Below are 55,263 nucleotides of genomic sequence, written 5' to 3'. Positions count from 1 at the left end.
TCGCCAACGACGCCTTCGGCGATCCCTACCAGGACGAGCTCGCGGACAACGCGGTGTGGAAGTCCCTGCCGTTCGTCGAGGCCGGGAACGTGACGCGCTTCCCCGACGCCCTGTGGACCTTCGGTGGCCCCAGCTCCATGGAGCAGTTCGTGGACGCGGCGGTCGAGGCCGCCACCGCCCAGGCCGCGGAGTAGCCCCCGTGCCGCCGGCGATCCTGACCAGGCCAGCTCCACTCCCGGACCGGGCCGACGCTCCGCGTCCCGGAGTGCGCCTGGTCCTCGCCGGCGGCCTCCTCGCGGCAGCCACCGTGATCCTCGCCCTCGTGCACCTCACGCAGGGCACCTCGAGCGTCGGTGCCGCAGACATCCTCGGTCTGCTCACGGGGCACGACGACGACACCACCGGTGCCGTCGTCGCCGCGAGCCGCATCCCCCGCCTGGCTGCGGGCCTGCTCGTCGGGGCGGCCCTCGGCGCGGCGGGAGCCGTCCTGCAGTCCGTCTCCCGCAATGCCCTCGCCTCCCCCGACACCCTGGCGGTGAACGCGGGCGCGCACCTGGCGATCGTCTCGGTCGCCGCCCTCGGCCTGCAGGTGCCGCTGCTCGGGTCCGTGGGCGTCGCGTTCCTCGGGGGCCTCGGTGCGGCCGCCCTGGTCCTGGCGCTCTCCGGCACCGGGCAGTCCTCCAGCGTCCGCCTGGTCCTGGCCGGTTCCGCCATCGCCCTCGCATTCCATGCCCTGACCAGTACCCTCCTGCTGCTCTTCTCGCAGGAGACGCGCGGTCTCTTCGCCTGGGGCGCCGGATCACTCGGCCAGAGCGGCCTCGAGAAGTTCACGCTGCTCGCCCCGCTGGCCGGGGCAGCCCTCCTCGTCCTGCTCCTGAAGTCCCGATCCCTGGACCTGCTGACCCTCGGCGACGACCAGGCGCGCGTGCTGGGCATCAACGTGCGCGGGACGCAGGTCCTCGCGGTCGTCCTCGCCGTCCTCCTCTCGGCAGCGGCCGTGACCGTCGCCGGGCCCATCGGCTTCGTGGGACTCGCGGCCCCCGCCGTCGTACGGCTCGCCGCCCCGCACGTCCCCGGCCTCCACCGGCACATCGTGCTGGTCCCCGCGGCCGCGGTCCTCGGTGTCTTCCTCGTCCTCGGGGCCGACGTGCTGCTGCGCGCGGCCGTGGGTCCCGAGAGCGCCGTCGAGGTACCCACGGGCGTCGTCACGACGATCTTCGGGGCCCTCTTCCTCGTCGCCCTCGCCCATCGGATGCGTTCCGACGGCCCCACGCGTGAGGCCCGCTCCGTCTCGCTGCGCACCATAGGGACGGCACGCAGCACGGCCGTCCTCGTGGTCCTCGCGGTCCTGTTCGTCGCCGTCGCCGTCGCCGGCCTGCTGCTGGGCGACGCCAAACTGCTCCTCGGCGACATCATGAACTGGGGAACCGGCCAGGCCGGCCCGGTGGTGTCCAGCGTGATGGACAGCAGGGCGCCCCGCGTCGGTGCCGCCCTGCTCGCCGGCGCGTCCCTGGCACTCGCCGGCACCGCCATCCAGGCCGTGACCCGGAACCCGCTCGCGGAACCCGCCATCATCGGCGTCTCCGGCGGCGCAGGCGTGGGAGCCGTCCTCGTCATCACGTTCGTGCCGCTGGCCGGATTCTGGACCGTCGGAGCGGCCGCGGGCGCCGGTGCCGCCGTCGTCTCGCTGATCGTGTTCGGGCTGTCCTTCCGCGGCGGCATGCAGGCGGACCGGCTGGTCCTCATCGGCATCGGCGTCTCCGCGGCGGCAACCGCCGTCATCACGCTGCTGATCGTCCTCACCGATCCGTGGAACGAGTCGAAGGCGCTGACCTGGCTGTCGGGGTCCACCTACGGCCGGTCGCTGCAGCACCTCGTCCCCCTGCTCGTGGCCCTGCTGATCGGTCTGCCCGTCATCGCCGCCCACCACCGCACGCAGGACCTGCTGGCGCTCGACGAGGACACGCCGCGCCTGCTCGGCCTGAGGGTGCCGCGGGCCCGGGTGATCCTGCTGGCAGCGGCGGTGCTGCTCACGGCGTCGTCCGTGGCGGGGATCGGCGTGATCGGCTTCGTGGGCCTCGTCGCGCCGCATGCCGCGCGCGCCCTCGTGGGCGCCTCCCACCGGCTGATCGTCCCGACGGCGATGCTCCTCGGGGCGGTCCTCGTGTGCCTCGGGGACCTCATCGGACGCACAGCGATCGCCCCCGCACAGCTGCCGGCGGGTCTCCTCACCGCGCTGCTGGGGGCACCGTATTTCGTCCACCTGCTGTTCCGGAGCCGTTCCGGCCGGTAGGAACCGCATCCGATGCGGACGCTCCCTGTCCGGAAGTCCGTGCTGTCCGATCCCCGACGGAGCAGAATCGGCGCATGACACTGCGCTGGTACTCCACCGTCCTCGAATCGACCGACCACCGCGCCCTCGCACGCTGGTGGGCGGAAGCCCTCGGCTGGGAGCTACTGATCGAGACCGACGACGAAGCCGTGCTCGTACCGCCGTGGGCCCGCGAGCTCGGTGCGAAGCTATCGTTCGAGCAGGTGCCGCCGGGCCTCGTGTTCGTACCGGTGACGCACGAGAAGCAGGGGAAGAACCGGCTGCACCTCGACTTCGCGCCGCACACCGGCCAGGACCGCGCCGCCGAGATCGAGCGGCTGCTCGCCCTCGGGGCGCGGCGCACCGACGTCGGGCAGGGTCCGGAGGTGAGCTGGGAGGTCCTCGCCGACCCCGACGGCAACGAGTTCTGCATCCTGTCGTCGCGGGAGTACTGAGGCTAGAGCTCGATGCGCTCCGTCTCGATGACCTCCTTGCGCACCTCGCCGCCGACGGTCTCGTCGTGCGTGCGCACCTCGCGGCGGATCCGGACGCGTTCGATCGGGACGACGTCCATCTCGACGCGCGGCTTCTCCTCGTAGAGGACCACCTCGGTGGTGTCACCGTTGAAGGCGGTCTCGACGGCCGAATAGAGGCGCTCGCGCTCGGCGTCGGTGAAGGAGCCCTCGCCGTCGTCGTAGAACGGCTTCCCGTCCCGGACGGGCACGCGCTCGACGACGAGTTCCTCGCGCCGGATCTGCACGGTCATGGTGACGTCCTCGGTGACCACGCGCTTGACGATGCGCACGCGCTCCGTCTCGCGGATCTCCGTACCGACGCGGAGCTGCTCCTCCGAGCGCGTCATGGCGTAGTCACCCTCGGTCCGGGAGGACCGCAGCGGCGCCGGGGCGGCGTCGGCGGCCCGGTCCGTCGTGACGCCGGTGGCCCGGTCCGTCGCGACGTCGTCGTCCTTCGCGGGCATCAGCCCGTAGTACCGGAGCAGATTCTGCTCCTCCTCGGGGCTGAGGTGGCCGTCCTGCGACATCTTCGGGGAGTCGTAGACCGTCGCGTGCGGATAGGGCAGACGGATGTCCCGGCCGGCGCGCGTGGCTCCCTGCAGCGGGGCGAAGGACTCGGGGTTGCCCATGGTGTGGGTGGCGATGGTGACCCAGCTGGGCTCTCCCGTGACGTCGTCGACATAGAGCTGACCCATGGGGCCGAGCACCGCTCCGTCCTCGCTCAGCACGTTGGCGCCCGCGTTCATGGATTCCTTCATCTGTTCAAGCGTGATCATGACGGCCCTTTCGAGGAGGTTTGCTCTCCTCACCGTAGGTCGCAGGTGGAGCGATAGCAAGCATGCTTACTACCGACGTGCCCGATGGAGCATCGCGCCGGCCGCTCCGGAATCGGCCGATACGGTTCTATCCTTTCCCCATGCCACTCCTGCCGAGGTCCTTCCGCGCGGCGCGCGTCTCCGACGAATCGCACCGCGTCACCACCTTCGAGCTCTTCTTCGACCTCGTCTTCGTGTTCGCCTTCACGCAGGTCACCGGCTTCATGGCGCACGAGCACTCCTTCCACGGCATCATCCAGGGCATGATCATCCTCGGCATGCTGTGGTGGTCCTGGGTCTGCTACTCGTGGCTCGCGAACCAGACGCACGTGGACGAGGGCATCATGCGCCTCGGCCTGTCCGCCGTCATGGTGGCCATGTTCATCGCGGCCCTCGCCATCCCTGAGGCCTTCACCGACCTCGAGGGCGGCCTCAGCGGGCCGCTCGTCCTGGCCCTGTCCTACGTCGTCGTGCGCGTCCTGCACCTGGTGCTGTACGCGTACGCGGCGATGGAGGACAAGCCGCTCCAGCGCCAGGTCGCCAGGACGTCGGTGGCGATGGCGTCGGGGTCCACGCTCATCGTCACGGGCGCACTGATCGGCGGGCCGTCCCAGACGTGGTTCTGGCTCGCGGGGCTGGCCCTCGACGTCGCCCTGACCTATCTCACCACCGCGCGCGGCGACTGGCGGGTGCACTCCGCGGCGCACTGGACGGAACGCTACGGCCTCGTGGTGATCCTCGCCCTCGGCGAGTCCATCGTGGCCATCGGCGTGGGGGCCTCCGCGGAACCCGTCAGCGTGCCCATCCTGCTCGGGGCCCTCGCCGGCGTCGGCCTGTCCATCTGCCTGTGGTGGCTCCACTTCGACGTCACCGCCATCGCGGCCGAACACCGCTTCGCGGCACTGCGCGGCGGTGCACGCGCCTCTGCCGCCGTCGACGCCTACACCTACCTGCACCTGCCGCTCGTCGCGGGCATCGTGCTGTCCGCGCTCGGCGTCGAGGACGTCCTCGCGCACGTCGAGGAGACGGAGGGCTTCGGCGCCCTCGGCGCGTTCGCCCTCTTCGGCGGCACGGCCCTCTATCTGCTGGGCAGCGCCTCCTTCTGGCGGCGCGTGGGCGGCGGCTGGAAGAAGTGGCGGCTCGGCGGTGCCGCGGCGCTGCTCCTGCTCCTGCCGGTCGCCGCGCAGCTCGCCCCCCTCGCGGCGCTGGCACTCGCTGCCGGAGTGGCAGCCGTGCTCGTCGCGGTGGAGAGTTCCCTGTACGCCGAGACGCGCCATCGGGTCCGCGCGAGGTAGGAGCCCGGCGGGCCCGGACCCGCTGTCCGCGGCCTAGGCGTCGTGCCGGAGCGAGTAGGCGGAGCTGGGCAGCGCGCCGACGCTCCAGTCCGCGTGCGAGGACGGCGTGGCCGAGGGTGCGTCGGCGCCGACCAGTCGGAGGAGGTGCCGCACCAGCAGGACGACAAGGGCGATGGCGAGGAGGATCAGGAGGAGAGTCATGCCTCGATCCTGATCCTGTCGCAGCCGGAAAAAGAGTGGCAGGAAGGACCTATAGCGCTCAAAAGCTGCCATACTGCTGGCATGCTCACCACTGTCGCCGTGATCGTCCTGCCGGACCTGTCCCTCTTCGAGTTCGGGGTGGTCTGCGAGGTGTTCGGCATCGACCGGTCCGACCTCGGCGTCGGCCTCCCCGCCTTCGACTTCCGCGTCTGCACACCGGCTCCCGGGATGGTGCGGACGACGTCCGGCGTCGCCCTCCGCGTCGATTCCGACCTCACGGGGGTGGACGACGCCGACCTCGTCATCATGGCGCCGTTCCCGTCCCGGAACCCGGTGCCCGACGCCGTCCTCGACGCCCTCCGCGCCGCCCACCGCCGCGGCGCCCGCATCTTCTCCGTGTGCTCGGGCGCCTTCGCCCTCGCCGAGGCGGGCCTGCTGGACGGCCGCTGCGCGACGACGCACTGGCGCTACACCAGCAGCCTCGCCGAGGCCTATCCGCGCACACGCGTCGACGAGAACGTCCTCTACGTGGAGGACGGCACCATCCTCACGAGCGCCGGCACCGCGGCGGGCATCGACGCGAGCCTGCACCTCGTCCGGCAGGAGTTCGGGCCGAAGGCGGCGACGGCGATCGCCCGCGGCATGGTGGTCCCGCCGCACCGCGAGGGGGGCCAGGCCCAGTTCATCGAACGGCCCATCCCCACCGAGTGCGGGGCCTCGATGGAGGAACTCCTCCTCTGGCTCGCGGACCACCTGGACCAGGACATCTCCGTGGGGGCGCTGGCGCAGCGCCTGCACATGAGCGAGCGCACGTTCGCGCGCCGCTTCCGGGCGGAGACCGGGACCACGCCCGTCGCGTGGCTCACGGGCCAGCGGCTCCTGCGCGCGCAGTCCCTGCTCGAGGGCACCCGCCTGACCGTCGACGCCGTCGCCCGCGCGTCGGGGTTCGGCCAGGCCGTCCTGCTGCGGCACCACTTCCAGAAGGCCCTCGGAGTGAGTCCGGCGGCCTACCGCAGGACGTTCCGGGGCTCCGACAGGGACTGCGACCTCGACCTGCACGAACTCGAGGAGCAGTTCGGCGCGCACACCCTCAGCCGGTGAGCACCCGGATGACCAGGAACACCACGGGCAGGTAGAGCACCCCGGCCACCGTCTGCAGCGTGATGGTGGAGGCCATCAGGCGCGCGTCACCGCCCAGGGCCCGCGCCATGACGTAGGCGGAGGACGCCGTGGGCAGGGAGAGGAAGAGGATCACCGTCGCCGCGGGCTGACCGGTGAGCCCCAGCAGCAGGCACCCGGCGATCCCGAGCCCCGGCAGCACCGTGAACTTCACCACGGTGGCGAGGGCCACGGCCCCGAGGTTCCGTCCCATGCTCCGGAGTTCGAGCGCCGCTCCCACGCACAGGAGTCCCAGCGGCAGGGACGCACTGCCCAGGGTCCGCAGGAAGCCGCCGACCCCCGGCGGGAGGCCGACGCCGGTGGCGTTCAGCAGGATCCCGATGCCGCAGCCGAGGATCAGCGGGTTGGTGGCGATGCTCCTGACCGTGCCGCCCACCGTCAGCCGCTCCGCCCCGTAGCGCGCGAAGGCGAGTGTGCAGAGGACGTTGACGAGCGGGACGAGGACGGTATTCGCGATGGCGGCGAGCGCGACGCCGTCGGACCCGAACAGGGCGAGGGCGATCGAGAGACCGAGGTAGTTGTTGAAACGGATGCTGCCCTGCAGCACGGAGGTGAAGGCCGGGCCGTCGAGGTCCAGCCGGCGCTGGGCGACGACGAGCCCCAGGGCCGTCAGGACCACCGGCCCGGCGAGGACCGGCGCCATCAGGGCGATCGGCAGGCCCGCGAGGTCCGCGGTCGCCGTGCCGCTGATGAACAGTGCCGGCAGCAGGATGAAGTAGCACAGGCGCTCCGCCGGAGGCCAGAACGCCGGCGCCAGGAAGGCGCGCGAGCGGAGCGCGTAGCCGAGGGCGATCAGGCCGATCACCGGGCCGAGCGCCACGACGGTCTGCGCGATCACCGGGTCGCGCCCGCCGGCAGGGGCCGGGCCGTCACCAGCCCCGGGCCAGGAGCCAGTCGGCCGCCAGACGGCCCCACTGCTCCGTGGCACCGCGACCCTCTGCCAGCCCGAGGCCGTGTTCCCCCTCCGTGAACACGTGCAGGGCGTGGGGGACGGCGTGGGCGGCGAGCGCCTGGGCCAGCAGGTAGGCGTGCTGCACGGGGACGGCCTCGTCCTCGGCGGTGTGCCAGACGAAGAAGGGCGGGGCGTCGGGCGTGACGAGGCGGTCGAGGGACGTGGCCCGCCGCACCTCGACCCCCGCATCGGGCCCGAGCAGTTCGTCCTGGGAGCCCCTGTGCGTGGCGAGCTCCATGGACACCACCGGGTAGCCGAGCACGGCGGCATCGACGCGCTCGTCGGCTCCGGCGGGTGTGAGGGCGGCATGTCCCGCGAGGTGCCCGCCGGCGGAGAACCCGAGGACCGCCAACCGCTCGACGCCCGCCGCCCGCAGGCGCCGGATCTCGGCGCGGACGGCGTCGAGCGGCCCGGGATGACGGGTCCCGACGGGATAGTCGAAGACGCCTGCGGACAGGCCGAAGGAGCGGAGCCGCTCGGCGACGACCTCGCCCTCGTTGTCGGACAGCATGGTGTAGCCGCCTCCGGGCAGGACCAGGACGTGCGTGGGATTCATGCCACCACCGTACTGTGGCCGGACGGCCGGAACGGTACGGGACCCGCAGCAACGGAGAAAGCCCCCGGCCGGGTGGCCAGGGGCTTTCGTACGTCCGGAGGTGCTGTCAGCCCTCGCACTCCGTGCAGAACTTGTCGCCGTTCTTCTCGCGCGCAAGCTGGCTGCGGTGGTGCACCAGGAAGCAGGACATGCAGGTGAACTCGTCCTCCTGCTGCGGGATGACCTGGATGAGGAGTTCCTCGTGCGAGAGGTCGGCCCCGGGGAGGTCGATGCCTTCGGCGGTCTCGCCGTCTTCGACATCGATCAACGCCGTCTGCGTTGTCGCGCTGCGCTGTGCCTGGATCGCCTCGAGGGACTCGTTGGCGGGCTGGTCTTCCGGGCGAACGCGTGGTTCGTCGTAATCGGTTGCCATGGGGGTAGATCTCCTTCTGTGGGCGGGAAGTACGCCCAGATGCCACTCTCAACCTCGGAGGAGGCGGAAGTATTCCATATACCGGGTGCAATATACCTGCTGCGACTGGTACTTTTCTCCATCCGTCGACGGCACGTCGAATCGGATCCCGATGTGACGCGGCGGCCCGGACGTGATACGTGGACGGGACGTGGCGGAGGCTGCCGGGACGACCACCCGCCCAGCCGTCGTAGGGTGGGACCGACCCCGTCCCGAACGCCCCAGGAGCTTCCATGGCATTGGCCCTCGACCTCAGCGGAAAGACCGCCCTCGTCACCGGATCCACGCAGGGGATTGGCCTGGCGATCGCCACCACCCTGGCCGCCGCCGGCGCCCGGGTGGGCGTCAACGGCCGCAGCGACCGCAGTGTCGCCCGCGCCATCGAGGGGATCCGCAGGGACGTGCCCGAGGCGGACCTCGTCGCCGTCGCCGCGGACGTCACCACGGACGACGGCGTCGCGACGACGCTCGGCGTCCTCCCCGCCGTGGACATCCTGATCAACAACCTCGGCATCTTCGGCGCACGGCCGGCACTGGAGATCAACGACGCCGAGTGGCGCCGCTACTTCGAGGTCAACGTGCTCACCGCCGTCCGCCTCACGCGGTCCTACCTGCCCGGGATGACGGCGGCGGGCTGGGGTCGCATCCAGTACATCGCCAGCGATTCCGCCGTCGCCATCCCCGCGGAGATGATCCACTACGGCGTCTCGAAGACGGCCCTGCTGGGCGTCTCACGCGGCTTCGCGAAGGAGGCGAGCGGGACGGGCGTCACGGTGAACTCGGTCATCGCGGGCCCCACGCACACCGGCGGAGTCGAGGACTTCGTGTACCAGCTCGTGGACAGGGACCTCGGGTGGGAGGACGCCCAGCGGCAGTTCATGAGGGACCACCGCCCGCAGTCGCTGCTGGAGCGCCTCATCGAGCCGCAGGAGATCGCCAACCTGGTCGCCTACCTCGCGTCGCCGCTCGCCTCGGCCACCACGGGCGCCGCGGTCCGCGTGGACGGCGGCTACGTGGACGCCATCCTCCCGTGAGCCGCACCGCGGTCCTCACCCCGAACGGCGCCCTCGACGCCGGACCGATGGCCGCGATCGTCGCCAACCACGCCATCCCCGGCTGCGAGGTCACGGACCGGGCGGGCCGGTCGCACACCAGGCTCCTTGCCACGCCCGGCGGCCCGCGCCGCGTGACGGTCACCGTGCGGCCCGACGACGTCGAACTCACCGCGGACACGGACGACGACGTCGAGTTCACGCATCTCGTGCGCACCACCCGGAGGTGGCTGGACCTCGACACGGACACGGACGCCGTCGTCCGGGCCCTCGGCGGCGATCCGCTGATCGGCCCGCTCGTGCGCAGGCGCCCGGGTCTGCGGGCGGTCGGTTATCCGGAGGCGTTCGAGGCGGCGATCATGACGGTCCTCGGGCAGCAGGTGTCCGTCGCCGCGGGTGCGACCTTCGGTGGAAGGCTCGCGGCGACCTACGGCACGGCGTCGTCCACCGGGCTCACGCTCTTCCCTTCCCCGGAGGCGATCGCCGCGCCACCTCCCGAGGAGCTGCGGGCCGCCGTCGGAGTGACCCGCACGCGGGCCGCGACCGTGCAGAACGTGGCACGCGCCGTCGCCGACGGCCTGTCCCTCGATCCCGACGGCGACCACGCCGCCCTGCGCAGGGAGCTGCTCGCCATCCCGGGCATCGGCCCCTGGTCCGCCGACTACCTCGCCGTGCGCGTCCTCCGCGACCCGGACGCCTTCACGCCGGGCGACCTCGTGGCACGGCGCGCGATGGGCAACCCCGACATCCGGGACGCCGGACGCCGCTCCGAGGCATGGCGCCCCTACCGCGCCTACGCCCTGTTCCACCTCTGGACGTCCGCCACCTACGGCGAGGACTAGGCGGGCACCTTCCGGTCGCTGCGCAGCGCGATCTCCAGTTCGAAGCGCGCCTTCGGGTCCCTGAGGTCCTCGCCGAACAGCTCGCGCAGCTGCAGCACGCGGTAGCCGACGGTCTGGGCATGGATCCCGAGCTCGTCGGCGATCGGCGCGCGCTGCCCCCAGTGCCGCAGCCAGGCCAGCAGCGTCTCCTCCAGCTTCTCCCGCTGGTTGGCGGGCAGTCCAGCCAGTGGCGCGAGCCGTCGCCGGGCCAGTTCGCCGACCGCCGATGGCTCCGCGGCGAGCACCACCTCGGTGAGGTGCTCGTCGGCCCAGACCGGTGGTTCGTCCTCGCCCTCACGTGGCGGCAGCATGGATGCGGCGAGGACCGCGAGGCGCAGAGATTCCGCGACCTGCCGGATCCCGCCCGCCGGCCCGACGGCCGCGCTCCTGCCCGCCAGCACGCGCTCGAGATCGGCACGGCTGGCCGGCCCCCGCTCGGGGACCAGGGCGACGGCGTCGGTCTCCCGTTCGATGACGATCGCCCCCGGACCGAGACGCTGGCGCAGTCCCTGCGCGCGCTCGAGGGGCAGGGTGACGACGGCGAGCTGCGCGGGCACCGCCCAGTCGGCGAGCGACGCCGCCTGCCGCAGCGCCGTCTCGTCCGCCTGCCCCAGCAGCAGCAGTTCCAGCAGTTCGGCACGACGCCGATCGACAGCGCCCGCACGTTCGGACTGCTCGAAGGCGTAGGCCTCGGCACTCACGGCGGAGAGCTCGTCGATGTACGCCATGATCGATTCGCCGAGGTCGACGACGACGGCGGACCCCAGGCCCTCCTCCATGGAGCGGCGCGACATCTCCCGGAACGTCACGCGAGCCCCCATCCGGTACGCGCCCAGCAACGAATCCATACTGCGTCCCTGCCGGAATTCGCCGCGGCCGAGGCCCGCCACCAGCTGGCGGCTCTGGTCGGACAGGGCGGGCAGCCTCGTGCCGGGCAACTCGAGGAACCGCTCCAGGGCGACCGCCACACCCAGGCGCAGACCGCGTCCGAAGCCGCCCTCGATCGGCCGGGCGTAGGCCGGGACGAGCTGGGGCACCGCCTGGATGATGGCCTCCACCAGATCGGGCGTCAGGGGACGCAGCCGGTCGCTGACACCGGGGGGAAGAGCCAGCCACGGTGGCTCGGGTGGAGCGACCGATACCTCGTCGGAACCCACGTGGACGACCCCCATCTATTGCGGAACGATAAACCTTCTCTCTCAACTGTATGCCCCGGGTGAAGATTTTTAGCGGGAGAGGCTATATCGTTAGTGAGATGATCCGGCTCAAGAAGCTGGCGCGTGCAGCATCCGCGCTGACCACCCCCCTCACACCGGAAGACTTCCTTGCGTTGTTCAACCCGGTGTACTCGTCCCGCCAGCTCCGCGGTGTCGTCACCCGCGTGGTGCGCGAGACCGAGGATTCCGCCACGATCCACTTCCGCCCCGGCAACGGCTGGCACGCCCACCAGGCCGGCCAGTGGGCGCGCATCGGCGTGGAACTCGACGGTGTCCGCCAGTGGCGCTCCTACTCGCTGAGCAATGCTGCCGGACACGATCCCGCGATCACGGTGAAGGACGCCGGCTCGGTGTCCCACGTGCTGGTCCGCGACACCAAACCGGGCGACGTCCTGTTCCTCGCTCCGCCCCAGGGCGACTTCGTCCTCCCCGAGCACCCCCGGTCCCTGCTCATGCTCACGGCGGGCAGCGGCATCACACCGGTGATGTCCATGATCCGCACGCTGATCCCGCGCCGGCCGGACGCCGACGTCGTGCTCATCGACTCCAACAGCACACCGGAGAAGAGCGTGTTCCGCGAGGAGCTGGACGAACTGGCGGACCAGTTCCCCAACCTCACCGTCCGGCACTGGTTCACGAGCGCCCGCGGAAGGCTCGAATTCACGGCCAGGACCATCGCCGAGCTCTGCCCGGACTGGCGCTCACGTGCCGCCTACGCCTGTGGCCCCGAAGGCTTCCTGAACGACGCGGAGGACCTGTGGCAGCGCGAAGCCGCGCTCGAACAGGCCCGGTCGGTACCGAGCGTCACGGCGGGCGCCGGAGCGGAGGCCACCGGCACCGCCACCCTGACCATCGAGCGCTTCAGCACCGACCTCACGGCGGGTGCGGGCCACGACGGCGGGCTCGTCACCTTCGAGCAGTCGGACCGCGAGGTCCAGGCCGACGGCGACACCCCGCTGCTCGACATCGGCGAGGACGCCGGCATCCTCATGCCGAGCGGCTGCCGCATGGGCATCTGCCACAGCTGCCTCATCCCGCTGCGGTCCGGACAGGTCCGGGACCTCCGCACCGGCGAACTGCACAACGCCCCCGGCCAGCTCATCCAGACCTGCGTCTCGGCAGCCGCCGGGCCCGTGAACCTCGACCTTTAGTCCCCACCAGAGGAGTCCCCATGACCACCACGCTCACCCGCCCCGGCGCCCTTGCCGCCTCGGGCCACCCCCTGGTCCGCCCCGACGCCGCCAAGCACCTCTCCGACGAGCAGGTCGAGGCCCTCGGGCGCGAGCTCGACGCCGTCCGCGACGAGATCCTCGCCAAGCGCGGCGCGACCGACGCCGCCTACATCCGCCGCGTCATCAAGGTGCAGCGGAGCCTGGAGTTCGCGGGCCGCGGCGCCCTCCTGTTCAGCAAGTACAAGCCCGCCTGGTTCGCGGGCACGGCGATGCTGAGCATCGCCAAGATCCTCGAGAACATGGAGATCGGCCACAACGTGCTGCACGGCCAGTGGGACTGGATGCGCGATCCCGACATCCACTCGACCACCTGGGAGTGGGACTTCGTCACCCCGGCCCGATCCTGGCAGCACACCCACAACGACCTGCACCACCGGTGGACCAACGTCATCGGCAAGGACCGGGACATCGGATACAACCTCCTCCGCATGGACCCCGACCAGCCGTGGCGCCCCTTCAACCTCGGCAATCCCCTCTACAACGCCGTCCTGGCCCCGGTCTTCGAGTGGGGCATTGCCCTCTACGACCTGGAGATCCCCGAGTACAAGGAAGGCCTGAAGTCCAAGGAGGCCATGAACCGCGACCTCAAGGCCGTGGGCGTCAAGGTCCTCAAGCAGTTCTCCAAGGACTACGCCGCCACTCCCGCCGTCGCCATGCTGACCGGCTCCGGCAAGCAGGCCCTCTACGGAACGCTCGCCGCCAACGCCATCCGCAACTTCTGGGCCCACGCGATCATCTTCTGCGGCCACTTCCCCGACGGTACGGACACCTTCACGGAGGAGGAGGTCGACGGCGAGACGCGCGGCGACTGGTACGTCCGCCAGATGATCGGTTCGGCGAACATCTCCGGCTCCAAGTTCATGCACCTCATGTCGGGCAACCTGTCCCACCAGATCGAACACCACTGCTTCCCCGACCTGCCGTCCAACCGGTACGCCGAGGTCGCGGTCAAGGTCCGCGAGATCTGCACCCGCTACGGCCTGCCCTACACCACCGGCCCCCTGCCCAAGCAGGTCGGTTCCACCTGGGCGAAGATCTTCCGGCTCGCCCTGCCCAACCGGAAGCCGAAGACCGCCACGGCCTAGAGCCGGACAGCGCCGTCGCCCCCGCACGGGGAGCGGCGGCGCTTGCCGCGTCTTCCGTGCCCGCCGGGCGTCCCGGGTGTCCCGGGTGTCACCACCCGGACGACCGTCAGACCGGGACGTCCTCCGCGAGGAGCGCGTCCACCTGCCCGAGTGCCTCACGAAGGCCCTCCTCCATGCCCATCTCGACCATCTGGGTGAGCTGCTCGACGGACCCGAATGCCGTGGTCATGGTCATGCGCGTGCGTCCGCCGAGATCCTCCAGCGTGACGGTGGCCGTCGTCTCACCCATGTCCGGCACGGGGTCGCCGTTCTCGTCCGCGAACCCGTCCACGAAGGTGATCAGGCGGGGAGCCTCGAGGGCCGTGATCCGCCACCACCCCCGCGCCTTCTCGCCGTCGGGCCCGGTCATGAAATAGGCGGCACGCCCGCCTTCCTCGAACTCGTAGGTGTCGAAGGTGGCCGGCCACGTGGGCGGTCCCCACCAGCGCTGCAGCTGCGCCGGATCGGCCCAGATCCGCCAGACGCGCTCGACGCCCGCGTCGAACTCGGCGACGAGGCGGAAGGTGAGCGCCTCGGTGTCCTTCTCGGTGCTGATGACGGTCATGATGCTGCCTTCCTAGTGCTCATCCTCGGCATCCTCGGCGAGGATGTCCGTGATCCGGTCGACGCATCGCCGCCAGATCCTCTCGTAGTCGTCGAGCAGGCGCCGCGCGTTCTGCACGCCGTCCATCTCTCCCCGCACGATCTGCTCCCGTCCGCGTTTCTCCTTGGTGACGAGGGAGGCCCGCTCGAGGACGGCCACGTGCTTCTGCACTGCCGCGAAACTCATGTCGTACAGCTCGGCCAGGCCGGATACCGAATACTCGGCGACCAGGACGCGCGCCACGATGTCCCGCCGTGTCGCGTCGGCGAGCGCCTGGAACAGACGGTCCACCTCGTCCTCGCTGATGCTTCCTACAACCATGTGGTTGTACGTTACGCCCGGTCTCCCTGCAGGTCAAGGGTCGGCGGGATCCCTTCGTGGGAACGTGCCCCGACGCCTGCCACCCGTCGCCGTCGCCCCTGACGTGCAGCGGCGGGAGGCGGACCCCGCCGACGTGACACCCGTTATGGCGGGTGTCCGGGGACCCTGCAAGACTGGGCCCATGACCCGCGGAATATATGTGAGCGCCATGACCAACGGCTCCGGCAAGTCCCTGATCTCCCTGGGCCTGGCCGACATGCTGCACCGGCACGCCGACCGCGTCGGGTTCTTCCGGCCCATCGTGGAGGGCGGCGACCCCGCCGCGGATCCGATGGTGCGGCTCATGCAGAGGGCCTTCGACCTCCCGGACAGCCGTGCCCGCGGCGGCCTCACCCGGGCGGAGGCCCGCGCCCTGCTGGTCACGGGAGACCGCGCCGAGATCGATGCCCGCTGCGTCGCCATCTACAGCGAGATCGCCGCGGAGTGCGACGTCGTGATCGTCGAGGGCACGGACCTCTCCGGCAACGACGCGGCCGTCGAGTTCGACCTCAACGCGCGCCTGGCCAACAACCTCGGGGCCATGGTGCTCGCCGTCGTCAGCGCCAAGGGCATGTCCGTCGAGGAGGCGGCCGACGCCGTCGACGTCGCCCGCCGCGAACTCGACGCGGCCAAGGTGTCGCTCCTCGCGATGATGGTCAACCGCGCCGCCGACGACGCCGTCACCGCCATCAGCGAGCAGGTGCGCCCCGGCCGTTCGGGCCGCCCCGTCTACGTCATTCCGGAGCTCGCCGAGATCTCCCAGCCCACGGTCTCCGAGGTCGCCGCGGAGCTGGGCGCCCGGCAGATCGCCGGCAACTCGAACCTCGAGCGTGACGTCACGAGCATCCGGGTGGCCGCCATGAACGTCGGCAACTTCCTGCACCTCCTCCGGGACGGTGCCCTCGTGATCGTGCCCGGCGACCGCGCGGACGTGCTCGTGGCCACCCTGGCGTCGTCGTTCTCCCCCGAGTTCCCGGTGCCCTCCGCGCTGTTCCTGACCGGCGGGCTCGCGCCTGATCCCAACATCCTCGCCCTCCTCGCGCAGGCACCGTTCCCCGTCTTCGCGCTCGACGACGACACCTACACCGCCGCACGGCGCGTCAGCGAGGTTCGCGGCGAGATCGCCAGCGGACTGCGCCGCAAGGCGGCTGCCGCGCTCGGCGCCTGGGCGCGGCAGGTGGACGAGAGCGAACTGCTGGAGCGGCTCGAACTCCCCCGGCCCGTCAGCATGACGCCGCTGCGCTTCCTGCACGAGCTCATCCAGCGCGCCCGGTCCGAGCGGAGACACATCGTGCTCCCCGAGGGCGAGGACGTGCGCGTGCTCAAGGCCGCCGAGATCCTCCGGCGCCGGGACGTCTGCGACCTCACGATCCTCGGCCCGGAGGCCCGCATCCGCGAACTGGCATCGGGCCAGGGCATCGACCTGACCGGCCTCACGCTGGTCGACCCTTCCACCTCACCGCTGCGCGAGGAATTCGCCACCGAGTACGCCCGGCTCCGCGCCCACAAGAACGTCTCCGTCGACCAGGCCCGCGAACGCATGCTCGAAGGGGCATACTTCGGGACGATGATGGTCCAGCTGGGGAGGGTGGACGGCATGGTGTCCGGCGCCGCGCACACCACGGCGAACACCATCCGGCCGGCCCTCGAATTCGTGAAGACGAAGGACGGCGTGAAGATCGTCTCCTCCGTGTTCCTCATGCTGCTGCAGGACCGCGTGCTCGTGTACGGCGACTGCGCGGTGAACCCGGACCCCAACGAGGAGCAGCTCGCGGACATCGCGGTCGCCTCGGCCGAGACGGCAGCCCAGTTCGGGGTCGAGCCCCGCGTCGCGATGCTCTCCTACTCGACGGGCGAGTCCGGCAGCGGCGGCGCCGTGGACGAGGTCCGGCGCGCCACCGAACTCGTGCGGCAGCAGCGGCCCGACCTCGCCGTGGAGGGCCCCATCCAGTACGACGCCGCCGTCGACGCCTCCGTCGCCGCCTCGAAACTGCCCGGATCCACCGTCGCCGGGCAGGCGACGGTCTTCATCTTCCCGGACCTCAATACCGGCAACAACACCTACAAGGCGGTGCAGCAGTCCGCGGGCGCCGTCGCCGTCGGACCCGTCCTGCAGGGCCTCCGCAAGCCGGTCAACGACCTCTCCCGCGGCTGCACCGTGGAGGACATCGTGAACACGGTCGCCATCACTGCCGTGCAGGCCCAGCAGCCCGCAGCCCCCTGATCCCCCGCCTCCCGACTTCCCGCCTCCCAGACAGGACCCCATGATCATCCTCGTCATCAATTCCGGCTCGTCCTCGCTCAAGTACCAGGTGCGCGAGGGCGACGACGTCCTCGCCGAAGGCCTGGTGGAGCGCATCGGCGAGGCCGAGGTACCCGACCACGCGGCCGCCCTCGACCGCGTGGACGGCGAGGTGGCGGCAGCGCTCGGCGATCGCGGGATCGACGCCGTCGGACACCGCGTGGTGCACGGCGGTGAGCGCTTCAGTGAGCCGGTGCTCATCGACAACGAGATCACGCGCGCCATCGAGCGCCTCAACCCGCTGGCCCCCCTGCACAACCCCGCGGCCGTCACCGGCATCCGCGCCATCACCGAGAAGTGGCCGGACATGCCGCAGGTGGCCGTCTTCGACACGGCGTTCCACCGCACCCTGCCCGAGCACGCCTGGCGCTACGCCGTCCCCGACGAGCTGTACCGGCGGTTCGGCATCCGCCGCTACGGCTTCCACGGGACCTCGCACGCGTACGTCGCGCGTGGTGCGGCGGAACTCCTCGGCACGGACGCCTTCACCGGCGTGATCGCCCACCTCGGCAACGGCGCCTCCGTCACGGCCGTGCGCGACGGAGAGAGCATCGACACGTCCATGGGCTTCACGCCCCTCGAGGGGCTGGTGATGGGGACACGTTCCGGCGACATCGACCCGTCCATCCTGCTGTTCCTCCTGCGGGAGGGGTACACCGAGCAGGATCTCGACACCCTCCTGAACCGCAACAGCGGCCTGAAGGGGCTGGCGGGCACCAACGACATGCGGTCGGTGGCGGACGCCGCGGACGCGGGCGAGCATCGGGCGCAGCTCGCGATCGATGTGGCCTCCTACCGCCTCGCGAAGTACGTCGGCGGCTACCACGTGGCGGTCGGCGGCGCCCAGGCACTCGTCTTCACCGCGGGTATCGGCGAGAACGCCGGAGCCTTCCGCAGCGCCGTCGTCTCCAAGCTCGGCGCCCTCGGCCTCGAGCTCGACGAAGCCAGGAACGAAAAGCGCAGCAGGGAGGCCCGCGTCATCAGCACGGCGTCGTCGGCCTTCCCCGTCCTCGTGGTGCCGACGGACGAGGAGGCGGCGATCGCGGAGGCGACAGCCGCCGTCGTCAACGGGTCCTAGCGTTCCCCTCCTGCCGCTGACCCGTCGTCGGACGTCCGCCCGTCGTCGTCGGGTGCATCCTGCCGACGGGCGCCTGCAACGGGGCTCCGGCACACTGGGACCATGACGATCCTGCGCATGACCCTCCTGTTCGTGCTGGCCGCGGCGGCCGAGATCGGCGGTGCGTGGCTCATCTGGCAGGCCGTCCGCGAGGGCAGGCCGCTGTGGTGGGCGGGCCTCGGGGTCATGGCACTCGGCGCGTACGGGTTCGTGGCGACGCTGCAGCCGGACCCGAACTTCGGGCGGATCCTCGCGGCCTACGGCGGCGTCTTCGTGGCGGGATCACTGGCGTGGGGCGTGCTCGTCGACGGATTCCGGCCCGACCGCTGGGACCTCCTCGGTTCGGCGGTCTGCCTGGTCGGTGTCGCGCTGATCATGTTCGCGCCGCGCACGGCCGCCTGATCCGGGCATCGGGCGGACGACGAGGCCGCGCGCTGCCGCGTCGCTCCCACTGATCCGGTTCGATCAGTGGGCATGTTCGATCATGCCCGTTGGACGGAGCTCTTCAGTGGGCGGACGACGACCGAGTCGGCGGTCCGGGCCCTACGCCGCCCCCAGCAGCCGTGCGAGCCCGGCGGCGAGGGCCCCGACAGCCACCACCACGAGGAACGGCGCGCGCAGCCAGAGCGCGAGCGCCGCGGCGGCCAGCGCCGCGATCCGCGCATCGACCACGAGCACCTGTCCCGATGCGAAGGTGTTCACGGCCGTCAGGGCGGCGAGCAGGCCGATCGTCAGCGACCCGGCGACCCGCAGCATCCGCGGGTTGTCGAGCAGCTTCGCCGGCACGAGGAACCCGACGAACTTCGTGGTGATCGAGATCGCGCAGGCGAGCAGGATCCACCCCCAGAGGCTCATGCGCCGGCTCCGCGGCCACGGGAGTGCTTCGCCGGGTGGGGCTCCGACCCCGGGCCCGGCGCGTCGCCGTCCGACCCGGAGGGGTAGGGCTCGACGTCGGGCTCGAGGCCCTCTGTCGCCGGTCCGAGACCCGCGAGTCCCAGGACCGCAGCCATGACCGCGGCGATCAGGATCGGTACGCCGGGTGGAACGAACGGGACGGCGAGGAGCGTCACCACCGCACAGACGACGGCGATCGCCGCCGGCTCGCGGGCCCGGATCCGGGGCCAGAGCAGGCCGAGGAACGCGGCGACCGCCGCGCCGTCGAGCCCCCACCGGGCAGGATCACCCATGGCATTGCCTGCGAGCGCACCTCCGAGCGTGAACAGGTTCCACAGCACGAAGACGCCGATGCCCGCGGCCCAGAAGCCGCGGCGCTGCTCGGCCGGGTCGGTCTGACCCGTTGCCGTGGCCACCGACTCGTCGATGGTGACGTGCGCCGCCGCCAGTTTCCGCCAGCGCGAGGGACGCAGCAGCACGTTGACCTGCATCCCGTACACCCCGTTCCGGATCCCGAGCAGGGCCGCCGCGGACATCGCCGAGATCCCGCTCCCCCCGCCGGCGATCACGCCGATGAAGGCGAACTGGGAGCCGCCGCTGAAGAGCAGCAGGCTCAGCGCCATGGTCTGCAGGAGGTCGAGGCCGGCAGCCACGGACAACGCGCCGAACGAGAGCCCGTAGAGCCCGGTCGCGATGGCCACGGACAGGGCGACGCGCACCGCGGGAGATTGGAAGAGCACCACCCGTCAAGGCTAGGCGAGGTGCTGCCCGGCTTCCCATTCGTGTCGAAGGGGTGAATAGTAGGAAAGGAAAGCCTACTTACTAACCGGAGGAGCGCCACATGAAGGCAGTGACATGGCAGGGCAAGCGCAACGTCAGCGTGGAGAACGTACCCGACCCCACGATCCAGGAGCCCACGGACGCGATCATCAGGATCACCTCGACGGCGATCTGCGGCTCGGACCTCCACCTCTACGAGGTCCTCGGCCCGTACATGCACAAGGGGGACGTCCTCGGGCACGAGCCCATGGGCATCGTCGAGGAGGTCGGCGCGGGCGTGACCAACCTCAAGGTCGGTGACCGCGTGGTGGTGCCGTTCAACATCTCCTGCGGCTACTGCTTCATGTGCAAGCGGGGCCTGCAGTCTCAGTGCGAGACCACGCAGGTCCACTCGGCAGGATCCGGCGCGGCCCTGTTCGGCTTCTCGGAGCTCTACGGCTCGGTGCCCGGCGGGCAGGCGGAGTACCTCCGGGTGCCCTTCGCCGACTACGGCCCGGTCAAGGTGGGCTCGGAGCTGCCCGACGAGCGCTACCTCTATCTCTCGGACATCCTGCCGACGGCCTGGCAGGGCGTGCAGTACGCCGATGTGCCGAAGGACGGCGTCCTCGCGGTCTACGGCCTCGGGCCGGTCGGCCAGTTCGCGGCCCGTATCGGCAAATACCTCGGCCACCGTGTCATCGCCGTCGAACCCGTCGCAGAGCGCCGCGACATGGCCAAGCGCCACGGTATCGAGACCATCGACTTCACGAAGAACACCGCGGAGGAGCTGCGCAGCATGACGAACGGCCGCGGCCCGGACGCCGTCGTCGACGCCGTCGGCATGGAGGCCCACGGCTCGCCCGTCGGTGCCTTCGCCCAGAACGCGGTCGGCATCCTGCCCGACAAGCTCGCGCAGAAGGTCATGGAGACCGGCGGCAGCGACCGCGTGACCGTCCTCCACTCGGCGATCGACGCGGTCCGCCGGGGCGGGACCATCTCCCTCAGCGGCGTCTACGGCGGCGCCGCCACCCCCATGCCGATGCTCAACATGTTCGACAAGCAGCTCCAGTTCCGGATGGGCCAGTGCAACGTGCGCCGCTGGACGGACGAGCTCCTGCCGATCGTCGAGGAGCCCTCGGATCCGCTGGGCGTCACCGACCTGATGACGCACCAGGTCTCGATCGACGAGGCACCGGAGGCCTATCGGAACTTCCAGAAGAAGACCGACGGCACCATCAAGGTGGTCCTGAAGCCGCAGGGCGTCACAGTCTGATCCCAGGACGGCGAATCGCGGTCGATGGTCCGGGCTACTCCCGGGCCATCGACTCGTGGGACCCGGCCTCGCCGCCGGCCATCTGCAGGGCGTCGGCCGCCCGTACGAGGGCGAGGTGCGAGAACGCCTGCGGGAAGTTGCCGGCCATGCGGCCCGACTCGGCGTCGTACTCCTCGGACAGCAGGCCGAGCTCGTTCGAGTAGCCGACCAGCTGGTCCATGAGCCGCTTCGCCTCGCCCAGGCGGCCGCTGTGCGCGTACTGCTCGACGAGCCAGAAGGAGCAGGCGAGGAACGGGTGCTCGCCCGGTTCGAGACCGTCGTCGGAGTTGTGCGTCCGATAGCGCAGCAGCAGGCCCTGCCCGTTCAGCAGGTCCTGCTCGATGCGCGCCACAGTGCCGAGCATGGCCGGATCGTCGAACTCGACGAACCCCACCTGCGGCAACTGCAGCAGCGAGGCGTCCACCTCCGTGCCGCCGTACACCTGCGTGAAGGAGTTCAGGTCGGCACGGAAGCCCCGCTCCATGATCTCCGCGCGCAGTCCATCCCGGATCTCCGTCCACCGGTCCTGCGGCCCGCTCAGCCCGTGGTCGCGCACTGCGCGCACGGCGCAGTCGAACGCCGCCCACATCATCACGCGTGAATGCGTGAAGTACTGCTGATCGCCGCGCATCTCCCAGATGCCGTGGTCGCGGTCGTGGAGGTGCTTCTCGGCGAAGCCCAGGAGTGCTCGCTGCAACGGCCACGAGAAGCTGTCCTCCGTGGTGCCGTGCCCGCGCAGTTTCTCCAGCGCCACCATGACCTCGCCGACCACGTCAGCCTGGTACTGCTTCACCGCGCCGTTTCCCACGCGCACGGGAGCCGAGTCGGCGTAGCCCGGCAGGTGGTCGAGTTCGCGTTCCGGCAGGTACCGTTCGCCAGCCAGCCCGTACATGATCTGCAGGTCCTCGGGGTCCCCCCGCCACCGCCCTCAGCAGCCAGTTGCGCCAGCCCAGGGCCTCCTCCGCGTAGCCGTGCGTCATCATGGCCTCGAGCGTGAGCGCCGCATCGCGGAGCCAGCAGAAGCGGTAGTCCCAGTTGCGGGAGCCGCCGAACTGCTCGGGCAGCGACGTCGTCGGAGCGGCGACGATGCCGCCGGTGTCCTCGTGCGTGAGCGCGCGCAGCACGAGGAGCGAGCGCTGCACGGCGTCGGCGTACTCGCCGTCGTTCACGTAGCTCGCCCCCCACGCACGCCAGTAGCTGATGGTGCTGTCCAGGGCGTCGTCGACATCCCGGGCGGGCGGCTTCTCACGGTGGGAGGGGTACCAGACGAGTTCGAGGTCGACGACGTCGCCCTCGGCCACGTCGAACGTGCCCTCGTGGCGATGGTCCGAGGCCCGGAGCCGGGGTCCCCGCAGCAGCAGCGCGTCGGGCCCGGCGATGGCCAGGAGCACCGGGACGCCGTCGTCCGTCCCCTGGCTGACCCACGGGACGATATCGCCGTAGCCGAAGCGGATCTCCAGTTCCTGGCGGACCGTCACCGTCCCGCGGAGGCCTTGAACCCGCCGCACGACGTTGGCCCGACGGTCCGTGACCGGCATGAAATCGGTGACCAGCACCTCACCCTCGGGGGTCCTCCAGTGGGTCTGGAGGACGAAGGTCGAGGAGATGTAGCTGCGCTCCACCACCTCCGCCCCCGCGGACGAGGGTGCCACGAGCCAGCGGCCGTGCTCCGGGGTGCCGAGCATCGCGGCGAACACCGATTCGGAGTCGAACCGGGGCAGGCAGAGCCAGTCCACGCTGCCGTCGCGGGAGATGAGCGCACCGGTGTGGAGGTCGGAGACGAGTGCGTAATCCTCGATCGGTGATTGCATCCCCCCACTCAACCACAGCGTCCCGGGGTGGGTGGTTACTCGTCGTCGCTCCGGAAGGCGGAGCGTATCCGCGCCGGGTAGTCGGTGGTCATCTCCTGCACGCCCAGCTCGGCGAGGAAGAGGGCATCCTCGATCTTGTTGACCGTCCATGCCCTCACGATCACGCCCTCCTGGATCCAGCGGCGCACCCGCTCCGTGTGGGCCCGGATATATTTCATGCCCGGGCCCGCCATCCCGACCTCCTGGTGGTCGATCAGCGCCTCGCCCTCCTTCAGCGCCCTGTGCAGCAGGTTGATCAGGGCCCCCTCGGCGATCGAACCGAAACGCAGCGCCTCGCGGACCTCCTTCGGTCGGATGTCGGAGACGAGCTGGCACAACAGGTGGTGGGGCACCGACTCCGCCAGCTGCCGCATGGAGTCGGGGTTGAAGCTCATGAAGCTGACCTCGATGCTGCCGAGCATCGAGGATTCAGGGTCCCAGCCCTCGTCCATGAGGAACGCGATCAGGGCCTCCTCCAGCCGCAGTCCGAACGGACTCGGATGCTTCAGCTCGACGGCGAGCCGGATCGGGCGGCCCGCACGGCGCAGCAGGAGCAGCAGGTCCGCGAAGGAGAGGAACTGGTCGGTCTCGCCGCCGAACTCCGCAGGGACGCTCGCCCCCTTCCAGGAGAAGGCATCGAGCCGGCGCAGTTCCTCGAGGGTCAGGTCGGCGACGTCGCCCGTGCCGCTCGTAGTGCGATCCAGCGTCGTGTCGTGGATGCACACCAGTTGTCCGTCCCGGCTCAGGTGCACGTCGCACTCCACGCCGTCCGCGCCGTCCGCGAGGGCCTGCAGGTAGGCGGCGCGCGTGTGCTCCGCGTAGGTGCCGCTACTGCCGCGGTGGGCGAAGATCACAGGAGGCACGGACCGTCCCTTCGAGTCGTCGGTGGTGTCCCTAACACGGTACGTGACCACCGGATCGGTGCACCACGGATGCGGCACCGCGGTGCCCGCCGGGACGGCCTCGATAGACTCGGGAGCGTGAATGCTCAGATGACCGGCACCGATACGGAGCGGGCGGCCGCCCTCCGACGCATGAAGCTCCTGGCGACCGGGTTGCTGGCGGTCATGGCCGTCATCTTCGTGGTGGCTTTCGCCCTGCAGGACGCCTATCCCTGGCTGCAGTACGTGCGGGCGGCGGCCGAGGGTGGGATGGTGGGCGCCCTGGCCGACTGGTTCGCCGTCACGGCCCTGTTCAAGCATCCGATGGGGCTGAAGATCCCCCATACCGCGATCATCCCGCGGAAGAAGGACCAGATCGGCGAATCGCTCGGCCAGTTCGTCGAGGAGAACTTCCTGTCCGAGGACGTGGTGCGTGCCAAGCTCGATTCCGCCCGGATCGCCCAGAAGGCCGGCGCCTGGCTGGAGAAGCCCGAGAGCGCCGACCGCGTGGCCGTCGAGGGCGCGGCCCTCATCCGGGGGATGTTCACCGTCCTGAACGACGACGCCGTCCAGGGCGTGATCGAGTCCATGGTCCGCAGTCATCTGCTCGAGCCACCGTGGGGGCCGCCCATCGGGAGCATCGCGGAACGCATCTTCGCCGAGGGGCACCACCACCGCCTCGTGGACCTGCTCGTGGACCGCGCCGGTGACTGGGTGGACGCGAACTACGCGGTGGTCACGCGGGTGGTCGCGCAGCGTTCGCCGACCTGGGTCCCGCGCCTGGTCGACGGCGTCGTCGGTGACCGCGTGCACGCGGAACTGTCGAAGTTCATCCGGGCGGTGCAGGACGACCAGCAGCACGATGTCCGCCTCGCGATCGACAAGTACCTCCGGGACCTCGCGCAGGATCTGCAGCACAAACCCGAGACCATCGCGAAGGCCGAGGAGATCAAGGGACAGCTGCTCGACGACCCCCGTGTCCGCGACCTGACGGCCCGCACCTGGGCCACCATCAAGAACGCGCTCCTCGAGGCCGTGAACGACCCGGACAGCGAGCTGACGTCCAACTTCAAGGCGGCGGTCCGCGACTTCGGCTCGCGCCTGGCGAACGACGCCGAGCTGGCAGGGAAGGTGAACCGCTGGATCGCGGACGGCGCCTCGTACGCCGTGCGCACCTACCGCAGCGAGATCGCCGGCGTCATCTCGGAGACGGTGGGGCGCTGGGACGCGGAGGAGACGTCACGGAAGATCGAACTGCAGGTCGGGAAGGACCTGCAGTTCATCCGCATCAACGGTACGGTGGTCGGTTCGCTGGCGGGCCTGCTCATCTTCACCATCGCCCACGCGATCTTCGGGTAGGCCCGGCCCCGCACCCTACCCGGGCGCACCGGTACCGGACGCCGCGGTCAGGCCTGCTTCTGGTCGCTTCCCTGCGGGGGCAACTGCAGCACGTCGGCCAGCTCGCCCGGGATGGTCTGCGGCAGCGGACCGAAGGCCTCGCGGGTGGTGCGGATGACGGCCTTGCCCATGAGGTGGTTGCCGGTCCCGCCGATCACGGCCCCCGCGCCGAAGGGCAGGGCTCGTCCGAGCATGAATCCGCCCTGCTTGGCCAGGAACTTCTTGAGGAAGCGCCGCCTGATGGACCCGGTGACCGTCTTGACGAGCGACGACGGTGCGGATTTGTTCACCAGCTGCCCCCAGTACTGGGGGGCACCCTGTCCCGCGGACGCACCGAGGATGGAGCGCATCAGCGCCGTGCCCTCCTCGCCCATCAGGATCGCCATGACCATGGCGCGCGAACGCTCAGGATCGTCGGTCTTGACCCCGTGCAGTTCCGCGATGGACTCGGCATAGAGTGCTGTGGCCTCGAGGAAGCCGACGGTCGCGGCCGCCGAGAGTCCGAGGGAGGCCAGGGTCCCGACCGCGGGAACCGCCGCCGTCGCTCCCACAGCAGCGCCCGCGGCCGTCGTCGCCCGCAGGTAGTCGCGCTCGAGCAGGCGGGCCAGTTCCGCGGGAGACGCCTCCGGGTTGCGACGGCGGAGCCGGTCCAGGTTGGAGAGGATCAGCGGCCGCTGGACGTCCAGGGCGCGTTCGATCCCGCGCAGGATCGCAGGCTTCGGGTTGCCGTCCTTGTCGAACAGCGTCCCGTTGGCAGCCTTGACGGCTGGGTTCTCCTTGTTCCGGCCAAACATGATGGTCCTTCCGCGGCTGGGTGGATGCGAATCGAGTGTAGATGGGCGCGTGGCACTGCCGGTGGACTTTCTGCTCCTGGCGTCGCCCCGCCCGGCAGTGACCCGCCGACAGGTCGGTCGGGCTCGGACAGGCGAAGGGCGCCACCGCTTCGCGGTGACGCCCTTCTCGCAGCCGCTCCCCCACGGTGCAGCTACGTGGTGCGTGCTAGACGCGCGAGCCCTTGCGTCCGGTGATGAGACCGTAGATGAAGAGGACGATCAGCGCGCCCAGGACGGCGAACAGGATGGACGGCAGGGAGAACGTGCTGCCCATGTTGATGCCGAGGATGCTGCCGCCGATGAAGCCGCCCAGGAAGGCGCCGATGACGCCGAGGATCATGGTGACGATGATGCCGCCGCCCTGCTTGCCGGGCATGATCAGCTTGGCGAGCGCGCCGGCGATGAGGCCGAGGATAAGGAATGCGATGAAACTCATGTGGTGCTCCTTGAGTGATGAGCCACCCGTCCGGGGACGAGTTGCTGTCGGATATTCCGGTGCATCGAAGTGCAACTAACTGCAACTGTACTTCATCAGCATGCTTAGGGTGCAATCCTAGCACCACGCTAATCCCGCTTATCAAGGCTTTCGGATGAATCTTTCCCGAACCGTTGCATGACTCGACGGGACGTCCGACCGGGGCGCCGAACCGGGTTTTACGGCGGATCGACCGTATGATAGGTGTGAGCGGGCCGCCTCGGGAGTAAGCGGCAGAGTCAGTGAAACCGCTGGGGAATTCTCTCGAAACTGCCAACAAAGACATACCGGAGGAGTTTTTCTAATGCGAATCGGTTCATCTATTTTTCTTATTGCACTGGGTGCAATTCTTGCTTTCGCCATCCGCGTGCAGGTCAGCGTCGTGGACCTGGCACTCGTCGGCTACATCCTGATGGCGGTCGGCGTGATCGGGCTCATCGCCTCGCTCGTCCTGGCCGCTCCGCGCCGGCAGGCGCGCGTCTCGGAGTCGCGGTCCGTCGTGGATCCGAACACCGGCGAGACCATCACGCGCAGGGAGTCCCGCGACACCGGGCTCTGACAGCCCGTCGGCACCACCAGGGACAGAAGGGCCGGACGTTCACGTCCGGCCCTTCTTCATCTGTGTTCCCATTTGATTACCACCGAAAAGGTCTTGACCCGGTGAGCAAAGCAAAGATATAGTCACTCAAACAAAGATCGAACCACATCTCGAGGTCCTGACCTCGGCCGGAGACAACGAGGTCCTCATGTTCGCGGAAGAGCGCTATCGCCAGATCAGCAAACTCGTCTCCGCAGACGGCCGCGTCACGGTCGCCGGCCTCTCCTCACGCTTCGGCATCACCAAGGAGACGGTCCGCAGGGACCTCGCCCTCCTCGAGAACGACGGCGTCCTGCGCCGGGTCCATGGAGGGGCCATCGCCGGCAGCGGGGCGACCACCAATGAATCGAGCCTGTCGAGCCGGGCCGCGCAGCACTCCCCCGAGAAGAAGCGCATCGCCGAGGCCGCGCTCGCCATGGCTCCCGCGACGGGAGCCGTCGTGCTCGACGCCGGCAGCACCACCGGTGCCCTGGCAGAACTGCTCGTCGACGAGGCGCGGCCCGGACTGGCGGTCGTCACCCATTCCGTCCCGATCGCCGCACTCGTCTCCAACGCGGGCCTGAGCGTCGAACTCGTCGGCGGACGCGTACGAGCCCTGACCAGCGCAGCCGTGGGGAGCAGCACGGTCGCGCACTTCGCCCGCCTGCGGTCCGACGTCGCCTTCATCGGGGCGAACGGCATCACGGCCGGCTTCGGCCTCAGCACGCCCGACGTCGACGAAGCGGCGGTGAAGACCTCGATCGTGCGCTCGGCACGCCGCGTGGTGCTCCTGGCCGATTCGTCGAAGTTCAGCGAGGAATCCCTCATCAGCTTCGCCTACCTGGAGGATATCGATGCACTCATCACCGACCGCGCACCCCGGGGAACCCTTGCGGATGCACTCGCCGATTCCGATGTGGAGGTGATCGTCGCGTGATCCTGACCCTCACCGCGAATCCCAGCATCGACCGCACCGTGGAACTCGGCGCGCCCCTGACCCGCGGAGCCGTCCAACGCGCCACCCATGTGGTGCAGGAGGCAGGCGGCAAGGGTGTGAACGTCAGCCGCGCCCTGGCCATGTCCGGCGTCAGCACGCTGGCCGTCCTTCCGGGCGACGACGACGACGCGGTCCTGGCGGGCCTGCGCGGCGTCTCCGTCCCCTTCCGCAATCTGCCGATCGGCGCGGGCCTCCGCACCAACACGGCGATCACCGAACCCGATGGTACGACGACGAAGATCAACGAGCCCGGCCCCGAGCTCTCCGCCGCACAGATCGAGGAACTGCTCGCGGTCGTCGTGGCCGAGAGCAGCGGAGCCGACTGGCTGGTCCTCGCCGGCTCCCTGCCGCCGGGCGTACCGCCGACCTTCTACACGCGGATCACCGCCGCGGTCCGGGAGGCGTACGGACCGTCGGCGCCCCGGGTCGCGATCGACTCGTCGGGCGAACCTCTGATCGAGGCCGCCGCCGGGGTACCGGCGCCGGACCTGCTCAAACCCAATGCCGAGGAGCTCAGCGAGCTGACGGGCGTCGGCACGGGCGACCAGCTGGAGCTGGACCATGAATTGGCCGCGAAGGCCTGCGCGGTGCTCATCACCGCGGGGGTGGGAGCGGTACTGGCGACCCTTGGTTCCAAGGGTGCCCTGCTCGTGACGAACGCGGGGGCCTGGCACGCCGTGCACCCGCCGGTCACGGCGCGTTCCACGGTCGGCGCGGGAGATTCCGCCCTGGCCGGTTACCTGCTGGCGCACAGCGCAGGCGAACTCCCGGAGAACTGCCTGCGCCAGGCCGTTGCCCACGGATCGGCGGCCGCATCCCTACCGGGCTCCACCGTTCCATCGCTCGACCAGACAACGCCGGCCGCAGTCGCGGTCACTCCACTCATGGTCACGCTGCCCGTGATCGAACCAAGCGCCGTCGGATCCAACGCTGGACCGACAGCACAGGAGGAATTCTGATGTCCGAACTCATCACGCCGGAGCTTGTGACTCTGGACAAGGACCTGGGGACACAACGCTCCTCGGTGATCCGGTATCTCGCGGAGCAGGTCGCCGCACAGGGGCGGTCCACGGAAGTGGACGGTCTGTACGCCGACGCCCTCGCCCGGGAGGAGAAGACCTCCACCGGGGTCCCGGGCGGCATCGCCATCCCGCACTGCCGTTCCACGGCGGTCTCGGAGGCGACGCTCGCCATGGCGCGCCTGGCGCCGGCGGTGGACTTCGGGGCCAAGGACGGCCCCGCGGACCTCGTCTTCTTCATCGCCGCGCCGGACGGCGCGGACCAGGAGCACCTCAAACTCCTGTCCAAGCTGGCACGCTCGCTCATCAAGAAGGACTTCACCGCCTCCCTCCGTGCCGCAGAGACGCCCGCCGACGTCGTCGCGCTGGTCAACGGAGCCCTCGGCATCGGGGACGCGGCGACCGTCGGTGCCGGCGCCCATGCGGCAGGCGCCGCCGGTCCGGGCGGACCGTCGGCCGGGGACAGTGCCCGCACGAACGAGGCGGCAGCCACCCTGGGCACCACGCCTGCCGGGGTGGACGCCACCGGTCCCGCCGTCGACGCCGGCCGCTCGACCGACACCCAGGTCCGCCGGCTGGTCGCGGTGACCGCCTGCCCCACGGGGATCGCGCACACCTACATGGCCGCCGACTCCCTCGTCGCCGCAGCCAAGGAGCGTGGCATCGACCTCCAGGTCGAGACGCAGGGCTCCTCGGGCGCCACCCCCCTGGATCCGTCGGTCATCGCGGCGGCCGACGCCGTCATCTTCGCCGTCGACGTCGATGTCCGGGACAAGCAGCGGTTCGCCGGCCTCCCGGTCATCAGTGCACCCGTCAAGCGGGGCATCGACGAACCGGGCGAGATGGTCGAGGAAGCCCTGGCGGCCGCCGGGAATCCGAACGCCCGCAGGGTCGCCGGCACCGCCGGCGGTGACGACCAGACCGACGACGAGGGCGGCCGGGACAGCATCGGCAGCACCCTCAAGCGCGCTCTGCTCACCGGCGTCAGCTACATGATCCCCTTCGTCGCCGGCGGCGGCCTGCTGATCGCCCTGGGCTTCCTGCTCGGCGGTTACCTCATCACCGAGACGGCCGACGCCGTGGTCCTCGAGAACAGCCTCGCGAACCTCCCGGCCGGCGGGCTCGCCGAATACCTCGGTGCGGTGGCGTTCAAGATCGGACAGCTGTCCCTCGGGTTCCTGGTGCCCGCCCTCGCCGGCTACATCGCCTACGCCCTCGCCGACCGTCCCGGCATCGCGCCCGGGTTCGTCGCCGGTGCCGTCGCCGGTTTCATGGATGCGGGTTTCCTCGGCGGTATCGTCGGCGGCCTGCTCGCCGGCTACGTCGCCCTGATGATCGGGCGCCTCTCCGTGCCCCGCTGGCTGCGGAGCCTCATGCCCGTGGTCATCATCCCGCTCCTGGCGTCGATCGTGGCCTCGGGCCTGATGTTCCTCGTGCTCGGCGGACCCATCGCTGCGATCACGGTAGGCCTGAACAACTGGCTCTCCGGCCTCACCGGGACCGCGGCGGTCGGCCTCGGCGTCATCCTCGGGCTCATGATGGCCGTGGACCTCGGCGGCCCCGTCAACAAGGTGGCCTACTCCTTCGCGGTCGCCGGCCTGAGCGCCGGCTCCATCGACAACCAGGCACCGTGGCAGATCATGGCCGCGGTGATGGCGGCCGGCATGGTGCCACCCCTGGCCATGGCGCTCGCCACGATCATCGACCGCCGTCGCTTCACCCTCGCGGAACGCGAGAACGGCAAGGCTGCCTGGCTGCTGGGCGCCGCGTTCATCTCGGAGGGCGCCATCCCGTTCGCTGCAGCGGATCCACTGCGTGTCATCCCCGCGTCCCTGCTCGGATCGGCCGTCACCGGGGCGATCGTGATGGGCACCGGAGTCACCTCGCAGGCCCCGCACGGCGGCATCTTCGTCTTCTTCGCCATCGGGAACGTCGTGATGTTCATCCTCGCCGTCCTCGTCGGCACGGTCGTCTCGGCCCTCGCCGTGATCGCCCTCAAGCGCTACGCCTCGAGCAAGAAGAACACCGCCGTCGCCGAGCCGGTTGCGGCCTGACCCCGGGTCCGGTTGGCTGTACGGGGAACCCATCCACGAAAAAGGAGCACATCATGGCAGAACGCAAGGCAACCGTGGCGAGTCGCGTGGGATTGCACGCCCGCCCGGCCTCCATCTTCGCGGAGGCCGCGGGCGAACTCCCGCTCGAGGTCACCATCGCCATGGACGGTGAGCCGGCCGAGGAGGCGATGGACGCCTCCAGCATCCTCTCGCTCATGAGCCTCGGCGCATCGCACGGCGACGTGATCGTGCTGCGTGCCGAGGGCGACGGCGCCGAGGACGCACTCGAGAGCCTGGCCCGGATCATCGAGACGGACCACGACGCCGAATAGGACGAAGCAGGACGCACGACCACGAAGGGCACCATCCGCCGTCGATACATGGCGGATGGTGCCCTTCCGGCGTCCCCAGCTTGCCCGACCGGTAGGTGGGTCCACCCGTTCTAATGGACGCACCTACCTGCCGGATAACGATCCGCTGACCCCCCACGGACAGCGGCAGTTACATAATCATTATTTTTGCACACGATCATGAAAACGTGAATGGGGCAAGGACACAATCGGATCACTTTCCTGCACGGTGAGCACGGAAAGTCGGGTGCCCTCGCCTCAGGCGAGCTTGTTCGCCCGCTGGTTGCGCCGTCGATTGAGGGTATGGCTCAGCCACACGAGGAACAGTCCCACGACGTTCGACATGATCGCCGAGAACGGCAGGACGATGTCCCAGGCCCCCAGATCGAGGGGAGTCAGCCTCAGCAGCACGAAGACCACCACCAGCGAGAAGCCGCAGGCCAGGAACGCACAGGCGACCCGGTGGGCGGTCCGCGCTCGGCGGTCCGCCACCGATGCGACCGCCGGGATGACCAGGCACCCCGCCACGTAGCCGGGATAGAGCCGTCCCACCGCCGCGTACTGCTGGACCGTGTCCTGGTCCCCGAAGGCGTGCAGCCCCGTGGAGGTGCCCGGAAGTTCACTGGCGACGAAGAAGTACAGGGTGGCGGCGACGGTCAGGCCGAGGATCGCCAGCCCGAACGGGCCCACGACCAGGCGCCGGGCGAGGGACGATCCGAACGCCGCCGCCGTGCGGACGCCGAGGAGCACGAAGACCGCGTAGAGGGTCAGCCGCAGCAGGAGGTTCGCGATGTTCACCCCGCCCAGGACGCCGTCCACGGCTTCGTAGATGGGAACGATCGAGAGTCCGACGGCGACCGTGAGCAGCACGAGCGCCGTGAACACGGTCCGGCCCTGGCCGTTCCGCACTCCCGGGACGCGGACGGCGGCCCCCAGGGCGCAGATGCAGAGGGCGATCCACTGGATGGTCGCGGTCATCCCAGGTTCTCCCACATCGCGCGGTCCTTGCCGTCGTCGAGCTCTGCCCGCCGGATCTGCTTGCCCAGCACGTCGAGGCGGTCGCGTGCCAGGAAGACCAGGTCGAGGTCGGGCATCGCGCACAGCGCGCGGGCACGACCGTCCTCGGGCCAGCCGCCCTCCTCGGGTGTGAGCAGCCCGGTCACCACCAGACCGCTCGCCAGCGACACGTTCGCTATCCGCGCCGCCTGGACGGCGATCTCGGGGGCGAGCCGGCCCGCGGTGAGCTGGGCGGAGAGATTCTGGCGGGCGACGCCGGTGCTCGCCGCCAGCTGCTGGCGGAGGTCACCCGGATCCACCGCCTCGACCCAGGCGCGGACTGAGTTGCGGTGCGGCAACGGTGCGAGGCTCAGTTCGAGGTCCGTCGCCGTGCAGCCCCTGTCCTCGCTGCGCGCGATGAGCAGTCGGAGGATGTCGATGTGGCTGACCTGGCTGACGAGTTCGGCGTCGGTGGGCTGCCGGATGCCGCCGGGCAGGTCCTCGTAGCCCTCGAAAACGGCCAGCGCCTGTACGGGCGGCACCCCGTACCCGCGGGCGATCGCGACGACGGTCGTCACCGACACCTTCCCCCGGACGAGCTGCTGGGCGAGCGTGGAGCGCTTGATGCCGGCGACCCGGCACACGTCCGACACGTTGTCGTGCGGAGCGATCTGGGAACGCCACAGCTGGAACGCCTTGGCTGTGACGGCCATCATCACCTTTCGATTGGACATTTCGGTCTGGAGTCGAAGTATACTGAGATCGCTGGCTCCGATTTCTGCGATTCCCCCATACGCAGAACTCGGAGCCAGCTCCACTTTAACGACCCGGACATCGCCGGGTCAGCGGATCAGGGGTGCCTACCAGCGCACCTTCTTCTCCTTCTTCCCCTGCTTGCTGCTCTCATGGGCCGCCTTCACATGGCCCGCGCCGGAGGACGCCGTCGGATTCGCGGCGTGGTTCTTCCTCGCCAGCGCGAGGCGGGCACGCGGGTCGTCCTGCAGCTTCCCGGAGGAGCCCTTGGCACCGGCGGGACCGCCGGTGCCGGCCGGTGCTTCGTCCGTTCGGGATCGATCGTTCTGGGGCGTGCTGGTCATGGTGTTCCTTTCTCAGTTCCTGCGCCCGCGGAACGGTCGGAACGGGACGGCACGGCGCACGCAGCGGCGTACGCGGGATGTGCTGATGGTTCGGACAGGTCCAGTGGGCGCCCTTGGAGTGGTGTCATCGACAAGTGGCGCTGAACTCGGCAGGAGCCGGTTCGGTTACTGGAAAATAGGTGTCCTCATGCCATCGACGGTACACCCGGCCGCGGCGCCCGGACAAGGGTCGCACGCGTCCGGCCCGCCACCGGGTGCTAGCTCCGCCGTGCGCCGCTCACGACGACGTCGGCGTAGACCAGCCGGTGGTCGCTCGTGGGGAAGGGGAAGATCCCCGTCAGCTCCGAGCCGGGCATGCCCGCCCGCGGCCAGAACACCCCCGACGCCGAGACCCGCAGGTTCCGCGACGGCAGGACGTAGTCGGCCCGGATGTTGCCGGCATTGCGGTCCTCGAAGTCCGCCGTGTCGTACCGGGGGTCGCCGCGGTGGTCGGCGTTCGCGCCGCCCTGGAGCGCCGCCGCCTCGAGGGCGCCCTCCGAGGACGGGAGCGGGTCCTGCACCAGCTTGTTCCCGAGGAGCTGGTCGATCGAACCGGTCCGCGAGTCGCCGTCGAGCGGGTCGCTGTTCTGGTCGCCCAGGACGACGAAGCGTTCTCCGCGCTTGAGCCCGCCGGGAGCCCCGTCGTCGTCGTAGATGTAGGCGGCTCCGGGGCCGGCTGTGACGTAGTCGGACCAGAACCGGATCTCGTCGCTGTTGCGCCGGCCGTTGCGGTCCTCCTCCCCGTCGAAGACAGGGGGCGTCGGATGGCTGGCCAGCACATGCACCGTCCTGCCGCCGACGCTCACCGGAACGTCCCAGTGCGACTTGCTGGACAGGGGGAGGACGGCGAGTTCATCCGCGGAGTACCAGTCGCCGGGGGCATCGGTGGCCGGGTTGTCGGGGAGCAGGGCTCCGGGCATGTCCTTCCAGAGGAAGTCCTGGAACGTCCGCACCGCCCCGGTCTGGATGGGGTACTTCGAGTAGATCACCATGCCGTACTGGCCCTCGAACGCCCCGAAGCCGAGGGCGTCATCCGGTCCGCCGACCGTGCCGTCGTCATTCAGGTCGTAGCCGCTGGGTATGCCCGTGTTGGATGGCGCCGTGTACACGTAGGGGTAGTCCACGGCAGCCTTGCCGTTCTGGCCCACGCGGAGGTAGTTCCGGTCGAAGAGGTCGGCGGCCCTGTTGCCCGGCACGTAGTCGAACTCGTTGATGAGGACCACGTCCGGCCTGTTGGTCTGCACCACCTCGGCGATGGCGCGCGCCTGGGTATCGCCCGGCGTGCTCAGGTCCCGGACGAGTCCGCCGGGCGTCGAACGGTTGAGGCTTGCGTTGTAGGTGGCGAAGCGGACGCTCTGCCCTGCACCCTGGCCGGCGTCCGGGACCACGCTCCGGGTGTCGTCCGCAGGACCCGCGAGGGCGGCAGGGGCGACGGTGACGAGCAGGGAAACGGCCAGCAGGCCTGCTGAGAACCGCGACAGGACTCGCACGTCTCCCCTTCCTCGGTGGTGGGGCCGTGCCGTCGGACGGACGGCAGCCCCGGTGGTCGCTTCTGGATTTCAAGCCTAATGGCGCGGTGCCCTCCGCGACCGGCCCGGATGTAACGATTCAAAACCGACCTGCGGCCTCCCGGTGGCGTGCCGGGCGTCGTGCACCCTGCGCACCCAGTTCCCGTTCGGCGGCGTCGAAGGTGTGCTCCAGCCGCGCCACGGCTTCCGCGTAGCGCTGCAGGTCCCTGCCGTCCCCCCGGCCCCCCGGCTCCGGTCTCCCTTCCTTACCGGCCGCCCGCAGGGCGCGGACGACAGGCCGCGCGGCGGGGTGTCCGGGATCGTGCATCGCGGGGTACCGGATCGCCTTCGCGGGGTCGACGTCGTAGTCGGCCCACTGCCGGACGACCGCGTCGTGGCGCCGGCGCAACTCACCCCAGGCGGCCGAGTGCGCCGACTCCCGTGTGGTCCGGGTGCGCTGCGCGTGCCGGCGCCAGACCCAGGCGGCGGCCGCAGTGCACGCGCCCACACCGGTCAGCACGGCCAGCACGGCACCCGCGCCGCTCATCGTCCCCGCCGCGACACCGCTGCCCGCGATCACGACGATGCCACCGAAGGCTGTCCAGAAGGAGTCGTCCGCTCCCGTGTCGCGCCGGAAGGCCGCATCGATCCGCCAGCCGGTCAGGGCGGCGGCGACCGCCATGACGGCGCAGGCGGCCAGGCTTCCGGTGATGGCAGCGACGTCCACGGGATTCCTCCTGCTCTCGTGCAGCTGGCCCGCGCCGGTCACCTGACCCGTCGTCGGGTTGCTCCTCCTACCAGTGCAGACGAGCGACGCCGATGAGTCAATGCCCTCTTCCGTCCGGGCCTTCCGTGCGCCGGTCCGCGCCCTGTGTCAGGCTGGGCCAGGTTTTTCGTCGTCGTGCCGTGTGCACCGGAAGGAGGCACCCGTGCCGCTGTGGCTGCAGGCCTTCACATGGGGTGCTGTCGCCGGTGGGGCCCTGCTCGTGGGGTCGGCCATCGCCTGGCGGTGGAACGTGCCGCCGCGGGTCGTGTCCTTCGTCATGGCCTTCGGCGCGGGAGTGCTGATCTCGGCCCTCGCCTTCGAACTCGTCGGCGAGGCGCAGGAGACGGGCGGGTTGGTACCCACGGCCCTCGGCTTCCTCGTGGGAGCAGTGGTGTACGTCGGAGCGAATGCCCTCCTGGCCCGGCAGGGCGCCCAGCACCGCAAGCGTTCGGGCGGCCAGCAGCCCTCCGAGAGCGAGGACGCCGGCAGCGGCAATGCCATCGCGCTCGGGGCGCTGCTCGACGGCATCCCGGAATCCGTGGTCCTCGGGCTCGGACTCGTGGCGGGCGGCGCCGTGAACCCCGCCGTGCTGGTCGCGATCTTCATCTCGAACGTCCCCGAGGGGCTCTCGAGCACCGCCGGGATGAAGAACGCGGGGCGCGGTCCCCGCTATGTCTTCGGGCTGTGGGGCGGCATCGCGCTGGCCTCGGGACTCTCGGCCCTCGCCGGGTACTCGCTGCTGGCGGGAGCCTCGGGCGTGACGGTCGCCTTCATCACGGCCATCGCCGCCGGGGCGATCCTCGCGATGGTGGCCGACACCATGATCCCCGAGGCGTTCGAGCGGCAGCACATGCTCACGGGACTGATCGCAGCGCTCGGCTTCCTCACGGCGTTCGTGGTCCACGAGCTCGCAGGATAGACGACGGAAGGACCCCGGGATGCGTTCCCGGGGTCCTTCCGTCGTGCACAGGTGGGCCCTGTGGGGCTCGAACCCACGACCCACGGATTAAAAGTCCGTTGCTCTAGCCAACTGAGCTAAGGGCCCGCCACACCTGCCCGCCCGTCGGATCCGAGGATGCCGCCGTGCAGGCGCGATGACCCGCTAACTTTATCGCAATCGATCCTGCCCCGGGGACCGCGCGGCAGCCCTGCCTTCCGGCCCGAATTTCCGCAGGAGTATCCTCGTTCCATGGACGGCGAATACACCAACAACAGCCCGCGGCCCCACAAGCCGAAGCCATTCGCTCCCGCGGACTTCGAGGTTTTCGCGGGTGGGGTCGATCCCTCGCGCGTGTCCGAGGCGGCGCACATGGCGGCCCATGCGCTGGTGCACCACGGGCGCGACGCCGAAGATCCCGACGTGACGCGCCGCCTCGTCGAGCTCGCCGACCAGCAGGGCCTCGAGGCCATCGCGGAGATGTGGGCGGAGAGCCCCGCCCGGTCCCTCCCGGGAGCGCTCTGGCGCCTGTACGCTCTCCGCGCAGCCACGCAGCAGAACCCCGAGCGCATCGCCGCCTACTTCGCCTCGGGCAAGGAGGTGGCCCAGGTCTCCAAGGTCGTCGCCGGCGTCGCCGAGCCGCCCGGTGCCACGGAGATGACCACCATGGCGAACACCATCCTCTCCGGGGCGTTCGAGGGCGAGTTCGACGTCGCGCTCGAGCGGTTCGCCGCGTTCTGCCGCGTCGTCGCCCTCGGTCAGGCGAACCACGCGGACGACGCCGAGCTGGCCAACGGCCCCCACGCGTCGAAGCTGACGCGCAATTCGCACCAGCTCATCAAGACCGCGGAGGATCTCGAGCACGCGGCGGCATCCTGGCGGCGCGGAGAGCTCGACTGAACCTCCTGCCGCCGGCGATGTTGACAGCGGCTCCGGGGAGGGCAAGACTTAACACGGCGTCGGACCGTGGAACCCCCGGGCTTCAACACTCAGCCGCTTCGAGCGGCCTTCCGCCGAGAGGCGCTCCCGGTTCGGCGCCACTACTTTGCCCTTCAGTACCCGGTACGGCTTCGGCCGGACCGCTGACTCCTTCATATCCTCCGAGGAAGACTCCGTGAAACTACGCCTCTTCCCCGAGGAGAACGCTGGCCTCGAACTCCTCTCCCGCATGGCCCGGCAGCTCGTGCTCGGCGTCGGGACGATGTCCGCCATCCTCGGCGCCCCCACCTCGGAGTACGACCGCCTGTCGGAGGAGCTGCACCAGCACGAATCGGCATCGACCGATCTGCACTTCGCCCTCCTGACGTCCATGCGGACGTCCTTCATCAATCCGCTCCCCCGCGAGGACCTCTACGCGCTGTCCCGGCTCCTCAACGAGGCCATCGAGAAGCTTGACGGCGCCGGGGAACTCATCGCCCTGTACAAGCTGAGCAAGCTGAGCCAGCGGGCCGCCGACCAGCTCGAGGTCATCAACCGGCAGGCCGAACTCACCGCCGTCGCCATGCAGCGCCTGAATTCCATGGAGGACCTCGAGGAGTACTGGATCGAGATCCTCCGGCTGGCCCGGCGCGCCGAGCGCACGCACCGCAGCTGGTGCGCCGAACTCCTGAACGACCACAAGCCCCTCGTTTATGCGCGGCACCGCGACGTGGCGAACCAGCTCGTCGACGTCACCAAGGACATCCGGAGGGTCGCCACCCAGGTGGGCACCATCCTCGTCAAGGAATCGTAGGTGGAACCCCTCCTCCTCGGTGTGGTGGTCGCCGCCGCAGGCGGCTTCGCCTTCCTCAACGGCTTCCACGACGTCTCGAACTCCGTGGCGACCGCCGTGCGGACCCGGGCGCTCACCCCGACCGTCGCCGTCCTGCTCGCCGCCTTCTTCAATCTGGTGGGCGCGCTGCTCAGCACCTCCCTCGCGCTCTTCTTCACGGATGCGGGCATCGGTCTCCCGCCGGGCCCGACGGGCCTCGGCATCCTCGTCGCCGCCCTGCTCGCGGCCGGCAGCTGGGGCGTGTTCACCTGGTACCGGGGCAAGCCGTCGTCGTCGACCCACGCGTTGCTCGGCGGCATCATCGGCGCGGGTGCGGCGTCGCAGCTGGTGAGGGGCCCGGCGATGAGCGGGGCCGGTGAGACACTGTTGCTGCAGATCGTCCTGCCCCTCGTCCTGTCGCCGGTCGTCGCCTACCTCCTGGCGTACGCCGCGGTGTTCCCGGCGACCTGGCTGCTGCGGCACGGGTCCCCCGCGACGGTGAACCGCGGCAACCGCATGGCGCAGTCGGTGCTGGCAGGGGCCTTCGCGCTCGGGCACGGGCTGCAGGACGGCCAGCGGACCATGGCCGTCATCCTGCTGGCACTCGTGGGCTCGGGGTACGCGAGCGGATCCGACATGCCCCTGTGGGTCCAGCTCTTCGCCGCCGTGCTGCTGGCATGCGGCTCCCTGTTCGGCGGCTGGCGCATCACGCACACCCTCGGCAACCGGCTGGTCCACATCGACCCGCTGCGCGGCATGACGGCACAGGGCGTCAGCTCGGCGATGCTGTTCATCGGTGCCATCTCGCTGCACTTCCCGCTCTCGAGCACGCACACGATGACGTCCGCGATCGTCGGAGCCGGCGCCAACCAGCGCTTCGCGTCCGTCCAGCGGCCCCGCGTGGTGCGCATCCTCGCGGTCTGGCTCGGGACCGCACCGGTCACCGCGCTGCTGGGAGCCGTCTTCTTCCTGGCGCTCAGCCCGCTGCTGTGATCGGCGCGGCCCGCGCCGTGCGGGAGGCCGCGTTCCCTGCCGGGCCCCCGCCGATGCGCCGGAGACAGGGGCACCGCGCCTGGACTCCCTGCACAGGGAGGGGGGAACGACGACGGCGGCCCCGTGGGAGCCGCCGTCGTCGCCGTCGATCGCCCGCCCGGGCGGGCGGTTCCCGCTATCCGAAGCGACCGGAGACGTAGTCCTCCGTCGCCTTGATCGAGGGCTTGTTGAAGATCGTGGTGGTGTCGTCGTACTCGATGAGCTTGCCCGGCTTGCCGGTGCCGGCGATGTTGAAGAACGCCGTCTTGTCCGACACACGCGCTGCCTGCTGCATGTTGTGCGTCACGATCACCACGGTGTAGTCGGCCTTGAGCTCGTTGATCAGGTCCTCGATGGCCAGCGTGGAGATGGGATCCAGTGCCGAACAGGGCTCGTCCATCAGGATCACCTGGGGCGACACCGCGATGGCGCGGGCGATGCACAGGCGCTGCTGCTGGCCGCCGGACAGGCCGGATCCGGGCCGGCCGAGGCGGTCCTTGACCTCGTTCCACAGGTTGGCGCCGCTGAGCGACTTCTCCACGAGGTCGTCGGCATCCGATTTGCTCATGCGCTTGTTGTTGAGCTTCACGCCGGCCAGCACGTTGTCGCGGATGGACATGGTGGGGAACGGGTTGGGCCGCTGGAAGACCATGCCGATCTGCCCGCGCACGGTGACCGGGTCCACGGCGGTGTCGTACAGGTTGTCGCCGTCGAGCAGCACCTCGCCCTCGACCCGCGCGCCGGGGATGACCTCGTGCATGCGGTTCAGGGTACGGAGGAAGGTGGACTTGCCGCAGCCGGAGGGACCGATGAACGCCGTGACGGAACGGGCTTCGATGTTGATGTTGACGTCCTCCACCGCAAGGAACTTGCTGTAGTAGACGTTGAGGTCCTTGACGTCGATTCGCTTGGACATTGCTTCCTTCGGGTGAGGTACCGCTGGCGCTTAGCGGCTGGTCTTGGGGGCGAACATGCGGGCGACGAACCGGGCGACCAGGTTCAGGAGCATCACCATGAGGATCAGCAGGAGCGCTGCGGCCCAGGCGCGCTGTGTACTCGGATCGGGCGCCGTCGGGGAGGTCGGCGTGAGAATCTGGTAGTAGATGAAGGTGGGGAGCGTGCTCATCCAGCCGCTGAAGACGTTCCAGTTGATGGAGCTGGCGAATCCCGCCGTTACAAGGATAGGGGCGGTCTCCCCGATCACGCGGGCGATCGACAGGGTTACGCCGGAGGCGATACCGGAGATCGCCGTCGGGATCACCACGTTGGTGATGGTGCGCCACTTGCGCACGCCGAGGGCGTAGGACGCCTCGCGGAGTTCGTTCGGGACGATCTTCAGCATCTCCTCGGTGGACCGGACCACCACGGGGATCATGAGGACGGACAGGGCGACGGCCGCGACGAACCCCGTACGGGTGCCCGGTCCGAACAGGAGCGCGAACAGCGCGGCGGCGAACAGGCCGGCCACGATCGAGGGGATGCCGGTCATCACGTCCACGAAGAAGGTGATCGCCTTGGTGAGGTTCTTGCCGGCACCGTACTCGACCAGGTAGACGGCGGTGAGCAGGCCGATGGGCACGGAGATGAGCGTCGCCCAGAGCGTGATCTGCAGCGTGCCGAGGACGGCGTGGTAGGCGCCGCCCAGCACGGGCGTACCGTTCTCCACGGCCTGGTTGTCCACGGCCCCGGTGACGCCGTTCATGGACGTGAACAGGAAGTTGTAGCTGAGGCCCGGGACGCCGCGCTCGAGGACGGTCCAGAGGACCGAGACGAGGGGCAGCAGCGCGATCAGGAAGGCCCCGTACACGAGGAAGGTGACGAGCCGGTCCTTGGCCTTGCGCTCGCCCTCCGCGACGGCCGTGACGAGGGTGGCGGCGAGGACGAAGACGATCGCCGAGATGACCGCCCAGCCGACGACGCTGAACCCGATCAGGGAGGAGAGCGCCGCACCGAGGATGACGGCGGCCGCGAGGACCACCCACACGGCGTAGGAGGGGAGGTGCCCGCGCGTGAGCTGGGACTGGCGACGCTGCAGGGTCTGGTTCGCTGCCATTTAGTTAGCTCCCGAGAATTCTTTGTGCCGGGTGATGATGAAGCGGGCGATCATGTTGACGATCAGCGTGATGACGAAGAGCACGAGGCCCGCCGCGATCAGCTCGTTGAGGCGCAGGCCGAAGGCCTCCGGGAAGTTCAGGGCGATCTCGGCCGCGATCGTCTGGTTGCCCGTCTTCACGAGGCTCGCGACGAGCGCGCCGGGTGAGAGGACCAGGGCCACCGCCATGGTCTCGCCGAGCGCGCGGCCGAGACCGAGCATGGTGGCGCTGATGATGCCGGGGCGTGCGAACGGCAGGACCGCCATGCGCACCATCTCCCAGCGTGTGGCGCCCATCGCGAGCGCCGCCTCCTCGTGGAGGTTGGGTGTCTGCAGGAAGATCTCCCGGCTGAGCGACGTGATGATGGGGATGACCATGACCGCGAGGACGATCCCGGCGGTGAGCATGGTCTTGCCGGTCTGGCTGGCGGGTCCGGCGAAGATCGGGATCCAGCCGAGGTTCTCGGCGAGCCACGTGTAGCCCTTGGCGAGCTGCGGGGCGAGGACGATGTACCCCCAGGCGCCGTAGATCACCGAGGGGATGGCCGCGAGCAGGTCGATGACGTACCCGAAGGCCCGTGCGAGGCGGCGCGGCGCGTAGTGCGAGATGAAGAGGGCGACCGCGATACCGATGGGTGTCGCGATGATCAGCGCGATGACCGCGGCGATGACGGTGCCGATGACGATCGGCAGGATGTACGCGGCGAAGCCGTTGCCGCCGGTGATCTCGGTGGGGTCGGCAGTGAAGGTCGGTGCTGCCTGCACCAGCAGGAACACGGCGACGCTGAAGAGCACTGCCAGGATCAGGACGCCGGCCGTGAGGGAGATTCCCGAGAAGATCCGGTCGCCTGCGCGGCCTCGATCCGTCGTCGCTTTCAGCGTATTGGTTGACACGTCTCTGCCTTCCAGGGCGGTCGATTTCGTTTGCAGTGACGGCCCGGTGATGGGCCGACGGGGCGTCACTGCTGATGCCAGCCGTGAACGGCGGACGGTCCCGCCCGGTCTTTATTAGACCAGACGGGACCGGGATGCCTCGCTAGGAGGCGACCTTGATCGATTCGATCGAGGCCTTGGCCTTCTCGCTGAGCGACGCGGACAGCGGGGCGTTGCCGGCGGAGGCCTCTGCCTCTGCCTGGCCTTCCTCGCTGATGACGTAGGAGCCGAACGCCTTCACGAGGTCGACGGTCTCCTGGCTGTCGTAGGAGGTGCAGTACACGTGGTAGCTGACCAGGACGACGGGGTAGGCGCCGGACTCGGTAGTGTCGCGCTCGAGCTCGAGGGACATGTCGGTCTCGGGGCGGCCCTCGACCGGGGTGGCGACCTCGACGGCCTTGGCGGCCGCGTCGGAGCTGAGTTCCGTGTACTCCTCGCCGACCTTGACCTTGGCCTTGCCGAGGTCTCCCACGGCGGAGGCGTCGGCGTAGGTGATGGCGCCGTCGGTGGAGGTGACCGTCTGGACGACACCCGAGGTGCCCTTGGCGTTCTCGGACTGCAGTTCTGCGGGCCAGGCGCCGCTGACCTCGTAGGTCCAGTCCTCGGGCGCCGCGGCCGCGAGGTAGTCGACGAAGTTCTCGGTGGTGCCGGACTCGTCCGAGCGGTGCACGACGGTGATGGGGGTGTCGGGGAGCTCGACGCCCTCGTTCTGGGCCGCGATCGCGGGATCGTTCCAGGTGGTGATCTTCTTGCCGAAGATCTGCGCGATGGTGGGTGCGTCGAGGTTCAGCTCGGTGACGCCCTCGAGGTTGAAGGCGATGGCGATCGGCGAGATGTAGGCCGGGATGTTGATGGCGCCGTCAGGGCCGCAGACCTCCATGGCCTGGGTCATCTCTTCGTCCTTGAGGTAGGCGTCCGAGCCGGCGAACTGCGCGCCGCCGCTCAGGAAGGCCTTGCGGCCCGCACCGGATCCGTCCGGGGAGTACTGCACCATGGCGCCCTGGTTGGCGGACTCGAAACCGGCCTTCCAGGCCTCCATCGCAGAGTTCTGCGACGAGGCGCCGATGCCGGTGAGGGTTCCGGACACCGCGGTGCCGGCGGCGGAGGACGCGGGTCCCTCAGCAGCGGGCTCGCCGGTGGCGTTGTCGGAACCACAAGCGGTCAGCGCCAGCGCGGCTACGGAGATAACTGCCGCAGCGCGGCCAAAGCGAAGAGCCTTCACGAAATTTTGCCCCTTCCAGGGATGTATTCATCGGTGCACGAGAGGCACTCGGTAGAGATGTACGCGTTCTTGTACATCCTCGAAGCTAGGCAGTGCAGGTAACGAGACTGACCAAGCGACATGAACGGAAGGTGAACAGCGTAGGGCCATTGACCTGCGTGGCCGGTTCGTACCGGTGAATGAGACGAACGTCTCGCTTCGATGCACCTCCTAGACTGGGGGCATGCCGCCGCGCCAGGGAGTCTCCGCCGCCCTCGGCTTCCTGCGTAAACGCTCCCGCACGGGACTCAAGCGCAGTTCCGGGTCGGTGGTGGCCGCCGTGCAGATGACGGTGTGCGCGGTCGGGGCCTACGCCTTCGCGGAAGAGGTCCTCGGGCACAACGGACCGCTGTTCGCTGCGACCTCGTCGATGATCTCCTTGGGTTTCTCGCGCGATCCGCGCATCCGCAGGGTGCTCGAGGTGGCGATCGGCTGCACGCTCGGCATCTCGGTGGGCGACCTCCTGCTGACCTTCTTCGGCACCGGGCTCTGGCAGGCCGCGGTCGTCCTGTTCATCTCGATCCTGCTGGCCCGCTTCCTGGACAGCGGCACCATCTTCACCACCCAGCTCGGGCTGCAGTCCCTGCTCGTCGTGCTGCTCCCGGCGCCGCAGGGGGGACCGTTCACCCGCAGTGTCGACGCCATCGTGGGCGGCCTCTTCGCGCTGGTGATCACCATGCTGCTGCCACGTGATCCCCGCCGCGAGCCGAAGACGAACGTCCGCGGCCTCCTGGGTGAGCTGTCCGGGGTGCTCCGCGAGAGCGCCTCCGCACTCCGCACGAGCGATTCGACGCTGGCGTGGCATGCGCTGGTCCGGGCCCGGAGCTGCCAGGCCCAGCTCGACAGCCTGACCGGCAGCATGAAGGCGGCGCAGGAGGTCGCCCGCATCTCCCCCGCCTACCGGCGGCACCGCGATGAGCTCGGGTCCCTGCGCAGCGCCGTGGAGTCGATCGACCTCGCCATCCGCAACAGCCGTGTCTTCTCCCGCCGGTTGACCTCCGCGATCAACCATGCCGCCCTGACCGACGAGGCCATCGAGGCCCTCGGCCAGTCACTGGAGGACACGGCGGACGCCGTCGACGTCCTGTCCCGCGCGCTGTCCGCCCGGGACTCCGCCGAGCGGCGCCTCAACCTGCGGCAGGCACGCAACGACCTGGCGGCCGTCGCCACCGACCTCCACCCCGCCACGCTCAACATCAGCCGGCTCGAGGGCGAGGGCCTCGTGCTCCTCCTCCGCCCGCTCGTCGTGGATCTGCTCGAGGCGACGGGCCTCTCGCACGAGGACGCCGCCGACTACCTGCCCCGGCTCTGACGGGACGGGCGGGTACGGGCGGGTACGGGCGGAGAGCCGGCGCCGGACCGCCTCTGTCGGTGCCCGCCGGTAGCCTGAAGCAATGGCCACCAAGACCTCCCCTGCCACCCGCGCGAGCCGCAGCAACGCACCCAACTACCGCTGCGCGGAGTGCGGCTGGACGACGGCCAAGTGGGTGGGCCGGTGTGGTGAGTGCCAGGCCTGGGGAACCGTGGAGGAGACCGGCCAGGTGGCAGCCCGGACCACCGCGGCCACGGCCGTGACGACACCGGCGCGGCGCATCGCCGAGGTCGATGCCACCCTGTCCGGGTTCCAGCCGACGAAGATCGACGAGCTGGACCGCGTGCTCGGCGGTGGGCTGGTGCCGGGCGCCGTGATCCTGCTCGCCGGGGAGCCCGGCGTCGGGAAGTCCACCCTGCTGCTCGACGTCGCGGCGCGCGTGGCACGGCTCGGCAAGGACGTCCTCTATGTCACGGGCGAGGAGTCCGCAGCCCAGGTGAAGCTCCGCGCCGACCGCATCGACGCCGTCGCCGATTCCCTCTACCTCAGCGCGGAGACGGATCTCGGCCAGGCCCTCGGCCAGGTGGAGACGCTCGATCCCGCGCTGCTGATCGTCGACTCCGTCCAGACGCTCAGCAGCGCGGCGGTGGACGGGAGCGCCGGCGGCGTCACCCAGGTCCGGGAGGTCGCTGCATCACTCATCGGGGCCGCGAAGGCGCGCGGGATGACCACGCTCCTCGTCGGGCACGTCACCAAGGACGGCTCCATCGCCGGTCCGAGGCTGCTCGAACACCTCGTGGACGTCGTCTGCCAGTTCGAGGGCGAGCGCCACTCCCGGCTGCGTCTCCTGCGCGCGGTCAAGAACCGGTACGGCCCCACGGACGAGGTGGGCTGCTTCGACCTGACGGACGGCGGGATCGAGGGACTCGCAGACCCCAGCGGGCTCTTCGTCTCGCGGACCAAGGATCCGGTGTCCGGGACATGCATCACCGTCACCCTCGAGGGCAGACGCCCCCTGCTGGCGGAGGTCCAGGCCCTGCTGGCGGAATCGGCCAACTCGCAGCCGCGGCGGGCGACGAGCGGCCTGGACAGCTCGCGCGTCGCCATGCTCCTGGCCGTGCTGCAGAGTCGCGCATCGGTCAGCCTCTCCAAGGACGACAGCTACGTCGCGACGGTCGGCGGTGTCCGACTGTCCGAGCCCGCGACGGATCTCGCCGTCGCCCTGGCCATCGCATCCGCGAAGACCGACCACCCACTGCCCGCCCGGCTCATCGCGTTCGGCGAGGTGGGACTGGCCGGGGAGGTGCGCCCGGTGCCCGGGATCGGCCGGCGCATCCAGGAGGCGGAGCGGCTCGGATTCACGCACGCGATCGTCCCGGCGTCGCCCGGCGGGACGGGCCCTGTGCCGAAGGGCTTCTCCGTCCGGGAGGTGTCGACGCTCGCCGAGGCCCTGGCCCTCCTGTTCTAGGCAGTGAGGCCCGGGCCGCGGCATCCGGACGGAACGCCGGGTCCGCCGTCGACGCGATCCGGGAGGACGGCCCGATGGAGTGTTACCGATCTGCGACGACGGCCGGTACGGAGGATTTCCCGCGCGCCAGTAGTATTATCATCGGCTGCGCGGCTAGACCCGCGGCCGTTGACTGCCGTCCGAGGCTCGACGGCGGCCGCCCGACTGCGCCGGGCCTTCAACAGCGCGGGCGGTGAAAGGATAGGCCCATGGTTCGTAGTCCGGAGGACTCGCTCAAAGCCACCCTCGCCAGAGTAGCCCCGGGAACCCAGTTGCGGGACGGTCTTGAGCGAATCCTGAGGGGACGCACGGGTGCTCTGATCGTGCTCGGCTTCGACCGCACGGTGGATTCGATCTGCTCGGGCGGCTTCGACATCGGCATCGAGTTCTCACCGACCCGTCTGCGGGAACTGGCGAAGATGGACGGTGCGATCGTGTGCGACAAGGACGCGAGCCGGATCCTGCGGGCTGCGGTGCAGCTCGTACCGGACCACACCATCGAGACCCAGGAATCCGGCACCCGGCACCGGACCGCCGAGCGCGTGGCGAAGCAGACGGGCCTGCCCGTGATCAGCGTCAGCCAGTCCATGCAGATCATCGCCCTCTACATCGACGGGCTCCGTCACGTGCTGGAGGGTTCCGAACCGGTCCTCGCACGCGCCAATCAGGCCCTCGCCACGCTCGAGCGCTACCGTGCTCGCCTGGACCAGGTCACGAACTCGCTCTCGGCCCTCGAGATCGAGGCCATGGTGACCGTGCGGGACGTCGCCGTGACGCTGCAGCGCCAGGAGATGGTCCGCAGGATCTCGGAGGAGATCTCCCAGTACGTGCTGGAACTCGGGGTCGACGGCCGCCTGCTGTCCCTGCAGGTGGAGGAACTCACGACCGGCCTCGGACCCGGCAGCGAGATGGTGCTGCGCGACTACATGGACCTCGGCTCCAGCACGGCTCCGCTCGACGAGCGCGTGGCCACCCTGCAGGGCTTCAGCTCCACGGATCTCATCGACCTCGGTACGATCGCCAGCGTGCTCGGCTTCAATCCGTCGGTCGACTCCCTCGAGGCCGTCATCCAGCCGAAGGGCTTCCGGCTGCTGTCGGGCATCAAGGCCGTTCCGCCGGCCGTCGCCAACCGCCTGGTGGAGCACTTCGACGGACTGCAGAACCTCATGGCCGCGAACATCGAGGACCTCATGGCGGTGGACGGCATCGGGGAGCAGCGGGCGCGCACCGTCCGCGAGGGCCTCTCGCGGATCGCCGAGACGAGCCTCCTCGACCGCTTCATGTGACGGCGGGGGTGCGGTCGGGCGGTGCGCAGGACACGCGCCCGTCCGCAGCGCCGCGGAGGACCTACTGCAGCGTGAACTCGGCCGGAGCGCTGCTCCTCGCCCCGAGCCTCGTGGTCAGGGAGTAGCCTCCGGCCGCGGGCTGCTCGTCGACAGCGGTGCATCCCGGGACACTGCGGTTGCGCGACCACTCGAAGGTGGCGCGCTCCTCACCGCCCGGCGCGATGGTGCGCTGGAGGTCCTGGGAGGACTGCTGGCAGTCGATCGAGGAGAACACGCGCTCGTCCGCGCGGGTCAGGACGAACTCCATCTGCGAGGTGCCGACGTTCACCGTGCAGGGCTCCGTCCCCTCGTTGCGGACCACCAGGGACAGCACCGGGTCCTCGTCCGGTCCGTAGGCCTGCTCGTCGGTCTCCGCCGCGACCGTCACGTCGGCTGCGCAGGCGGCCGCAGCAGCGCCTGCAGAGGGGCGGGCGGTCGTCGCACGCGGCGTGGGAGCGGGTGACGTGCGCGACGCCGTCGGGGTCGGGGCCGCACTCGCCGGGGGGCTCGACGGGGTGGGGCCCGACGGCGGGGTCGCGGTCGATGTCGGGGACGGAACGGCCGACGCCGTGGCGGGCGCGGGCGTCCCGCCGGCCGCGTCGGCGCCGCGGCCCAGCACGCCGGCCAGAGCGATCGCCCCGACGGCGAGCGCCGCGACCACCAGGAATGCCAGGAGGACCACCGCCAGCCGCCGACGGCGGTACATGGCGGGGCTGGGTCCCCGCCTGCCGCCTGTTCGCCTGCCCGTGCCGTGACCGCCCGTAGATGCCATCCATCAAGGCTAGGGACGGCCGCTCGCATTCTTCCCGGCACCACGCCGGTGGCTAGAGTATTCACGACGAGAATCCAGGAGCACCCATGAACCCCGGCAACGGAACACCCCCCGGTCCCGGCAGCCCGCGGAACCCGGCGGGACGGGCCGCCCCCGCACCTGCGGACCTCCACCTGCGGGTGACGGACTGGTTCCGGGAGAATGCCCGGGACCTGCCCTGGCGGGATCCCGGGTGCTCTCCCTGGGGCATCCTCGTCAGCGAGGTCATGCTGCAGCAGACACCGGTCGTCCGCGTACTCCCCGTGTGGCGGGAGTGGCTGGAGCGCTGGCCGACGCCGGCGCATCTCGCCGCCGAGCCATCGGGGGCGGCTGTCCGCCACTGGGGCCGCCTCGGCTACCCGCGCCGGGCACTGCGCCTCCACGCCGCGGCCACGGCGATCGTCGCCGGGCACGCCGGCGAGGTACCCGCCACGTACGACGAGCTCCTCTCCCTGCCCGGCGTCGGCACCTACACCGCCGCCGCCGTGGCCGCCTTCGCCTTCGGCCGCCGCGAGACCGTCGTCGACACGAACATCCGCCGCGTGCACGCGCGCCTCGTCGGCGGGACCGCCCTCCCCGCTCCGGCGTTGACGGCGGCGGAGACGAGGCGGGCAGTGGCCCTCCTGCCCGACGACGAGGCTCTGTCCGTGCAGTGGAACGCCGCAGTGATGGAACTGGGGGCCGTGGTCTGCACCGCGCGTGCACCGCTCTGCGACGCCTGCCCGGTCATCGACGCCTGCGCCTGGATCGCCGCCGGGCGTCCCGCTCCCGAGTACGTGCCCAAGGGCCAGTCATGGGCGGGCACCGACCGGCAGGTCCGCGGCGCCATCGTCGCCGTGCTGCGGCACGCCGACAGCCCCGTGGCACGCCCGATCCTGCTGCGGGCTCCCGTCGACCTCGGCATCGGGGTGCCCGTCGACGTCCCCCACCTCGCCGGACACGCGGGCCCACTCGCCGCCCTGCACGGCCTGCAGGCGCCGACCGAGCAGCTCGAGCGCGCCCTCGCCGGGCTGCTGGCGGACGGCCTCGCCGAGGAGACCGAGGCGGGCCTGCGGCTGCCCGGCTAGGGGACTGATCGCAGGAGGTCACCCGGCCAGGAGGCTCCGGGACCGAGCAACCCGACCGGTCGGGCGGAGGCCGCCTGATCGGATCAGGCCGGTTCGCCGAACCCCGACTCGACCGCCTGGCCGACGAGATCCACGGCCGCCTGCGCGTCGGGGCCGCTGGCCTCGACGGTGACCGTCCGGCCCTGCCCGAGACCGAGGCTCATCAGGAGCATCACCGACTTGCCGTCGACGCCGTTGACGGTCACCTCGGCGTCGAGGTCGGCGAGTCCCGCGGCGAGGGTGGCGGCAGGGCGGGCATGCAGTCCCATCTGGTTCGGCAGGACCCAGGAGCCGCTCACCGTCGCTCCGACGGACGGCGACCCGTCCTCCCCGGCACCTCGACCGGGTGACGCGGCGCCATGGCTCACGAAGGGCTCGAACTCCTCGGGCCGGACGGAGACGACGGCGCTCTCTGCTGCCCGGACGACGTCGTCGAGGGAGGATCCCCCCTGCGCCTGCACGGCAGCGGCGACGGCCCCTTCGACGAGGGCGGCCTGGGCGAGACGCACCGTGTCCCGGACCTCGGGGTCGAGGAACTCGAGCACCATCTCGGCCGTCATGACGGCCGAGCCGAGGTCGGTCAGGACCACCACGCCGTCACCCTCCGACGCGCGCCCGATCGCGGCCTGCACGCGGTCGAAGCTCGTGCCGATGCGCGCCGGCCCGGTGCCGTCCTCCGCACCGCCCGCAGCCACGAGGACGACATCGGGTGCCATCTGCGCTGCGAGCTCGACGACCCCCTCGGCGATCTTCTCACTATGCGAGACGATGACCAGTCCGACGCTCATGCGACCTCTCCTCCGGCGGCCTCCGAGGCGGCCTGCAGGATCAGCGCGGTGGACACCGCCCCGGGATCCTGGTGCCCCGCACTGCGTTCACCGAGGTAGCTCGCCCTGCCCTTGCGGGCGATCAGCGGTTCGGTGGCCACGGCTCCCGCGTGGGCGGCGTTGGCGGCCGCCGCGAGCACCTCGGGTGGGGTGGCTCCCGCACTGGCCGCGGTCTCCGCCGATTCGGTGGCGGGTGTCCAGGCGTCGACCATCGTCTTGTCGCCCACCTCGGCCTTGCCGCGGGCGACGATGCCGTCACGGGCCGCCCTGATCATCGCGGCCGTGGCTGCGGCGTCCACCTCACCGGCGTCACCGAGGGAGGTCGCCGCACGGAGGAAGGCCGTGCCGTACAACGGTCCGGCGGCACCGCCCACCGTGGACATCAGGGTCATGGCGACCTGCTTGAGGACGGCCGCGGGCGTGCCCGGGGCGTCCCCGGCGTCGAGCTTCGCGACGACCGCGCTGAAGCCCCGATCCAGGTTCTCTCCGTGGTCCGCGTCGCCGATCACCCGGTCGAGGTCGATCAGCAGGGCGCGGTTCTCGGCGACGACGCGGGCCGTCTCCCGGATCCAGCGGACGGCCCAGGCGGTGTCGAGGGGCTGCACCATCCTCAGGCCCCCCAGCGCAGCGCGGCGGTGTGGACCGGGGAGTCCCACAGCTCGAGCATCTCGTCGTCGACGCGCAGGATGGTCAGGGACGCCCCCTGCATCTCGAGGGCGGTGATGTAGTTGCCCACGAGGGACCGCTCGATCGTGACACCGAGTCCGTCGAGCAGCTGCGCGACTTTCCGGAAGACGATGTAGAGCTCGCTCGCGGGCGTCCCACCCATCCCGTTGACCATCACGAGGGTCCTGTCCCCCGAGGCCAGCCGGAGATCGGTGACGATGGGGTCGAGCAGCCGCTGCGTGATCCCGTCGGCGTCCTCCATGGCGATCCGGTGCCGTCCGGGCTCCCCGTGGATACCGATGCCGATCTCGATCTCGTCTTCCGCCAGGTCGAAGCTGGGCACGCCGGCGTGCGGGACGGTGCACGCGGCGAGGGCGACGCCCATCGAGCGGACGCCGTCGACCACGCGCTGCGCCACGTCGGCGACGCCGTCCAGGTCGTCGCCGCGTTCGGCCGCGGCACCGGCGATCCGCTCGACGAAGACGGTCCCACCGACGCCGCGCCGGCCCGCCGTGTACAGGGAGTCCTCGACGGCGACGTCGTCGTCCACGAGCACCGACCGCACCGTGACGCCGTCCGCCTCCGCCATCTCCGCCGCCGTCTCGAAGTTGAGGACGTCGCCCGTGTAGTTCTTGACGATGTGCAGGACGCCGGCACCGCCGTCGACCGCTGACGTCGCGGGGATGATCTGGTCCGGCGTCGGTGAGGTGAAGACCGCTCCCGGCACCGCGGCGTCGAGCATCCCGCGTCCCACGAAACCGGCGTGGAGTGGTTCGTGTCCGCTGCCGCCCCCGGAGACGATGCCCACCTTGCCCTGGACGGGTGCGTCCCTGCGGGTGATGAAGAGGGGGTCCGGGTGGACGGTCACGAGGTCGGCATGTGCGATGCCGAATCCTTCGACCGACTCGTCGACCACGGCCCTGGGGTCATTGATGAGCTTCTTCACGACGGCTGCTCCTTGACTGCGAACGGACACTCTGACAGCCTGCAGCCCGCATTCCATGGACCACCCCGGCCAGTGGCCACGTTACCGTCCGTTCCTGCCGCTGCCTATAGGCGACAGGTACCGGCGCAGCCGTCCCTTCGGGGCTTCAACGCCTGAGGGAGGGGCCCGTGTCCGGGCGCCCTCCCTCAGGTGGTCCGGCCTGCGGGGTCACCGGCAGGCCTGTGCTGTATCAGTCGCGCTTGAACGCGTCCTTGACGTTCTCGCCGGCGTCCTTGAGGTTCGAGCTGGCCTGGTCCTTGTGGCCCTCGGCCTCCAGGTTCTCGTTGCCGGTGGCCTTGCCCAGGCCTTCCTTGATCTTGCCGCCCAGGCCTTCGCCCTTGTTCCCGATCTTGTCATCCAGTCCCATGATGCGGACCTCCTTCGACTCGGTGTTCAGCCACCGGTTCCGGTGGCGTGCCAGCATCTCCGGGGAGATACTAAGTCGTCTTACCTTATCCCCCTCCGGCGGCGAAAAGCGAGCCGCCCCGGTTCAGAGCTGCCTGATCATGCGCGTATTGCCGAGCGTGTTGGGCTTCACCCGCGCCAGGTCGAGGAACTCCGCGACACCCTCGTCGTGGGACCGCAGGAGTTCCGAGTAGATCTGCGGATCGACGGCAGACTGGTCGGCCATGACCTCGAAGCCGTGGCGCCGGAAGAACTCCACCTCGAAGGTCAGGCAGAACACCCGGCTCACCCCGAAGGCACGTGCCTCCTCGAGCAGTCCCTCGACGAGCGCATGCCCGACACCGCGGCCGCGGGCAGCAGGGGAGGTCGCCAGGGTGCGGACCTCCGCGAGGTCCTCCCACATGATGTGCAGCGCCCCGCAGCCGAGCACCTCCCCGCCGTCGGACTCCGCGATGCGGAACTCGGGCAGGCCCTCGTAGTACGCCACCGTCTCCTTGGCCATCAGGATGCGCTCCTCGGCGAGCGGCTCGACCAGCGACTTGATGGCCGGGACGTCGGAGGTGCGGGCGGGGCGGATGGTGAAGGGGAGGGTCATTCGACCCACTCTACAAAGCGCCGCCCGCCCCCGCCCCTACAGACCCAGCTCGGCGGGCAGCTCCCGCTCCTCGCCGAGGACGTGCCGCGCCAGGAAGGCCTCGACGACGCCGTACCAGATGCGGGCGTGCTGGGGCTTGAGGATCCAGTGGTTCTCGTCCGGGAAGTAGAGGAAGCGGTGGGGTGTCCGGCCCTCGGCGTCGGCGGGCAGCTGCGACTTCGACAGCAGCTCGTACCAGAGCCGCAAGCCCTCGCCGATCGGCACCCGGTAGTCCTTGTCGCCGTGGATGACGAGCATGGGGGTGTTGATCTTCTCCACATGGTGGTGCGGGGAGTTCTCCTCCCTGGCCTCGGGGGTCATCTCCCGCTCCCAGTAGAAGGCGGCGTCCGTGGTGGGGCCGAACTGGTCCAGCGACCACAGGCTCGCGTGGGTCACGATGGCCGCGAAGCGGTCGGTGTGCCCGGCGACCCAGTTCGCCATGTAGCCGCCGAAGCTGCCGCCCATGGCCGCCACGCGGGTCCCGTCGATGTCCTTCCGGGCCACCAGGTCGTCCGTCGCCGCCATGAGGTCGGTATAGGGCGCGTCGCCCCACCGTCCCCAGCCGCGGTCCACCATGTGCTGCCCGTACCCCGTGGACAGCGCCGGGTCCGGCAGGAGGACCGCGTACCCGCGTGCCGCCATGATCCACGGCGACCAGCGCCACGTCCACGCATTCCACGAACCGATCGGCCCGCCGTGGATCCACAGCAGTGCGGGCGCGGGAGACTCCTCGGTGGCCCCCTCGGGGAGCACCAGCCACGACTTCACCGGCTGCCCGTCCTCCCCGACGGATTCGATGCGCTCGAGCCTGCCGGGCAGGGCGGGCCGGTCCGCCGGGTTCAGGAGGCGCTCGGTGGCGCCGGAGGCGAGGTCGATCCGCACGGCCTCCGCGGGGAAGAGGTACGAGCTGCGCAGGGCGTAGGCGGTGGCGCCGTCCGGGGAGACCTGTACGTCGGAGTATGCCGCCGCGTCCTCCGTCACCCGCCGCACCATCCCCGTGGCTACCTCGATCACGAACACCGGCGCCGCGCCGTCGTCATCCGCCGTCACGACGAGGGCCGAGCCGTCGGGCAGCCACGCGGCAGGGGACGGCCAGCGATCCCAGTCGGCGGCCAGTGGCGTCGGCTCCCCGCCCTCGAGGGGGAGCAGCAGCAGGGTGGTGGAGGGCGCGAGGTCCACGGCGGTGCGCCGGTCCTTCAGGACGGCGAGGTGGCGGCCGTCGGGGCTGACGGGGCCGGGCGAGTAGTCGCTGTCGCGGTCGTCGAGCAGGACGGTGAGTTCCCGCGTGGCCAGGTCGACGCGGGCGAGCACCGTGCGCTGGGAGCCGCGTTCCTCGGGCACGGTGAGGGCCGTGAAGAGCACCGATCCATCGGGGCTGAGCACGGGGTGGGCGTCCCGGAGACCTCCGCGCACGGACGGGGCGAGGTCCTCGAGCGACCGCGCGCCGTCGTCGAGCCCCTGCAGCCCGAAGTACCGTGGTTCGTCCGGGCCGAGGTCGGCGTCCCAGTAGCGCACCGGGTAGCCGTCGTGCAGGATGGCGGCGACTCCTGCCTCCCTGCGCACCGTGCGGCGCTCGGCGTCGTCCTCCTCGTTCGCGGAACCGGCCAGCGCGTTCGCGGTGACGACGACGACGTCGGCCGCGTCAGCCGTGGCCACCCCTGCGACGCCGCCGTCACGGGTCAGGAGCAGGGACGCCTCACCGCCCGCGGCC

At 70.3% G+C, this 55,263-nt stretch carries 56 protein-coding genes, 1 tRNA gene and 1 pseudogene (2 of these 58 cut by a window edge); 27 read left to right on the top strand and 31 right to left on the bottom strand.

Annotated features, from left to right (window positions below):
* The 3 genes from AC0Z9V_RS15630 to AC0Z9V_RS15620 all read left to right on the top strand — a co-directional run.
* Window positions 1-194 carry the final stretch of an ABC transporter substrate-binding protein gene (locus AC0Z9V_RS15630; RefSeq protein ID WP_459288944.1) on the top strand. It extends 805 nt beyond the left edge of the window, so only the last 194 of its 999 coding nucleotides appear in the window; the start codon falls outside the window, past its left edge; its stop codon occupies window positions 192-194.
* A 5-nt stretch (window positions 195-199) separates the two neighbouring features.
* Window positions 200-2,293, top strand: coding sequence for an iron ABC transporter permease (locus AC0Z9V_RS15625; protein WP_485142038.1), 2,094 nt, complete (start codon window positions 200-202; stop codon window positions 2,291-2,293).
* A 74-nt stretch (window positions 2,294-2,367) separates the two neighbouring features.
* Window positions 2,368-2,766: a VOC family protein gene (locus AC0Z9V_RS15620; RefSeq protein WP_133080141.1), complete on the top strand. Its 399-nt coding sequence runs from the start codon at window positions 2,368-2,370 to the stop codon at window positions 2,764-2,766.
* Between the two features lie 2 nt (window positions 2,767-2,768).
* Here AC0Z9V_RS15620 and AC0Z9V_RS15615 read toward each other — a convergent pair whose 3' ends face one another.
* The gene (locus tag AC0Z9V_RS15615) at window positions 2,769-3,602 is read right to left on the bottom strand and encodes a YsnF/AvaK domain-containing protein (protein WP_133080140.1); all 834 of its coding nucleotides are present in this window, start codon (window positions 3,600-3,602) and stop codon (window positions 2,769-2,771) included.
* A 140-nt stretch (window positions 3,603-3,742) separates the two neighbouring features.
* Between AC0Z9V_RS15615 and AC0Z9V_RS15610 the strand changes: the two genes are divergently transcribed.
* Window positions 3,743-4,936, top strand: a complete 1,194-nt coding sequence (locus AC0Z9V_RS15610) for a low temperature requirement protein A (RefSeq protein WP_485142037.1) — start codon at window positions 3,743-3,745, stop codon at window positions 4,934-4,936.
* 33 nt (window positions 4,937-4,969) lie between these two features.
* Here AC0Z9V_RS15610 and AC0Z9V_RS15605 read toward each other — a convergent pair whose 3' ends face one another.
* A complete protein-coding gene (locus tag AC0Z9V_RS15605) occupies window positions 4,970-5,137 on the bottom strand; it encodes a hypothetical protein (RefSeq protein WP_208740197.1) in 168 nt (55 codons plus the stop codon).
* An 81-nt stretch (window positions 5,138-5,218) separates the two neighbouring features.
* On the opposite strand from AC0Z9V_RS15605, the gene AC0Z9V_RS15600 reads away from it, so the two are divergent.
* Window positions 5,219-6,238 (top strand): GlxA family transcriptional regulator, encoded by a 1,020-nt coding sequence (locus AC0Z9V_RS15600; RefSeq protein ID WP_485142036.1) that lies wholly within the window; start codon window positions 5,219-5,221, stop codon window positions 6,236-6,238.
* Here AC0Z9V_RS15600 and AC0Z9V_RS15595 read toward each other — a convergent pair.
* The 3 genes from AC0Z9V_RS15595 to AC0Z9V_RS15585 all read right to left on the bottom strand — a co-directional run bounded on the left by AC0Z9V_RS15595 (window position 6,228) and on the right by AC0Z9V_RS15585 (window position 8,236).
* On the bottom strand, window positions 6,228-7,154 hold the full coding sequence (locus AC0Z9V_RS15595; protein WP_133080137.1) for an AEC family transporter: 927 nt from the start codon (window positions 7,152-7,154) through the stop codon (window positions 6,228-6,230). The two genes, AC0Z9V_RS15600 and AC0Z9V_RS15595, sit on opposite strands and share 11 nt — an antisense overlap.
* A gap of 31 nt (window positions 7,155-7,185) precedes the next feature.
* Window positions 7,186-7,824, bottom strand: coding sequence for an alpha/beta hydrolase (locus AC0Z9V_RS15590; protein ID WP_485142035.1), 639 nt, complete (start codon window positions 7,822-7,824; stop codon window positions 7,186-7,188).
* A 106-nt stretch (window positions 7,825-7,930) separates the two neighbouring features.
* Window positions 7,931-8,236, bottom strand: a complete 306-nt coding sequence (locus tag AC0Z9V_RS15585) for a DUF4193 domain-containing protein (RefSeq protein ID WP_087072246.1) — start codon at window positions 8,234-8,236, stop codon at window positions 7,931-7,933.
* 278 nt (window positions 8,237-8,514) lie between these two features.
* Between AC0Z9V_RS15585 and AC0Z9V_RS15580 the strand changes: the two genes are divergently transcribed.
* Window positions 8,515-9,309, top strand: a complete 795-nt coding sequence (locus AC0Z9V_RS15580; RefSeq protein ID WP_485142062.1) for an SDR family NAD(P)-dependent oxidoreductase — start codon at window positions 8,515-8,517, stop codon at window positions 9,307-9,309.
* Window positions 9,306-10,169, top strand: a complete 864-nt coding sequence (locus tag AC0Z9V_RS15575) for a DNA-3-methyladenine glycosylase family protein (protein WP_485142034.1) — start codon at window positions 9,306-9,308, stop codon at window positions 10,167-10,169. Before AC0Z9V_RS15580 ends, AC0Z9V_RS15575 begins: the two co-directional genes overlap by 4 nt.
* On the opposite strand, the gene AC0Z9V_RS15570 is transcribed toward AC0Z9V_RS15575, so the two are convergent.
* A complete protein-coding gene (locus tag AC0Z9V_RS15570) occupies window positions 10,166-11,365 on the bottom strand; it encodes a PucR family transcriptional regulator (RefSeq protein WP_459268387.1) in 1,200 nt (399 codons plus the stop codon). The two genes, AC0Z9V_RS15575 and AC0Z9V_RS15570, sit on opposite strands and share 4 nt — an antisense overlap.
* Before the next feature lie 98 nt (window positions 11,366-11,463).
* Between AC0Z9V_RS15570 and AC0Z9V_RS15565 the strand changes: the two genes are divergently transcribed.
* A complete protein-coding gene (locus tag AC0Z9V_RS15565; RefSeq protein ID WP_133080134.1) occupies window positions 11,464-12,576 on the top strand; it encodes a ferredoxin reductase in 1,113 nt (370 codons plus the stop codon).
* A gap of 20 nt (window positions 12,577-12,596) precedes the next feature.
* A complete protein-coding gene (locus AC0Z9V_RS15560) occupies window positions 12,597-13,742 on the top strand; it encodes a fatty acid desaturase family protein (RefSeq protein WP_133080133.1) in 1,146 nt (381 codons plus the stop codon).
* A 106-nt stretch (window positions 13,743-13,848) separates the two neighbouring features.
* Here AC0Z9V_RS15560 and AC0Z9V_RS15555 read toward each other — a convergent pair whose 3' ends face one another.
* Together AC0Z9V_RS15555 and AC0Z9V_RS15550 are read right to left on the bottom strand one after the other, a co-directional pair.
* Complete coding sequence (locus AC0Z9V_RS15555; protein ID WP_485142033.1) at window positions 13,849-14,346, bottom strand: SRPBCC family protein; 498 nt, start codon at window positions 14,344-14,346, stop codon at window positions 13,849-13,851.
* Window positions 14,347-14,358: 12 nt separating this feature from the next.
* Window positions 14,359-14,706, bottom strand: coding sequence for an ArsR/SmtB family transcription factor (locus tag AC0Z9V_RS15550; RefSeq protein WP_485142032.1), 348 nt, complete (start codon window positions 14,704-14,706; stop codon window positions 14,359-14,361).
* A 181-nt stretch (window positions 14,707-14,887) separates the two neighbouring features.
* On the opposite strand from AC0Z9V_RS15550, the gene pta reads away from it, so the two are divergent.
* From pta to AC0Z9V_RS15535, 3 genes are all read left to right on the top strand, one after another.
* Window positions 14,888-16,969 (top strand): phosphate acetyltransferase, encoded by a 2,082-nt coding sequence (gene pta / locus AC0Z9V_RS15545; RefSeq protein WP_485142031.1) that lies wholly within the window; start codon window positions 14,888-14,890, stop codon window positions 16,967-16,969.
* A gap of 40 nt (window positions 16,970-17,009) precedes the next feature.
* Window positions 17,010-18,125, top strand: coding sequence for an acetate/propionate family kinase (locus AC0Z9V_RS15540; RefSeq protein WP_485142030.1), 1,116 nt, complete (start codon window positions 17,010-17,012; stop codon window positions 18,123-18,125).
* 102 nt (window positions 18,126-18,227) lie between these two features.
* The gene (locus tag AC0Z9V_RS15535) at window positions 18,228-18,566 is read left to right on the top strand and encodes a YnfA family protein (protein ID WP_133080128.1); all 339 of its coding nucleotides are present in this window, start codon (window positions 18,228-18,230) and stop codon (window positions 18,564-18,566) included.
* Between the two features lie 141 nt (window positions 18,567-18,707).
* On the opposite strand, the gene AC0Z9V_RS15530 is transcribed toward AC0Z9V_RS15535, so the two are convergent.
* Window positions 18,708-19,019 (bottom strand): AzlD domain-containing protein, encoded by a 312-nt coding sequence (locus AC0Z9V_RS15530; RefSeq protein ID WP_459288920.1) that lies wholly within the window; start codon window positions 19,017-19,019, stop codon window positions 18,708-18,710.
* Window positions 19,016-19,801, bottom strand: coding sequence for an AzlC family ABC transporter permease (locus AC0Z9V_RS15525; protein ID WP_485142029.1), 786 nt, complete (start codon window positions 19,799-19,801; stop codon window positions 19,016-19,018). Before AC0Z9V_RS15525 ends, AC0Z9V_RS15530 begins: the two co-directional genes overlap by 4 nt.
* Window positions 19,802-19,899: 98 nt before the next feature.
* On the opposite strand from AC0Z9V_RS15525, the gene AC0Z9V_RS15520 reads away from it, so the two are divergent.
* On the top strand, window positions 19,900-21,090 hold the full coding sequence (locus AC0Z9V_RS15520; protein WP_459268395.1) for a zinc-dependent alcohol dehydrogenase: 1,191 nt from the start codon (window positions 19,900-19,902) through the stop codon (window positions 21,088-21,090).
* 34 nt (window positions 21,091-21,124) lie between these two features.
* On the opposite strand, the pseudogene AC0Z9V_RS15515 reads toward AC0Z9V_RS15520, so the two are convergent.
* Window positions 21,125-22,940 (bottom strand): annotated as a pseudogene (locus AC0Z9V_RS15515) (glycoside hydrolase family 15 protein).
* Window positions 22,941-22,975: 35 nt separating this feature from the next.
* A complete protein-coding gene (locus tag AC0Z9V_RS15510; RefSeq protein ID WP_208739153.1) occupies window positions 22,976-23,842 on the bottom strand; it encodes a glycerophosphodiester phosphodiesterase in 867 nt (288 codons plus the stop codon).
* A gap of 129 nt (window positions 23,843-23,971) precedes the next feature.
* Here AC0Z9V_RS15510 and AC0Z9V_RS15505 point away from each other — a divergent pair, with 129 nt between their 5' ends.
* Complete coding sequence (locus AC0Z9V_RS15505; RefSeq protein ID WP_459268455.1) at window positions 23,972-25,219, top strand: DUF445 domain-containing protein; 1,248 nt, start codon at window positions 23,972-23,974, stop codon at window positions 25,217-25,219.
* Between the two features lie 47 nt (window positions 25,220-25,266).
* On the opposite strand, the gene AC0Z9V_RS15500 is transcribed toward AC0Z9V_RS15505, so the two are convergent.
* A complete protein-coding gene (locus tag AC0Z9V_RS15500; RefSeq protein ID WP_133080121.1) occupies window positions 25,267-26,052 on the bottom strand; it encodes a hypothetical protein in 786 nt (261 codons plus the stop codon).
* A 205-nt stretch (window positions 26,053-26,257) separates the two neighbouring features.
* Window positions 26,258-26,527 carry a GlsB/YeaQ/YmgE family stress response membrane protein gene (locus AC0Z9V_RS15495; protein WP_208739152.1) on the bottom strand — a complete coding sequence of 90 codons (270 nt, stop codon included), beginning with the start codon at window positions 26,525-26,527 and terminating at the stop codon, window positions 26,258-26,260.
* Between the two features lie 343 nt (window positions 26,528-26,870).
* Between AC0Z9V_RS15495 and AC0Z9V_RS15490 the strand changes: the two genes are divergently transcribed.
* From AC0Z9V_RS15490 to AC0Z9V_RS15470, 5 genes are all read left to right on the top strand, one after another.
* Entirely contained in the window at window positions 26,871-27,125 is a 255-nt protein-coding gene (locus tag AC0Z9V_RS15490) for a DUF6458 family protein (RefSeq protein ID WP_133080119.1), read from the top strand.
* 187 nt (window positions 27,126-27,312) lie between these two features.
* Complete coding sequence (locus AC0Z9V_RS15485) at window positions 27,313-28,080, top strand: DeoR/GlpR family DNA-binding transcription regulator (protein WP_208739151.1); 768 nt, start codon at window positions 27,313-27,315, stop codon at window positions 28,078-28,080.
* A complete protein-coding gene (locus tag AC0Z9V_RS15480; RefSeq protein WP_485142028.1) occupies window positions 28,077-29,099 on the top strand; it encodes a 1-phosphofructokinase family hexose kinase in 1,023 nt (340 codons plus the stop codon). The genes AC0Z9V_RS15485 and AC0Z9V_RS15480 overlap by 4 nt, the downstream gene beginning before the upstream one ends.
* Window positions 29,099-31,213, top strand: a complete 2,115-nt coding sequence (locus tag AC0Z9V_RS15475; RefSeq protein WP_485142027.1) for a PTS fructose transporter subunit IIABC — start codon at window positions 29,099-29,101, stop codon at window positions 31,211-31,213. The genes AC0Z9V_RS15480 and AC0Z9V_RS15475 overlap by 1 nt, the downstream gene beginning before the upstream one ends.
* A 53-nt stretch (window positions 31,214-31,266) precedes the next feature.
* A complete protein-coding gene (locus AC0Z9V_RS15470) occupies window positions 31,267-31,545 on the top strand; it encodes an HPr family phosphocarrier protein (RefSeq protein ID WP_055765843.1) in 279 nt (92 codons plus the stop codon).
* A 276-nt stretch (window positions 31,546-31,821) separates the two neighbouring features.
* Here AC0Z9V_RS15470 and AC0Z9V_RS15465 read toward each other — a convergent pair whose 3' ends face one another.
* The 5 genes from AC0Z9V_RS15465 to AC0Z9V_RS15445 form a co-directional block, all read right to left on the bottom strand.
* Entirely contained in the window at window positions 31,822-32,541 is a 720-nt protein-coding gene (locus AC0Z9V_RS15465; RefSeq protein WP_208740434.1) for a hypothetical protein, read from the bottom strand.
* Window positions 32,538-33,272, bottom strand: a complete 735-nt coding sequence (locus AC0Z9V_RS15460) for a hypothetical protein (RefSeq protein ID WP_133080114.1) — start codon at window positions 33,270-33,272, stop codon at window positions 32,538-32,540. Before AC0Z9V_RS15460 ends, AC0Z9V_RS15465 begins: the two co-directional genes overlap by 4 nt.
* A gap of 147 nt (window positions 33,273-33,419) precedes the next feature.
* Window positions 33,420-33,656, bottom strand: coding sequence for a hypothetical protein (locus AC0Z9V_RS15455; protein ID WP_485142026.1), 237 nt, complete (start codon window positions 33,654-33,656; stop codon window positions 33,420-33,422).
* Window positions 33,657-33,913: 257 nt separating this feature from the next.
* Window positions 33,914-35,176 (bottom strand): endonuclease/exonuclease/phosphatase family protein, encoded by a 1,263-nt coding sequence (locus AC0Z9V_RS15450; protein ID WP_485142061.1) that lies wholly within the window; start codon window positions 35,174-35,176, stop codon window positions 33,914-33,916.
* A gap of 127 nt (window positions 35,177-35,303) precedes the next feature.
* Complete coding sequence (locus AC0Z9V_RS15445; RefSeq protein ID WP_485142025.1) at window positions 35,304-35,930, bottom strand: hypothetical protein; 627 nt, start codon at window positions 35,928-35,930, stop codon at window positions 35,304-35,306.
* 202 nt (window positions 35,931-36,132) lie between these two features.
* Between AC0Z9V_RS15445 and AC0Z9V_RS15440 the strand changes: the two genes are divergently transcribed.
* Window positions 36,133-36,888 (top strand): ZIP family metal transporter, encoded by a 756-nt coding sequence (locus tag AC0Z9V_RS15440; RefSeq protein ID WP_133080111.1) that lies wholly within the window; start codon window positions 36,133-36,135, stop codon window positions 36,886-36,888.
* Window positions 36,889-36,940: 52 nt separating this feature from the next.
* Here the strand turns inward: AC0Z9V_RS15440 and AC0Z9V_RS15435 are convergent.
* Window positions 36,941-37,014, bottom strand: a tRNA-Lys gene (locus tag AC0Z9V_RS15435).
* Between the two features lie 144 nt (window positions 37,015-37,158).
* Here AC0Z9V_RS15435 and AC0Z9V_RS15430 point away from each other — a divergent pair.
* From AC0Z9V_RS15430 to AC0Z9V_RS15420, 3 genes are all read left to right on the top strand, one after another.
* Window positions 37,159-37,806, top strand: coding sequence for a hypothetical protein (locus AC0Z9V_RS15430; protein ID WP_133080110.1), 648 nt, complete (start codon window positions 37,159-37,161; stop codon window positions 37,804-37,806).
* Between the two features lie 214 nt (window positions 37,807-38,020).
* Window positions 38,021-38,638, top strand: coding sequence for a DUF47 domain-containing protein (locus AC0Z9V_RS15425; protein WP_133080109.1), 618 nt, complete (start codon window positions 38,021-38,023; stop codon window positions 38,636-38,638).
* Window positions 38,639-39,649: an anion permease gene (locus AC0Z9V_RS15420; RefSeq protein WP_485142024.1), complete on the top strand. Its 1,011-nt coding sequence runs from the start codon at window positions 38,639-38,641 to the stop codon at window positions 39,647-39,649. It abuts the gene before it with no gap.
* Between the two features lie 175 nt (window positions 39,650-39,824).
* On the opposite strand, the gene pstB is transcribed toward AC0Z9V_RS15420, so the two are convergent.
* From pstB to pstS, 4 genes are all read right to left on the bottom strand, one after another.
* Window positions 39,825-40,604: a phosphate ABC transporter ATP-binding protein PstB gene (gene pstB, locus AC0Z9V_RS15415; RefSeq protein WP_459268404.1), complete on the bottom strand. Its 780-nt coding sequence runs from the start codon at window positions 40,602-40,604 to the stop codon at window positions 39,825-39,827.
* A 30-nt stretch (window positions 40,605-40,634) separates the two neighbouring features.
* A complete protein-coding gene (pstA, locus tag AC0Z9V_RS15410; protein ID WP_208740371.1) occupies window positions 40,635-41,741 on the bottom strand; it encodes a phosphate ABC transporter permease PstA in 1,107 nt (368 codons plus the stop codon).
* On the bottom strand, window positions 41,742-42,674 hold the full coding sequence (gene pstC, locus AC0Z9V_RS15405) for a phosphate ABC transporter permease subunit PstC (RefSeq protein WP_485142023.1): 933 nt from the start codon (window positions 42,672-42,674) through the stop codon (window positions 41,742-41,744).
* 142 nt (window positions 42,675-42,816) lie between these two features.
* Window positions 42,817-43,935, bottom strand: a complete 1,119-nt coding sequence (pstS, locus tag AC0Z9V_RS15400; protein WP_133080104.1) for a phosphate ABC transporter substrate-binding protein PstS — start codon at window positions 43,933-43,935, stop codon at window positions 42,817-42,819.
* Window positions 43,936-44,158: 223 nt separating this feature from the next.
* Here pstS and AC0Z9V_RS15395 point away from each other — a divergent pair, with 223 nt between their 5' ends.
* The 3 genes from AC0Z9V_RS15395 (at window position 44,159) to disA (ending at window position 48,079) form a co-directional block, all read left to right on the top strand.
* A complete protein-coding gene (locus AC0Z9V_RS15395; protein WP_133080103.1) occupies window positions 44,159-45,286 on the top strand; it encodes an FUSC family protein in 1,128 nt (375 codons plus the stop codon).
* Between the two features lie 82 nt (window positions 45,287-45,368).
* Window positions 45,369-46,754, top strand: a complete 1,386-nt coding sequence (gene radA / locus AC0Z9V_RS15390; RefSeq protein ID WP_133080102.1) for a DNA repair protein RadA — start codon at window positions 45,369-45,371, stop codon at window positions 46,752-46,754.
* Window positions 46,755-47,002: 248 nt separating this feature from the next.
* Window positions 47,003-48,079: a DNA integrity scanning diadenylate cyclase DisA gene (gene disA, locus AC0Z9V_RS15385; protein WP_133080101.1), complete on the top strand. Its 1,077-nt coding sequence runs from the start codon at window positions 47,003-47,005 to the stop codon at window positions 48,077-48,079.
* Between the two features lie 61 nt (window positions 48,080-48,140).
* Here disA and AC0Z9V_RS15380 read toward each other — a convergent pair whose 3' ends face one another.
* Window positions 48,141-48,890 (bottom strand): hypothetical protein, encoded by a 750-nt coding sequence (locus AC0Z9V_RS15380; RefSeq protein WP_485142022.1) that lies wholly within the window; start codon window positions 48,888-48,890, stop codon window positions 48,141-48,143.
* An 86-nt stretch (window positions 48,891-48,976) separates the two neighbouring features.
* Here AC0Z9V_RS15380 and AC0Z9V_RS15375 point away from each other — a divergent pair, with 86 nt between their 5' ends.
* Window positions 48,977-49,996 (top strand): HhH-GPD family protein, encoded by a 1,020-nt coding sequence (locus AC0Z9V_RS15375; RefSeq protein ID WP_485142021.1) that lies wholly within the window; start codon window positions 48,977-48,979, stop codon window positions 49,994-49,996.
* An 83-nt stretch (window positions 49,997-50,079) separates the two neighbouring features.
* Here AC0Z9V_RS15375 and dhaM read toward each other — a convergent pair whose 3' ends face one another.
* From dhaM to AC0Z9V_RS15345, 6 genes are all read right to left on the bottom strand, one after another.
* Entirely contained in the window at window positions 50,080-50,823 is a 744-nt protein-coding gene (gene dhaM / locus AC0Z9V_RS15370) for a dihydroxyacetone kinase phosphoryl donor subunit DhaM (protein ID WP_459268409.1), read from the bottom strand.
* Window positions 50,820-51,470 (bottom strand): dihydroxyacetone kinase subunit DhaL, encoded by a 651-nt coding sequence (gene dhaL / locus AC0Z9V_RS15365; RefSeq protein WP_133080098.1) that lies wholly within the window; start codon window positions 51,468-51,470, stop codon window positions 50,820-50,822. Before dhaL ends, dhaM begins: the two co-directional genes overlap by 4 nt.
* 2 nt (window positions 51,471-51,472) lie before the next feature.
* Window positions 51,473-52,474 carry a dihydroxyacetone kinase subunit DhaK gene (gene dhaK / locus AC0Z9V_RS15360; RefSeq protein WP_485142020.1) on the bottom strand — a complete coding sequence of 334 codons (1,002 nt, stop codon included), beginning with the start codon at window positions 52,472-52,474 and terminating at the stop codon, window positions 51,473-51,475.
* A gap of 229 nt (window positions 52,475-52,703) precedes the next feature.
* Window positions 52,704-52,880: a CsbD family protein gene (locus AC0Z9V_RS15355; RefSeq protein WP_133080462.1), complete on the bottom strand. Its 177-nt coding sequence runs from the start codon at window positions 52,878-52,880 to the stop codon at window positions 52,704-52,706.
* 123 nt (window positions 52,881-53,003) lie between these two features.
* Window positions 53,004-53,513: an amino-acid N-acetyltransferase gene (locus AC0Z9V_RS15350; RefSeq protein WP_133080096.1), complete on the bottom strand. Its 510-nt coding sequence runs from the start codon at window positions 53,511-53,513 to the stop codon at window positions 53,004-53,006.
* Between the two features lie 36 nt (window positions 53,514-53,549).
* Window positions 53,550-55,263 carry the 3' portion of a prolyl oligopeptidase family serine peptidase gene (locus AC0Z9V_RS15345; protein WP_485142019.1) on the bottom strand. 308 nt of this gene lie beyond the right edge of the window, so 1,714 of the gene's 2,022 nt are visible here — the last part of the coding sequence; its start codon lies off the right edge, out of view — the gene reads right to left on this strand; its stop codon occupies window positions 53,550-53,552.

It is taken from the genome of Arthrobacter sp. UYP4, assembly GCF_057291175.1.
Note: the sequence above shows the minus strand (reverse complement) of the source record. Positions and strands in the feature narration are given on the sequence as shown.

Coding starts and splice junctions, on each gene's coding strand:
- AC0Z9V_RS15430 (WP_133080110.1), top strand. CDS start 37,159: ATGGACGGCGAATACACCAACAACAGCCCGCGGCCCCACAAGCCGAAG.
- AC0Z9V_RS15590 (WP_485142035.1), bottom strand. CDS start 7,824: ATGAATCCCACGCACGTCCTGGTCCTGCCCGGAGGCGGCTACACCATG.
- AC0Z9V_RS15395 (WP_133080103.1), top strand. CDS start 44,159: ATGCCGCCGCGCCAGGGAGTCTCCGCCGCCCTCGGCTTCCTGCGTAAA.
- AC0Z9V_RS15520 (WP_459268395.1), top strand. CDS start 19,900: ATGAAGGCAGTGACATGGCAGGGCAAGCGCAACGTCAGCGTGGAGAAC.
- AC0Z9V_RS15500 (WP_133080121.1), bottom strand. CDS start 26,052: ATGTTTGGCCGGAACAAGGAGAACCCAGCCGTCAAGGCTGCCAACGGG.
- AC0Z9V_RS15555 (WP_485142033.1), bottom strand. CDS start 14,346: ATGACCGTCATCAGCACCGAGAAGGACACCGAGGCGCTCACCTTCCGC.
- AC0Z9V_RS15455 (WP_485142026.1), bottom strand. CDS start 33,656: ATGACCAGCACGCCCCAGAACGATCGATCCCGAACGGACGAAGCACCG.
- disA (WP_133080101.1), top strand. CDS start 47,003: ATGGTTCGTAGTCCGGAGGACTCGCTCAAAGCCACCCTCGCCAGAGTA.
- AC0Z9V_RS15460 (WP_133080114.1), bottom strand. CDS start 33,272: ATGGCCGTCACAGCCAAGGCGTTCCAGCTGTGGCGTTCCCAGATCGCT.
- AC0Z9V_RS15565 (WP_133080134.1), top strand. CDS start 11,464: ATGATCCGGCTCAAGAAGCTGGCGCGTGCAGCATCCGCGCTGACCACC.
- AC0Z9V_RS15495 (WP_208739152.1), bottom strand. CDS start 26,527: ATGAGTTTCATCGCATTCCTTATCCTCGGCCTCATCGCCGGCGCGCTC.
- pta (WP_485142031.1), top strand. CDS start 14,888: ATGACCCGCGGAATATATGTGAGCGCCATGACCAACGGCTCCGGCAAG.
- AC0Z9V_RS15470 (WP_055765843.1), top strand. CDS start 31,267: ATGGCAGAACGCAAGGCAACCGTGGCGAGTCGCGTGGGATTGCACGCC.
- AC0Z9V_RS15550 (WP_485142032.1), bottom strand. CDS start 14,706: ATGGTTGTAGGAAGCATCAGCGAGGACGAGGTGGACCGTCTGTTCCAG.
- AC0Z9V_RS15475 (WP_485142027.1), top strand. CDS start 29,099: ATGTCCGAACTCATCACGCCGGAGCTTGTGACTCTGGACAAGGACCTG.
- AC0Z9V_RS15600 (WP_485142036.1), top strand. CDS start 5,219: ATGCTCACCACTGTCGCCGTGATCGTCCTGCCGGACCTGTCCCTCTTC.
- dhaM (WP_459268409.1), bottom strand. CDS start 50,823: ATGAGCGTCGGACTGGTCATCGTCTCGCATAGTGAGAAGATCGCCGAG.
- AC0Z9V_RS15540 (WP_485142030.1), top strand. CDS start 17,010: ATGATCATCCTCGTCATCAATTCCGGCTCGTCCTCGCTCAAGTACCAG.
- AC0Z9V_RS15615 (WP_133080140.1), bottom strand. CDS start 3,602: ATGATCACGCTTGAACAGATGAAGGAATCCATGAACGCGGGCGCCAAC.
- AC0Z9V_RS15560 (WP_133080133.1), top strand. CDS start 12,597: ATGACCACCACGCTCACCCGCCCCGGCGCCCTTGCCGCCTCGGGCCAC.
- pstA (WP_208740371.1), bottom strand. CDS start 41,741: ATGGCAGCGAACCAGACCCTGCAGCGTCGCCAGTCCCAGCTCACGCGC.
- AC0Z9V_RS15355 (WP_133080462.1), bottom strand. CDS start 52,880: ATGGGACTGGATGACAAGATCGGGAACAAGGGCGAAGGCCTGGGCGGC.
- AC0Z9V_RS15465 (WP_208740434.1), bottom strand. CDS start 32,541: ATGACCGCGACCATCCAGTGGATCGCCCTCTGCATCTGCGCCCTGGGG.
- AC0Z9V_RS15490 (WP_133080119.1), top strand. CDS start 26,871: ATGCGAATCGGTTCATCTATTTTTCTTATTGCACTGGGTGCAATTCTT.
- AC0Z9V_RS15585 (WP_087072246.1), bottom strand. CDS start 8,236: ATGGCAACCGATTACGACGAACCACGCGTTCGCCCGGAAGACCAGCCC.
- dhaL (WP_133080098.1), bottom strand. CDS start 51,470: ATGGTGCAGCCCCTCGACACCGCCTGGGCCGTCCGCTGGATCCGGGAG.
- AC0Z9V_RS15375 (WP_485142021.1), top strand. CDS start 48,977: ATGAACCCCGGCAACGGAACACCCCCCGGTCCCGGCAGCCCGCGGAAC.
- AC0Z9V_RS15485 (WP_208739151.1), top strand. CDS start 27,313: ATGTTCGCGGAAGAGCGCTATCGCCAGATCAGCAAACTCGTCTCCGCA.
- radA (WP_133080102.1), top strand. CDS start 45,369: ATGGCCACCAAGACCTCCCCTGCCACCCGCGCGAGCCGCAGCAACGCA.
- AC0Z9V_RS15505 (WP_459268455.1), top strand. CDS start 23,972: ATGACCGGCACCGATACGGAGCGGGCGGCCGCCCTCCGACGCATGAAG.
- pstB (WP_459268404.1), bottom strand. CDS start 40,604: ATGTCCAAGCGAATCGACGTCAAGGACCTCAACGTCTACTACAGCAAG.
- AC0Z9V_RS15380 (WP_485142022.1), bottom strand. CDS start 48,890: ATGGCATCTACGGGCGGTCACGGCACGGGCAGGCGAACAGGCGGCAGG.
- AC0Z9V_RS15605 (WP_208740197.1), bottom strand. CDS start 5,137: ATGACTCTCCTCCTGATCCTCCTCGCCATCGCCCTTGTCGTCCTGCTG.
- AC0Z9V_RS15535 (WP_133080128.1), top strand. CDS start 18,228: ATGACGATCCTGCGCATGACCCTCCTGTTCGTGCTGGCCGCGGCGGCC.
- AC0Z9V_RS15620 (WP_133080141.1), top strand. CDS start 2,368: ATGACACTGCGCTGGTACTCCACCGTCCTCGAATCGACCGACCACCGC.
- AC0Z9V_RS15610 (WP_485142037.1), top strand. CDS start 3,743: ATGCCACTCCTGCCGAGGTCCTTCCGCGCGGCGCGCGTCTCCGACGAA.
- AC0Z9V_RS15530 (WP_459288920.1), bottom strand. CDS start 19,019: ATGAGCCTCTGGGGGTGGATCCTGCTCGCCTGCGCGATCTCGATCACC.
- AC0Z9V_RS15350 (WP_133080096.1), bottom strand. CDS start 53,513: ATGACCCTCCCCTTCACCATCCGCCCCGCCCGCACCTCCGACGTCCCG.